42 protein-coding genes (1 of these 42 running past the window's edge) are annotated in these 54440 nt (G+C 38.7%); 30 read left to right on the top strand and 12 right to left on the bottom strand.

Translation table 11 applies throughout. The features are described from left to right. A protein-coding gene (locus BM143_RS10425; protein WP_228430752.1) for a DUF4349 domain-containing protein crosses the window boundary here: on the bottom strand, positions 1-809 show its 5' portion. It extends 103 nt beyond the left edge of the window; the window shows 809 of its 912 coding nt (coding positions 1-809); it begins with the start codon at positions 807-809; its stop codon lies beyond the left edge, outside the window. A 554-nt stretch (positions 810-1363) separates the two neighbouring features. Here BM143_RS10425 and BM143_RS10430 point away from each other — a divergent pair. The 8 genes from BM143_RS10430 to BM143_RS10465 all read left to right on the top strand — a co-directional run bounded on the left by BM143_RS10430 (position 1364) and on the right by BM143_RS10465 (position 12555). Continuing rightward, entirely contained in the window at positions 1364-2431 is a 1068-nt protein-coding gene (locus BM143_RS10430; protein ID WP_090024405.1) for a DUF2891 domain-containing protein, read from the top strand. A gap of 39 nt (positions 2432-2470) precedes the next feature. Continuing rightward, a complete protein-coding gene (locus BM143_RS10435) occupies positions 2471-3316 on the top strand; it encodes a helix-turn-helix domain-containing protein (RefSeq protein ID WP_034726276.1) in 846 nt (281 codons plus the stop codon). Between the two features lie 89 nt (positions 3317-3405). Beyond that, positions 3406-4716 (top strand): TolC family protein, encoded by a 1311-nt coding sequence (locus BM143_RS10440; RefSeq protein WP_090024406.1) that lies wholly within the window; start codon positions 3406-3408, stop codon positions 4714-4716. A 23-nt stretch (positions 4717-4739) separates the two neighbouring features. Continuing rightward, a complete protein-coding gene (locus BM143_RS10445; protein ID WP_090024407.1) occupies positions 4740-5852 on the top strand; it encodes an HlyD family secretion protein in 1113 nt (370 codons plus the stop codon). Positions 5853-6087: 235 nt separating this feature from the next. Next, positions 6088-7680 (top strand): MFS transporter, encoded by a 1593-nt coding sequence (locus BM143_RS10450; protein ID WP_090024408.1) that lies wholly within the window; start codon positions 6088-6090, stop codon positions 7678-7680. Positions 7681-8312: 632 nt separating this feature from the next. Then, a complete protein-coding gene (locus BM143_RS10455; protein WP_090024409.1) occupies positions 8313-10523 on the top strand; it encodes a TonB-dependent receptor in 2211 nt (736 codons plus the stop codon). Between the two features lie 105 nt (positions 10524-10628). Beyond that, positions 10629-11441, top strand: coding sequence for a siderophore-interacting protein (locus BM143_RS10460; protein WP_090024475.1), 813 nt, complete (start codon positions 10629-10631; stop codon positions 11439-11441). 409 nt (positions 11442-11850) lie between these two features. After that, entirely contained in the window at positions 11851-12555 is a 705-nt protein-coding gene (locus BM143_RS10465) for a class I SAM-dependent methyltransferase (RefSeq protein ID WP_090024410.1), read from the top strand. A 227-nt stretch (positions 12556-12782) separates the two neighbouring features. Here the strand turns inward: BM143_RS10465 and metG are convergent, their stop codons facing one another. Continuing rightward, the gene (gene metG / locus BM143_RS10470) at positions 12783-14819 is read right to left on the bottom strand and encodes a methionine--tRNA ligase (protein WP_090024411.1); all 2037 of its coding nucleotides are present in this window, start codon (positions 14817-14819) and stop codon (positions 12783-12785) included. A gap of 325 nt (positions 14820-15144) precedes the next feature. Between metG and BM143_RS10475 the strand changes: the two genes are divergently transcribed. The 7 genes from BM143_RS10475 (at position 15145) to BM143_RS10505 (ending at position 26819) form a co-directional block, all read left to right on the top strand. Then, a complete protein-coding gene (locus tag BM143_RS10475) occupies positions 15145-17907 on the top strand; it encodes a SusC/RagA family TonB-linked outer membrane protein (protein WP_090024412.1) in 2763 nt (920 codons plus the stop codon). A gap of 12 nt (positions 17908-17919) precedes the next feature. Continuing rightward, complete coding sequence (locus BM143_RS10480; RefSeq protein ID WP_090024413.1) at positions 17920-19521, top strand: RagB/SusD family nutrient uptake outer membrane protein; 1602 nt, start codon at positions 17920-17922, stop codon at positions 19519-19521. 20 nt (positions 19522-19541) lie between these two features. Continuing rightward, positions 19542-20648: a SusE domain-containing protein gene (locus BM143_RS10485; protein ID WP_090024414.1), complete on the top strand. Its 1107-nt coding sequence runs from the start codon at positions 19542-19544 to the stop codon at positions 20646-20648. Between the two features lie 77 nt (positions 20649-20725). After that, complete coding sequence (locus BM143_RS10490; RefSeq protein ID WP_090024415.1) at positions 20726-22882, top strand: glycoside hydrolase family 97 protein; 2157 nt, start codon at positions 20726-20728, stop codon at positions 22880-22882. A 134-nt stretch (positions 22883-23016) separates the two neighbouring features. After that, entirely contained in the window at positions 23017-24879 is a 1863-nt protein-coding gene (locus BM143_RS10495) for a glycoside hydrolase family 13 protein (protein ID WP_090024416.1), read from the top strand. Positions 24880-24891: 12 nt separating this feature from the next. After that, positions 24892-25413 (top strand): nuclear transport factor 2 family protein, encoded by a 522-nt coding sequence (locus tag BM143_RS10500; RefSeq protein WP_090024417.1) that lies wholly within the window; start codon positions 24892-24894, stop codon positions 25411-25413. Continuing rightward, positions 25413-26819: an MFS transporter gene (locus BM143_RS10505; protein ID WP_228430754.1), complete on the top strand. Its 1407-nt coding sequence runs from the start codon at positions 25413-25415 to the stop codon at positions 26817-26819. Before BM143_RS10500 ends, BM143_RS10505 begins: the two co-directional genes overlap by 1 nt. Before the next feature lie 831 nt (positions 26820-27650). On the opposite strand, the gene BM143_RS10510 is transcribed toward BM143_RS10505, so the two are convergent. Further along, a complete protein-coding gene (locus BM143_RS10510) occupies positions 27651-28250 on the bottom strand; it encodes an FMN-dependent NADH-azoreductase (RefSeq protein WP_090024418.1) in 600 nt (199 codons plus the stop codon). Positions 28251-28343: 93 nt separating this feature from the next. Between BM143_RS10510 and BM143_RS10515 the strand changes: the two genes are divergently transcribed. From BM143_RS10515 to BM143_RS10555, 9 genes are all read left to right on the top strand, one after another. Next, complete coding sequence (locus BM143_RS10515) at positions 28344-28724, top strand: winged helix-turn-helix transcriptional regulator (RefSeq protein ID WP_090024477.1); 381 nt, start codon at positions 28344-28346, stop codon at positions 28722-28724. A 323-nt stretch (positions 28725-29047) separates the two neighbouring features. Further along, positions 29048-29776, top strand: a complete 729-nt coding sequence (locus tag BM143_RS10520; protein ID WP_090024419.1) for a pirin family protein — start codon at positions 29048-29050, stop codon at positions 29774-29776. A 37-nt stretch (positions 29777-29813) separates the two neighbouring features. Then, positions 29814-30365, top strand: a complete 552-nt coding sequence (locus BM143_RS10525) for an NADPH-dependent FMN reductase (RefSeq protein WP_090024420.1) — start codon at positions 29814-29816, stop codon at positions 30363-30365. A 262-nt stretch (positions 30366-30627) separates the two neighbouring features. After that, complete coding sequence (purM, locus tag BM143_RS10530) at positions 30628-31620, top strand: phosphoribosylformylglycinamidine cyclo-ligase (RefSeq protein ID WP_090024421.1); 993 nt, start codon at positions 30628-30630, stop codon at positions 31618-31620. A gap of 82 nt (positions 31621-31702) precedes the next feature. Then, positions 31703-32269 carry a phosphoribosylglycinamide formyltransferase gene (gene purN, locus BM143_RS10535; protein WP_034726246.1) on the top strand — a complete coding sequence of 189 codons (567 nt, stop codon included), beginning with the start codon at positions 31703-31705 and terminating at the stop codon, positions 32267-32269. 290 nt (positions 32270-32559) lie between these two features. Then, positions 32560-34077 carry a bifunctional phosphoribosylaminoimidazolecarboxamide formyltransferase/IMP cyclohydrolase gene (gene purH, locus BM143_RS10540; protein WP_047449042.1) on the top strand — a complete coding sequence of 506 codons (1518 nt, stop codon included), beginning with the start codon at positions 32560-32562 and terminating at the stop codon, positions 34075-34077. A gap of 123 nt (positions 34078-34200) precedes the next feature. Beyond that, complete coding sequence (gene purD, locus BM143_RS10545; RefSeq protein WP_034726245.1) at positions 34201-35439, top strand: phosphoribosylamine--glycine ligase; 1239 nt, start codon at positions 34201-34203, stop codon at positions 35437-35439. Between the two features lie 158 nt (positions 35440-35597). Then, a complete protein-coding gene (guaA, locus tag BM143_RS10550) occupies positions 35598-37127 on the top strand; it encodes a glutamine-hydrolyzing GMP synthase (protein WP_034726244.1) in 1530 nt (509 codons plus the stop codon). 257 nt (positions 37128-37384) lie between these two features. Further along, on the top strand, positions 37385-38350 hold the full coding sequence (locus BM143_RS10555; RefSeq protein ID WP_090024422.1) for a pepsin/retropepsin-like aspartic protease family protein: 966 nt from the start codon (positions 37385-37387) through the stop codon (positions 38348-38350). Between the two features lie 36 nt (positions 38351-38386). Here BM143_RS10555 and BM143_RS10560 read toward each other — a convergent pair whose 3' ends face one another. Continuing rightward, a complete protein-coding gene (locus tag BM143_RS10560) occupies positions 38387-38770 on the bottom strand; it encodes a hypothetical protein (protein WP_090024423.1) in 384 nt (127 codons plus the stop codon). A gap of 88 nt (positions 38771-38858) precedes the next feature. Here BM143_RS10560 and BM143_RS10565 point away from each other — a divergent pair, with 88 nt between their 5' ends. Continuing rightward, on the top strand, positions 38859-40367 hold the full coding sequence (locus BM143_RS10565; RefSeq protein WP_034726240.1) for a carbon-nitrogen hydrolase family protein: 1509 nt from the start codon (positions 38859-38861) through the stop codon (positions 40365-40367). Positions 40368-40745: 378 nt separating this feature from the next. On the opposite strand, the gene BM143_RS10570 is transcribed toward BM143_RS10565, so the two are convergent. The 3 genes from BM143_RS10570 to BM143_RS23990 all read right to left on the bottom strand — a co-directional run bounded on the left by BM143_RS10570 (position 40746) and on the right by BM143_RS23990 (position 43595). Next, positions 40746-42422 carry an alpha/beta hydrolase-fold protein gene (locus BM143_RS10570; RefSeq protein WP_090024424.1) on the bottom strand — a complete coding sequence of 559 codons (1677 nt, stop codon included), beginning with the start codon at positions 42420-42422 and terminating at the stop codon, positions 40746-40748. A gap of 73 nt (positions 42423-42495) precedes the next feature. Continuing rightward, a complete protein-coding gene (locus BM143_RS10575) occupies positions 42496-43308 on the bottom strand; it encodes a helix-turn-helix domain-containing protein (protein WP_090024425.1) in 813 nt (270 codons plus the stop codon). Positions 43309-43430: 122 nt separating this feature from the next. After that, on the bottom strand, positions 43431-43595 hold the full coding sequence (locus tag BM143_RS23990) for a hypothetical protein (protein WP_167375270.1): 165 nt from the start codon (positions 43593-43595) through the stop codon (positions 43431-43433). Positions 43596-43799: 204 nt separating this feature from the next. On the opposite strand from BM143_RS23990, the gene BM143_RS10580 reads away from it, so the two are divergent. The 4 genes from BM143_RS10580 (at position 43800) to BM143_RS10595 (ending at position 48353) form a co-directional block, all read left to right on the top strand. Next, the gene (locus BM143_RS10580; protein ID WP_131327873.1) at positions 43800-44003 is read left to right on the top strand and encodes a cold-shock protein; all 204 of its coding nucleotides are present in this window, start codon (positions 43800-43802) and stop codon (positions 44001-44003) included. Between the two features lie 397 nt (positions 44004-44400). Beyond that, positions 44401-46050 carry an ABC1 kinase family protein gene (locus BM143_RS10585; RefSeq protein ID WP_090024426.1) on the top strand — a complete coding sequence of 550 codons (1650 nt, stop codon included), beginning with the start codon at positions 44401-44403 and terminating at the stop codon, positions 46048-46050. Positions 46051-46176: 126 nt separating this feature from the next. Further along, positions 46177-46686 carry a hypothetical protein gene (locus BM143_RS10590; RefSeq protein WP_090024427.1) on the top strand — a complete coding sequence of 170 codons (510 nt, stop codon included), beginning with the start codon at positions 46177-46179 and terminating at the stop codon, positions 46684-46686. Between the two features lie 305 nt (positions 46687-46991). Next, positions 46992-48353: a DEAD/DEAH box helicase gene (locus BM143_RS10595; RefSeq protein ID WP_090024428.1), complete on the top strand. Its 1362-nt coding sequence runs from the start codon at positions 46992-46994 to the stop codon at positions 48351-48353. 54 nt (positions 48354-48407) lie between these two features. Here BM143_RS10595 and BM143_RS10600 read toward each other — a convergent pair whose 3' ends face one another. The 5 genes from BM143_RS10600 to BM143_RS10620 form a co-directional block, all read right to left on the bottom strand. After that, positions 48408-48848 carry a lipocalin family protein gene (locus BM143_RS10600; RefSeq protein WP_090024429.1) on the bottom strand — a complete coding sequence of 147 codons (441 nt, stop codon included), beginning with the start codon at positions 48846-48848 and terminating at the stop codon, positions 48408-48410. Positions 48849-49068: 220 nt separating this feature from the next. After that, the gene (locus BM143_RS10605) at positions 49069-49725 is read right to left on the bottom strand and encodes a GDSL-type esterase/lipase family protein (protein ID WP_090024430.1); all 657 of its coding nucleotides are present in this window, start codon (positions 49723-49725) and stop codon (positions 49069-49071) included. Positions 49726-49791: 66 nt separating this feature from the next. After that, a complete protein-coding gene (locus BM143_RS10610; RefSeq protein WP_090024431.1) occupies positions 49792-50253 on the bottom strand; it encodes a lipocalin family protein in 462 nt (153 codons plus the stop codon). Between the two features lie 386 nt (positions 50254-50639). Next, positions 50640-51803, bottom strand: coding sequence for an iron-containing alcohol dehydrogenase (locus BM143_RS10615; RefSeq protein WP_090024432.1), 1164 nt, complete (start codon positions 51801-51803; stop codon positions 50640-50642). Between the two features lie 387 nt (positions 51804-52190). After that, the gene (locus BM143_RS10620; RefSeq protein WP_228407866.1) at positions 52191-52598 is read right to left on the bottom strand and encodes a winged helix-turn-helix transcriptional regulator; all 408 of its coding nucleotides are present in this window, start codon (positions 52596-52598) and stop codon (positions 52191-52193) included. A gap of 99 nt (positions 52599-52697) precedes the next feature. Here BM143_RS10620 and lpdA point away from each other — a divergent pair, with 99 nt between their 5' ends. Beyond that, positions 52698-54098 (top strand): dihydrolipoyl dehydrogenase, encoded by a 1401-nt coding sequence (lpdA, locus tag BM143_RS10625; protein WP_090024434.1) that lies wholly within the window; start codon positions 52698-52700, stop codon positions 54096-54098. The last annotated feature ends 342 nt before the right edge of the window (positions 54099-54440 follow it).

A 54440-nucleotide genomic window follows, 5' to 3' on the forward strand; every position in this document is an offset into this window, starting at 1 on the left:
AAACTGTTCCAACCTTCTGTCACAGAATCTCCGAACCGGCTTCCAAAACCAATTTTCGAAGTGGCAGAGCTTCTCACTTTTTCTTTGTATAAACTCAGATTAAGGGTGCTGTAATTCACACGGTCATCAATAAACCGAAGTCTGCCTTCTGCAACGTCTATTTCATCTTCCAGTTCACGGATTTTCTCCTGGATTTCAATCATATCTTTCGTGGTAGAAGCACTTCTGAGCATGTCACGGTACTTTTCCAGATAGATTCTTTTATTGGCTAATTTGATGGAAACATCAGTATATTCTTCCGTGACATCATCAGACGAAATATTTTTGGACAAAACAGAGCCTACACCGTCAGAAAAGGAATTGATCAGCGCATCGAAATTTTTGTGCGGAACACGGATCACAAGATCCAGATTATCGTCTACATCCGTGTTTTGAAACTGTTCCGTTTGGATATAAGCATTATTTTTTTTCAGAATATCTGCCACCTGATTCTGGGCTTTTTTAATATCCCCAACCTGGATTTTCATATTCCCATTTTTGATGACTTTTTTGGCGATAGTGTCAATCTTTTTTGGGGCTACGGAAGGTTGTGTAGTCTCATTTGCGGATTCCGTTTTTTCAGAAATAGAGCTGGCAGGGGCCATCTGATAAACTTCTTGTGGCGCCTGAGATGACTCTTCTTTATATTTAATGATATGAGCTGCTTTATCAGCTGATACGTCTGGAGAGGAGTTGGCAACGTCCAGTTCGGATTTCTTGCATCCGCTCATCAAAAGAAGCATACATAAAGGTAAAAATAATTTTCTCATGAATATTTTTTAAAGAACCTTATCAAAAATTATGCTTAAAGCTTTAATTTATTAAAAATTCATATTATTTTATTAAAATGCTTGTGATGTAAGCATTGGGTGTGTCCTGACTTCTTTGTGGGAAAAACGCAATGGCGCAAGATTTTTTTTTAATTAGTATGCTTTAAGGCGCAAGGATTTTATCTCCAATAAAATTGCATACTGCTCAATAAACACCAGTGAACTTGCTGAAAATCTTTGATTTTCTTGCGTCTTAAAATTCTCAATTTTATTCAAGCATTGCGCCATTGCGTTTTTCCAACAAAATATTATTAAAATTTAAATGCTGTGTTGGTTTTTACTTTAAGTTATATAGATTTTTAAGGGTAAGAAAATCAATGAGTTTCAGCTACGAATTAATTACAAGTAACCTGCATTTAGGGATATACTAGAAAGGTTTGAAACTTTTAATATCAATTGGATTATGTTACATGACGTGTTTTTTATTTTTTACTCTTGAGGAAAATAAAAGTCTAATATCATTTGAAATCTAAATTATTTTCTATTTTTATTGAATGAAAAAAAGTCTTTTAGCATTTGTGTTTTCTCCGTTCTTACTATATGCCCAGGAAGTTCCCAAACTTACCGATGAAATGGCAGCTAAACTATTGGAAAAACCACTTCACTGCATCAATCAGGAATATCCGAATAAAACAGCTCATATCATCAATAACGCCGGTGAGGTTACTTTGACTCCAAAAGACCTTCACCCGAGCTTTTATGGCTGTTTCGACTGGCACAGCTCCGTTCACGGACACTGGATGCTTGTAAGATTGCTGAAGACAAAACCTAATCTGGCCAATGCAAAAGACATTGAAAAAATTCTTGACAATTCGTTAAATAAAGAAAATCTACAGACCGAAGCTGATTATTTCACAAAATATCAACTGAGTACCACGTTTGAAAGAACCTATGGATGGGCTTGGTTGTTGAAACTGGATGAAGAGCTAACCACCTGGAATCATCCTAAAGCTAAGATCTGGCATGAGAATTTAAAACCATTAACAGATAAGATCTTACAGTCATGGAAGGCTTATCTTCCCAAACAAACGTACCCGAACAGAACCGGAGTTCACCCTAATACCGCTTTTGGTCTGGCATTCGCGATCGATTGGGCTAAAGCGAATCATGATGTGGAATTCGAGAATCAGCTCAAAGAAAAAGCAAAATATTTTTACGGTAAAGATCAGAAAACACCGGCCTATCTTGAACCGGACGGATCTGACTTCTTTTCGCCAAGTCTTGAAATTGCAGACCTGATGAGAAGAGTATTGCCACAAAAAGAATTCGTTCTGTGGTTGAATAATTTCTACGAGAAGAGAAGTCTGGAGAATATTGAAAAAATCCCTGTTGTAAGTGACTTGAGTGATTATCAAACCGTTCATTTGGTTGGGCTTTCTTTTTCCAAAGCCTGGTGTATGAAAGGAATCTCCAAAGCGCTTCCTGACGGGCATCCATTGAAAAAAGACTTTAAGAAAACAGCCGATGTATTTTTAGCGAACGGACTTCCTTTGTTATTTCAGGGGAATTATGGCGGAGACCATTGGCTGGCGAGCTTTGCGGTTTATTCTCTGGAAGACTAAAATATTGTAGGCGCAGAATATATTGGCTACATTTGTGTTATGTCAGCTTTAGAAAAATTCGGTGTTGAAATTTTCACTCAGCATAATATTTTCGAGAGAATTTCTGCGGATAAACCTTTCCGTCCGGAAAACCCTGCCTTTATATTTATTAAATCAGGTACTATAAAGCTCCGTCAGCATTTCAGCGACCTGGAGCTTTCTGCCAATATGTTTATGGTGACCGATCCACAGACGATTTATGAGATGGTTTCCGTAAGCGGCGATTTCCAGTCGAGGATGGTTTCTTACAAAAGAGAATTTATTTCCGCTCTATCTTTGAAATTCAACAGGTTGATTACTTACCGCTATTTCCGCCAGCAGATGAACAAGGGAGTTCCTTTTCCTGAAAGTGAAATGGAAGTGGTCTGGAAAAGCGTCAATTTCCTTAAATATATTTTGGATTCAGAAACCGAAATGCTCTATAAAAAGGAAATGGTAGAGCATCTTTTCTCTGTTTTCTGCTATCAGATGGCCGGGATTATTTCAAAAGAGGATAATTATTCCATGAACCAGATGTCCAGACAGGAAGAGATCGTTTTTGTATTCCTCACAGATCTGGCCGAACACCATCTGACAGAGAGAACGGTTGAGTTTTATGCCGAGCGGCAATCGATTACAACCAGACATCTTTCTTCTGTAGTAAAATCCATTACAGGAAAGTCCGCCAGCCAGATCATCGCTTTGATTGTGATGAACGAAGCAAAAGTGCTTTTAAACTCCTCCAATAAACCGGTTTCTGAGGTTTCTTCTATCCTCGGTTTCAGTGATCAGTACGCGTTTTCCCACTTTTTTAAAAAACATCTGGAAGTAAGTCCCAGACAGTACAGACATCAGTTCGAAAGTTAGAATCTTACATTTGAACATCTTTTTCCAAAATTCAAACATTTGATTGAATTTGTTGTCGTCGTAACTTTGTATTCGTAAAACAAGGTAAAATGACAAATAACATAAAAACAGCACTATCACTCGTGATAGCTCTATTCCCTGCGCTGTTTTTTTCTCAACAGATCAAACAGATGACCGCAGGTGAAGCCGCCGATCTGGCAGTGAAAAACCACCAGCAGTTAAAAGTGGCTGCCCAGAATATTGACATTGCAAAACAGAACACAAACGTTGTCAAGCTTCAGCAGCTTCCCAACATCACAGCATCTACCAGTCAGTTCTATTTAGGAGATGCCGTAGCTATCGATAAAGATTTTTCAAACTCAACCAACGTTCCGATGCCTCACTACGGAAGCTCATATGCTGTACAGGCTACTCAATTGATCTTTAAAGGAGGTTTGGTAAGCAAATCTATTGAAATGGCAGGTCTTCGCGAGCAGCTTTCTGAACTCGATCTTGAAAAAAATAAACTTGATGTAAAATTTCTGGTGATCTCCAATTATCTGGATGTCTATAAAATGTTCAATCAGGAAACTGTTTTTGAGAATAACAAAAAACTCGCTCAGGAACGTCTGAAAAATATCCAGAAGTTCTATCAGCAAGGGATGGTGACCCGTAATGAAGTCATCCGTGGAGAACTGGCCATCAAAAATCTTGATCAGGGCATTCTGACGTTGACCAATAATAAAAAGATCCTTAATTATAATTTAAATATTGCCTTAGGACTTCCTTCCGAAACAGAAATCGTTCCCGTTGAAAGTTTAACGGACAAAGAATCGGGAATCGGGATGGATTACTATATGGATCTTGCCCACGAAAGTAATCCACAGCTGAAATCAGCAAAGAAAAACATTGATGTTGCGGATAAAAACATTGAGATCATTAAAACAGATCAGATGCCGACATTGTCAGGTTTCGGAGGCTATACGTTACAGCGTCCGATTACGAACAGAAATCCTGTTTTGGATATGTATTCCGGAGGATGGCAGGCTGGTGTTTCACTGAGCTATAATATCGATAATTTATACAAGACCAAAGAAAAAGTAAAGCTTGGTGAATTGCAGAAAACACAGGCTGGTGATGCGGTGACACTGGTTAAGCAGAACGTAGATATGGCAGTGAATGCAGCCTATGTAAAATACCAGGAATCGATCCAGCAGGCTGACATTCTGAATGATTCGAAAAGACTGGCAGAAGAAAACTACAAGATCACGGAAGCTAAATACTTAAACCAATTGGCGGTACAGGCTGAAATGATCGATGCACAGAACCAGAAACTTCAGTCGGAGCTGGATTTTGCCAATGCCGAGATCAATGTGCTGTATCAATATTATAACCTGCTGAAGGCTGCAGGAACGCTTTAATTTTAAAACTGAAAATCAAGATAATGGAAAACAAGGAACAAACTACTCAAAATACTCAGGCCGCTCCGGCTCAGTCAGGAGCAGCCGTTAAAAAGAAACAGAATAAAAAGAATAAAATAAGAGCCATCATTTCCAATACGGTTGTCTTTCTGGTGATTGGATTCGGGCTTTTCTGGCTGGTCCGTGAATATTTCCACATTGGAGACAAAACCTACACGGAAGCGGCTCAGGTAGAGGAATTCATTAACCCGATTAATACAAGGGTTTCGGCTTATATCAAAGACATCAAATTCATCGAACATCAGAAGGTGAAAAAAGGAGATACTTTGGTTATTCTGGATAAAAATGAAATATTAACCCAATTGGGTCAGGCTGAAGCTGCTTATCAGAATGCAATGGCACAGAGATCGGCAACAAGTTCATCCGTGAATACCGTTTCCAATAACGTAAGTGTGATGGAATCTAATATTGCAGGAGCAAAAGCCAGACTTTGGAACGCGGAGCAGAATTTAAACCGATATAAAAACCTTCTCGCTGCGGAAGCAGTGACCAGACAGCAATATGATCAGATCAAAACAGAATATGATGCCCAGAAAGCAGCGTATGAGACTCTGGTGAATCAGAAGCAGTCGGCGAACCTTTCTACCACTGAGGTGAAAAGTAAGCTGGGAATTAATGATGCTGAGATTAAAAGAACAAAAGCAGCACTGGATATGGCTAAAATCAATCTTTCCTATACCGTGATTACAGCACCATACGATGGAATTATGGGGCGTAGAACGATCTCTGAAGGACAATTGATCCAACCGGGTCAGCAGGTCGCTACCATCGTTCTGAACGGTCAGAAATGGGTAACCGCTAATTTCCTGGAAAGACAGATGCCGAATATTAAAATCGGTCAAAAAATGACAATGACTGCTGATGCTTTGGGTGGAAAGACATTTGAAGGAGTAGTTACTGCTATTTCTGCAGCGACGGGCTCAAGATATTCAAGCGTGCCTACAGACAATTCCACAGGTAACTTTATCAAAGTACAGCAAAGAATTCCTGTAAGAATAGAATTCAGCACTTCCAATAAAAAAGAAGATCTGGAAAAACTGAGCGCGGGAATGAATATGAATGTGAATATTAATTAGGATTGAAAGAATTAAACATTTAATGATTGAAAGATTTTAGAAGGGAAGCCGGAAGTCCGAAGAGGGAAGTTGATGCAGACGAATCATAACTTCCGGCCCCTTTCTTATTTTTTAATCTTTTTTAAAGAGAACTTATCTGGAATGCAGAAGTATGCTGACAAAGAGAAACTTCCATCTCCCATCTTCCTGCTTCCATCCTCTAATTTCTAACCTCTAATATCTAACTTCTAAATTCATGTACAACAAAGGACTATATAACGACTGGGTACCAAAACCCGTACAGCTGCTGCTCATCGTACTGCTACTGGCAGTGGTGATGCCGCTTGGTGGGGTGTACACCGGAAACATCAGTTATCTGGTGAGCGGTACCGGAGCAATGACAGAATATTTTATGTGGGCGAATTATGCGACCACAATCGGAATGGGAGCCTGTATGCCGATTGTTATCAGGCTGAAGATGAGATTCAAGGTCAGAGATAAAATGGCGGTGCTTCTCGTACTTTTGGGGGTGTTGAGCTATATTAATGCGACAACGATGCAGCCAATGATCTTCGTATTTACTGCTCTGGGAATCGGGTTTTTAAAGATGATGGTGACCATAGAGCTGTTTCTTCCGCTTATGGTGATGGTTGGAAACAGAGGAATGTTTTACGGACTGTTTTACACTTTTGTTTTGGCAATGAACCAGGTGGCGGCTTATTATGCGGCGGTGGTTTCCATTAATTATAACTGGCAGCATTTCTATGTGATTGCAGCGGTGCTATGTTTTATACTGGCGTTGATTCACTGGATCTTTATGCACAATAAATATTTTGCTTTAAAAGTTCCGTTGCATTATATCGACTGGATGAGCATCATGCTGTTTGTGTCTACATTTATGTTTTCCGCTTATGTTTTTTCTTTCGGGAAACAGCAGGACTGGTGGAATTCAAAAAATATTATGAATGCGAGTATTGCTGCTTTTGTAAGCTTTGCTTTGCTGGTGATTCGTCAGTTCACTTTAAAAAGACCTTATTTATCATTTAAAATTTTCAAAAAAAATAATGTGCAGCACGGCCTGTTTATGCTGTTGTGGCTGGGAATGTTCTTAGGAACGACTTCGCTTCAGAATACCTTTGCTGTAGGAGTTCTGGGATATGATCAGCAGACAAATGCAGGACTGAATCTGCTCATGGTTCCCGGAATTATCCTGGCAGGAGTGATTGCCGTATTCTGGTTCAAAAAAGAAATACCATTGAAAATGTACATCTTCTCGGGGTTTTCGGCGATGATGGGGTATGCATTGATCATGTACTTTTCGATGGTTTTAGAATTCAATTATGAGAACTGGTACCTGCCGATGTTTTTAAAAGGATTCGGAATGTGTTCGCTGTTTATTTCAGTGTGGTTCTATACCCTGGACAAACTTGAAATGGATGATATGCTGGCGGCAATCGGGCTGGTTTTGGTATGGAGAACATTTCTGGCGGTTGGATTCTTTTCAGCATTGTATTCATGGTTCCAGTACCGTTTTCAGATTACGGCCGTAGGAGATCTTGCGGTGTACATCGACGGAATGACGGTGAGTCCCCAGACTTTGGCAGCCAATATGAAGACCCTTCAGCTGAATGCCATCATTGTTTCCGGTAAAAAGATCTTCGGATACATTATTCTGGTAGGTTTTGGAGTACTCTTTTATGTGATGACGCATCATTTCGGAAAAGAAAGATTCCAGTATCTGAGATTCATAAGGGTTTTAGGCGGGAAATCTGTGATTGCCAGAAGAAGACTCCGCGAACGGAAACAATTATTAGAAGAAATAAAAGACGCAGCAGGACCTGCGGTGTAAAGATACCTTGTTTTTCACGAGTAAGATCCTTGGCTTTGCGAAGTCCGGGATCTTACGTTTTTATGGCTACAGATAAAACATGCCTTTTTAATCTGAGTTCGGACTCAGTTATTTCATGAGTAAAAAGTGTGGAATTTTGGACTTGAAAATATATGGGATCACCTGTAAAATTTGAGGAAATATATATTTTTTTAACGCAAAGGTTTACAATAATTATGCATAGTTTAAAGGTTGCAAAGACGAAATCGATCTATGATCGATTCGATTAAGCAGATGTTTTAGGCCACTAGCTTCGTCAGTGACGCAGTCACACTCTTTGCCTTCCTCAAAACTGAACGTTAACAAAATGAAACTTTGCGTTAAAAAACTTCTCTGCATTACAAATTTTGAAATTGAAAGATTGTATACATGTAAAAGGCAGTTCTTGGCTTGTGCCACAAAACCCCGCATCCCGAAACGTTATGAGGTGCTCAGATGTATACTTTGAGCATCCTGAAATCATTAGAAAAACAAATGTCTTATCCCGGATTCAGGCTCTTTTTAATGAAATATGAATAATTTCATATCTTGCTGTTTTTATTTAGAAAGAATAAAAATTAATTTTGAAGGTTTATAAAACTTGAGAAGAAAGAATGAAAAAGCAGTATGCATTCATAGGTCTGTTAGCTTCGGGAATTGTATTTTCCCAGACAGCGAATGATTCTATAGCCTCTAAAGGTATTGATGATGTAGTGATCGTAGCATCCAGAAAACCTACAAAGATCTCGGATATCCCGGGAACGGTTTGGGTGGTTCAGAAAGAAAAAATCCAGGAACAGGCGAAAAGCGGAGTTCCTATCAAAGAAATGCTTGCCATCCTGATCCCGAGTATGGATATCGGGCCGCAGGGAAGAACCAACTACGGACAAAATATGAGAGGCCGTTCTGCATTAGTCATGATAGACGGTGTTTCACTGAATAGCATCAGAGCCATCAGCCGTCAGCTAGATGCTATTGATCCGTTTAATATCGAAAGGATTGAAGTCCTTTCAGGGGCCAGCTCTATTTATGGAGGAAATGCAACCGGCGGTATCATTAATATCATCACAAAAACACCTTCAAAAAACGGGATCAGCGGAGAAACGGAATTGGGAGCCAGAACCGGATTCATGGGTAAAGATGATCACGATTTCCGTGCAGCTCAGGCTATTGCAGTAAAAGGGGATAAATTTTTCGGAAGACTAGGGGTTGCGTACCAGCAGAATGGTGGTGTTTACGGTGCCGATGAAAAACAGGTTTTAACGGATATTACCCAAACCGACCTTCAGTATAACCAGTCTATTGATATATTGGCCACGGGAGGTTATAAATTTAATAATAAACATAAAATCACGGCATCCCTTCAGTATTATAATTCTAAATTTAATGGAGACAGAAGTCTTTATTTAGGCCAGAATTTAAGCGCCTTTACAACAAAAAATGCTAATCTTTTGGAAATGCGTGACGGTTTTTCATCCGATAAAAATATAGGAACGGAGCGTTTCATGGGAACAGTTGCCTACAACGGAAATAATATATTAGGAGGTCAGGATCTGTACGTGCAGTTTGCAGCGAGAGGGGAGAAGTTAGGATTTTATCCTTTCCCCGGAAATGTTAATTTAAATAACGTAAACACGGCTTATATGTCTTCTTCGCAGCAGGATACCTATTATTCCGGTGTAAAGGCATTATTGTCGAAATCATGGAAAAGTCTGAATGTGACGTATGGAGTAGATATTGATCTTGAAAAATTCGAAGGAGCTCAGTCGGTATATGATATCTCAAAAACGATGTCAAGCGGAGGTTTGGTCAATGACACGCAATACAGTCTGGGAAGGTATCCTACCAACCATTCTCAGAGTTATGCAGGATATGTTCAGGCTAAATATGATATCTTACCTAAACTTCAGATCAATGGAGGAATCCGTTATCAGAATATGAATGTAAAAGTAGATGATTTTGTAGGTTCAGTGCAACAGACACAGGTTGCTATGGGATACGGAGCTTCAGCTTCTGCTATTCCGGGCGGAAAAAGCTCGTATAATGTGACATTGGCGAATGCCGGTTTACTCTACAAATTCAATGAACAGCATCAGGCTTGGGGAACTTTTTCTCAGGGTGTGAGTCTGGCTGATCCATCGAAATATTACGGAATTGGAAACTACGTGCTAAAAGGAACGAATTGGGATGTGGCTTCAAGCATTAATGTAAAACAACAGCCGCTTCAGGCGATCAAAACCAATCAGTTTGAAGTAGGATACCGTATCAATAAAGGCGGATTGAAAGGACAGATCGCAGGTTTCTTAAGTAATTCGGATAAAACGGTTACCGTTGACAAGAAGACATTCCAGATTCTTGTGAATGATCTTAAGCTGAGAAATATGGGGATAGAAGCTGAGGTTTCTTACTCCATGAACAATGGCGTTTATTTCGGAGCCAGCGGACTTTTGATCAAATCGGAAGTTGAGAATAATGGCGAATGGAAGAAGCAGGAAATTTACAACGCTTCCCCTTCAAAATTGGTCACTTACATCGGATATAATGTTAAAAGCTGGTCATTCAGGTTCCAGTCTTTACAGAATTTCAAACTGACGGACGATCTTAAGAATGAAATCGACGGCTACAATACTTCAGATTTAATGGTAGGATACCGTTTCGACTGGGGTAAATTCAATCTGGGAATCCAGAATATTTTCAATACCGATTATCAGACCATCTGGAGCAAGCGTTCCCAGGTTTTATATTCTACTTACGGACTTCCTGAACTGTTCAATTATAAAGGAAGAGGAAGAACATTTAACCTGTCTTATACCTTTGATTTTTAAAAATTTAAATCGAGTCGGTTAGCCTTGATTTAAATGCATCATATAATAACAGATCCGGCTTCTCATCATCAACGGAAGCCGGATTTTAACTTTAAAAATTCAGTTATGGCTAAAATTCAAACAGGCCGCATCGTTGCGGAAATGACGAGAAAAGAGTATATCACTGATCATTATATCAGAGTCTATCTGTATTCTCCGGAAGCTCATTTGTTTAAAGATACCACCATCGGAGATAATAATAAAATTGCTGTACCTCCGGTAGGTCTGGATGAAATTCATTTTCCGACACTGGATGAAAATCGTCAATGGGTGTATCCTCCAAAAGAAGTGGCACCCGCTGTAAGAACCTATACCCACAGAGGAATTGATCTTGAGAAAAACGAGCTGATTATTGATTTCGTAGACCATGGCGACGGCGGTCCTGCATCCAAATGGGCCCGTGAATCAGAAGCTGGTTCAAAACTAGGTATTATGATGAGAACCGAAGCAAAAGAAATGTATCCCGAAGTTGAATGGTACCTGTTTGTAGGCGATGCTACTGCCATTCCTGTTCTGAGCGCCATGCTGGAAACCTTGCCGGAAACAGCAAAAGGAGTCTGCATCATCGAAGTTCACGGAAAAGAAGACGAGCAAATCCTTGAAACCAAAGCTGATATTGAATTTAAATGGCTTCATAACGCGATTCCACACATCAGCAGTGAAATGGCGGATACTGTAAAAAGTATCACCCTTCCGGAAACCACTAAGTTCGGCTATGTCGCAGCAGAATTTTCAAGTGTTAAAGAAATTCGTACCTACCTTAGAAAAGAAAAAGACTGGACGGCACAGGAACTCAATGCTTATTCTTACTGGAAAGCGGGTGTAGCGGAAAATGAGTCGGAGAAGGATAGACATAGGGAGAAGGATTCGATGGGATAGGATTTAGGGAGCAGATAATAGGTTGCAGGGATTAGGGATTAGGGATTAGGGATTTCGCAGTTTAAAACTGCAGTCTTTGATTTGGTTTTTTGTGCGAAATTGGTGTCAATGGTGAATTTTGCTTCGCAAGTGAATGGTGAGTGGTGGATTCAAGAGGCAAGACATAAGATATCAGATTTAAGACATCAGACTAAGGTTGAGACAAAGGTTTACGCTGAGATTAAGTATATTATTTACTATAACCCGTCAACTATCAACTAGCAACCAACAACCGAAAAACTAGCAACAAAAAAAACAGCAACCAACAACTAGCAACGTATTCAGACTCATTTACTCTAAAACTCTCAAACACTCAAACTCTTGCAACCTTCACCCGAAAACCCCTATCTTTGCACTTTTAAAGATGACAATGAAAGATTTAATGGGTAAGGCAGTCTGGGATTATTTTCACAACGAAAATCCTGAGGATTTGCAGACAGAAACTTCAATATCGGAACTGGATGAACTTCCGGTAGATTATCTTTTCAGAGATTTTGAAGACATGAACGGTATTGAACAGAAAGCACTTGAGCTTGCTCATGGGAAAGTACTGGACATTGGTGCCGGTGCCGGTTCTCATGCTTTGTATCTGCAGAATGAAAGTAATCTTGATGTTTTGGCGCTGGATATTTCACCAAAATGTATTGAAGTCTGCCAAATGAGAGGAATCAAAAAAGCGGTATGTGAAAACGTATTGGATTTTTCGGGAGAAACTTTTGATACCGTTTTACTTCTGATGAACGGAACCGGGATTTTTGAAAGCCTGGAAAAAATCGATACCTATCTTCAGAAACTGCACACTTTAATAAATGACAATGGTCAGATCCTGATCGACAGTACGGATATCCTGTATATGTTCGACCGTGATGAAGATGGTGGCGTTTATATTCCGGCAGGCGGCTACTATGGTGAACTGGATTATATTGTTCATTATAAAGGAGAATCTGAAAACCCAATCAAATGGCTTTATCTTGATTATACCACCCTAAAAAATGCGGCAGAAAATAACGGCTTTACCATTGAAAAAGTAATGCAGGATGAAGATTCTTACCTGGCAAAACTGACTAAAAAATAAACATTTACCTGTCATTGCGAGTATAGCGAAGCAATCTTAATATTCTTATTCACTAAACTCTTCCTTAATGGTTTTATTTTTGAACCGTTAAGATTGTATTAAGTTTTTAAGATCATTAAGTTTAAGCTGTACCTAAGAGATTGGTTCGCTGCACTCGCAATGACAAGACAAAATAAAAAAGACACACGATTTTTCGTGTGTCTTTTGTTTTGTATGTAATTATAGGTTTATCCGATCTCAATACCGTTTTCTACATTGCTGTCATCCGGTGTTACGAAAGATAATTTTCCGTCTGGTTTTGTCGTTAACAAGAACATTCCCTGAGACTCAATTCCTCTGATCTTTCTAGGAGCAAGATTGAGTAAGATCATCACCTGCTTTCCGATCAGTTCTTCCGGCGTGAAGCTTTCTGCAACACCAGAAACCACAGTTCTGATATCAACCCCTGTATCTACTTTGAACTTTAGTAATTTATCAGCTTTTTCTACTTTTTCAGCTTCTAAAATGGTCGCTGTTCTAAGGTCGATTTTAGCAAAATCATCAAAAGAAATTTCTTCTTTCATAGGGTTGGCGTTAGGGTTTGTTTTTTTATTGTTTTGTTTGGTCTGTTCCAGCTTTTCAATTTGAGCTTCAATGACGCTGTCTTCAATTTTTGAGAAAAGAAGAGAAGCTTCATTGATTTTATGACCTGTTTCTATTAAAACAGATTGAGTTTCAACATCGCTCCAGTTCACCTGCGCAGCATTGAACATCGTAAGAAGTTTTTCAGAGCTGAAAGGCATAAACGGTTCACATAACTGAGCTAAGGCAACAGCCAGCTGAGCACCTACAAATAGAGATTGTGCTGCTTTTTCAGGACTGTCCTTAATCGTTTTCCAAGGTTCTTCAGCCTGAAGATACTGGTTTCCGAAACGGGCAAGATTCATTAATGCGGTTAATGCATTTCTGAACTCATAATTTTCTAAGAATCCTGAGATTTCTTTAGCTGCTTTATTGATTTCTTCCAGTTCAGGACTGTTGATGTCTCCCTGAGGAACAACACCGTCATAATATTTATGGATAAGAACAGCAACTCTATTGATAAAGTTTCCGAAAATTCCTACCAGTTCAGAATTATTTTTGGTCTGGAAATCTTTCCATGTAAAATTATTATCCTTTGTTTCAGGAGCTGATGAAAGAAGCGCGTATCTTAAAACATCCTGCTGTCCAGGGAATTCTTCTACATATTCATGTGCCCATACCGCCCAGTTTCTGGAGGTTGAGATCTTGTCGTTCTCAAGGTTTAAGAATTCAAACGCAGGAACATTTTTCGGCATGATATAATCACCGTGAGCCTTCATCATCGCAGGGAAAATAATACAGTGGAATACAATATTATCTTTTCCGATGAAATGCACCAGGTCACTGCTTTCGCTCTGCCAGTAATCTTTCCAGTCTTTTCCGTTTTTCTCCGCCCATTCCTGAGTGAAAGAAATATATCCGATAGGTGCATCAAACCAAACATAAAGCACTTTCCCTTCCGCATTCGGAAGAGGAACAGGAACACCCCAGTTCAGATCTCTGGTCATGGCTCGTGGCTTAAGACCGTCGTTTAACCATGATTTCACTTGTCCGTAAACATTCGGCTTCCAGTCGTCTTTATGGCCTTCAATGATCCATTCGTTTAAGAAGTCTTCGTATTCATTTAAAGGAAGGTACCAGTTTTTGGTGTCTTTTAGAATCGGAACATTTCCGCTTAACATGGATTTGGGATTGATCAGCTCTGAAGGAGATAGGGTAGAACCACACTTTTCGCACTGGTCTCCGTAAGCATTTTCGTTGCCACAGTTCGGGCAGGTTCCTACAATATATCGGTCTGCCAGGAATTCTCCGGCCTGCTCGTCAAAATACTGCTCAGAAACCTCTTCCGTGAATTTCCCTTTTTCGTAAAGAACTTTAAAGAAATCCTGGCTGGTCTCATAATGCTTTTTAGAAGTCGTTCTGGAATACTCATCAAATGAAATTCCCAGATCCGAAAAAGATTTTTTAATGATCTCGTGGTATTTATCTACGATATCCTGAGGGGTTACTCCTTCTTTTTTTGCTCTGATGGTAATAGGAATTCCATGCTCATCCGACCCGCAGATAAACGCTACATCTTTTCCTAATCTCCTCTGAAATCTTGCGTAGACATCCGCAGGAATATATACACCTGCCAAATGTCCTATATGAACCGGTCCGTTTGCATAAGGCAAAGCTGCCGTAATCATCTTTCTGTTTGACATTTTATAGTAAAGTTTTAACGGCAAAGATAAGGAATATCTCACTAAAACCGCCTAAACTTCCCTTATAATAAGTTTTTTACTATCTAGAAAGCGTTTGAAGTTAAATTTAGTTAAACAAATGTTTAACGTGATGTTAATATTTTACAGGTGTTATGTAGAGCATAGATTAATGTAATTTGGTGAAAAACAGGTATTTAATTTTAAATAGTCAAACAATTTACATAAAATTATCTAAATTTTCAATAATATTATGGTAATTCTATTTTTTTTATAAATTGCAAAACTGTTAACACAGCTTTTTAAAACGAAACTAAAAAACGATATTGTGAAAAATTTTACAACGGTATTAAAAATTGCGCCGGCCTTTTTACTGGCCAGTTCAGTAATACATGCACAGACCCAAGACTCTCTCACTAAGGAGAAAAAGATCGAAGAGGTGGTACTGATCGGATATGGAAAGCAGAAAAAATCTGACCTTACAGGTTCCATTACTTCGGTGAGTGCAAAAGACTTCAACGGAGGAGCCGTTTCTGCAGGACAACTGATTCAGGGTAAAACGCCTGGGGTACAGATCACCAACAACAGTGGTGCTCCCGGGTCAGGAACCAAGATCAGAATCAGAGGTACTTCTTCTTTGAGCGGGGAAAACTCTCCATTGATTGTAATTGACGGCGTTCCGCAGGATTTTGTTGGAATGAACGGTGTTTCTGATCCTTTATCATTAATCAATCCCAATGATATTGAAACATTTGACATCCTGAAAGATGCGTCTGCTACCGCGATTTACGGTAACAGGGCCTCCAATGGGGTTATTTTGATCACTACCAAAAAAGGAACGTCAGGAAAATTCAAGCTTAATTTTTCTACCGTGACTTCTGTTTCCACCAAAATGGGCAATGTAGATGTACTGACAGCGCAGGAGTTCAGAGACTTCGTGAATACGTATGCACCGGCCAGCTATAAAACTAAACTTGGAAATGCAGATACCAACTGGCAGGACCAGATTTATCAGGCAGCTTGGGGAACAGATAATAATGTAGCTTTTTCAGGCGGTATTAAAGGATTGCCTTACCGTTTATCATTAGGCTATAACGAGCAGAATGGTATTGTAAAATCAAACTCATTCCGGAGAAGTTCAGTAGGCTTAAACTTAAGTCCTAAATTCTTTGACAATCATTTATCTGTGAATGTGAATGCCAAAGGAACCTTTACAGATAACCGTTTTGTAGATGGTGGAGTGATTAAAGCGGCTACCTATTTTGATCCTACACAGCCTGTATATTCAGGAAACTCCAAATACGGAGGTTATTATGAGTGGCTGGATGCAGGAGCAGCAACCGGATTTAACGCCAATGCCAATTCAAATCCGCTGGGAATGATTGAAGGGGTAAGAGATGTATCATCGGTGATCAGAGGATTGGGAAATATCCAGTTAGATTATAAATTTCACTTCCTTCCGGACCTGCATTTTAACGTAAATGCCGGATACGATTATACAAAAAGTGAAGGGCATAAATTTAAGGATGGCAATTACAGGTCGGGCTTTGAAGACCAAGGCAGCTCAAACTTCTATTCAATGGAGAAGAATAACAAGCTTTTGGAAACTTATTTTAACTATGTGAAAAACATAAGTGCCATCAATACTGGAGTAGATATCACAGCTGGGTACGCTTATCAGGATTTCCGTATGAATATTCCGGGAGCTGTTACTTATAGAGGAAACGGGACTACACTGCCCCCGGATTTGGATTTTAAAACACAAAACACATTGGTATCCTTCTATGGGAGGGCCATTTTTACGGTAGCCAACAAATACATTATTTCAGGATCTGTACGTAGAGACGGTTCTTCCAGGTTCTTTAACGGAACGAAAGATAATGTATGGGGTGTCTTTCCAGGGGTTTCTTTAGCCTGGAAGCTTAACGAGGAAACTTTCATCAAAAATATTTCATCAATCAGTACATTGAAACTGAGAGCGGGATGGGGGAAAACAGGTCAGCAGGAACTTCCTGCACTGGGAGTTAATGGGAATAAACCCAATAACTATCCTGCCTTTGCTTCTTACAATCCAAGTTATCCCGGAGCAGGATATCAGTTTGGAAATGAATTCTATTTCATGTTCAGACCCACGAACTATAATCCAAATCTTACCTGGGAAACCACCACGACAAAGAACATCGGTTTAGATTATGGTTTTGCTAAAAACAGAATTACCGGATCTATTGACCTTTTCAGAAAAGATACCAAAGATTTATTAGTCTATGCTGATGAACCGGCAGGAGGTTTAAGCAATGCAAGCTGGCAGAATGTGGGGGATATGAAGAATCAGGGAATTGAAGGAAGTATTACGGTCATTCCTGTTAAAAACGAAAAAACAACTTGGGAAGTAAGTTTTAATGCTACCCATTATAAACCGGAAATTACTAAGCTAAAAGACAGAGCTGATCAATATTTCAATATGGAAGTAGGAGGTATTGAAGGAGGTTCAGGGAACAGGATCCAGGCTCATGCGGTAGGCTATGCTCCCAACGCATTCTGGGTATATCAGCAGGTGTATGACGCTAACGGAAAACCTGTGGACGGAGCCTATGTAGACAGAAACGGAGATGGGGTAATGAATACAAAGGATATGTATTATTACAAATCCACAACTCCGGATGCTATTTTAGGGTTTTCTACCAAGGTTTCTCATAAAAACTGGGATTTTGCCCTTAGCGCAAGAGCAGTATTAGGAAACTATGTTTATAACAATATGGCATCCAACAGTTCTCTGCAGTCTGCCTCTACCAACGACTATCTTCAGAATGTATTCTCCACAGCTCCGGAATATAAATTTTCCGTACCTCAGTATAAATCCGATATTTATGTAGAGAATGCATCCTTCTTAAGATTGGATAATATTAATATTGGCTATAATTTCGGGGAAGTTTTTTCTAAAGGAAGCAACCTGAAAGTATATGGTATGGCTCAGAACGTTTTCGTGATTACGAAATATACAGGAGTAGATCCTGAAGTTTTTGGGGGAATAGATAACGGATATTATCAGATGCCAAGAATCTATTCTTTAGGCTTTAACTTTCAATTTTAAATAACAACTGAGATGAAACTAAATACAATCAAACTTAAAAATATAGTACTGCCTCTTTCTGCTGCATTTCTACTGACGGCAGCGTCATGTGTCAATGATCTGGAAAGAGAGCCTATTACGGACGCTACTGCAAAAACAATTTATAAAGATTTTTCAAACTATAAAAATATTCTTGCAAAACTGTATGGAGGCTTTGCCATGGGAGGGCAGATCAGTGGTGACGGTGATCAGCCGGATAGCGATATCAACGGAATCAATGGAGGATTTTCACAATACACAAGATTGCTGTACAATCTGAATGTACTGACTACGGATGAAGCTGTCATCGGCTGGAATGACGGAAACCTTCACACACTTCATAAAATGACCTGGGATTCTTCCAACGAATTTATAGCAGCGATGTACTACAGAGTATATACGGAGATTGCTTTCTGTAATGAGTTTTTAAGGAATGTGACCGATGCAAAATTAGCAGAAAATAATATTACCGGAGACAATCTTGCGCAGGCTAAACTGATGAGAACAGAAGCCCGCTTCCTGAGAGCACAGTCTTATTATCACGCCATCGATATGTTTGGAAATGTTCCTTTTGTGGACGAAACTTACGTGCCGGGATCTCTTACTCCTCCACAGAGGATTGAGAGAAAAGCATTGTTTAACTTTATTGAGTCTGAACTACTCGCAGTAGCCGGTGAACTAAAAGACCCTAAAACCAATGAATATGGAAGAGCAGACAAAGCCGCAGCCTGGTCATTGCTTGCCAAGTTATATCTGAATGCGGAAGTATATACGGGAACACAGAGAAACACAGACTGTATCACGTACTGTAACAAAGTAATTGCAGCAGGCTATTCTTTAAAACCAAAGTATGACGAATTATTCCTAGCGGATAACAATATCAATAATCCTGAACAGATTCTCAGTGTCAATTTTGACGGAATCAATACCCAGACTAACGGTGGAACTACTTATCTGGTTCATGCTGCAATAGGCGGCGATATGAAGGCTTCCGACTTTGGTGTCAATGGCGGATGGGGTGGTTTAAGAACGACAAAGGCATTCGTAGGTTTGTTTCCTGCCGATGGAAGTGATAAAAGAGGTAGATTCTTTACTTCAGGGCAGAATCTGGAAATTAATAATCTGGGTGTTTTTACCGATGGATATGCATTTATCAAGTTTAAAAATATTAAAAGCAACGGCGCAGAAGGAGCTCATAAGAATTGGGTAGAAGCCGATATTCCTTTGTACCGTCTGGCAGATATTTACCTGATGTATGCGGAAGCTGTTCTTAGAGGTGGTACCGGTGGAAGTGTTGCAACTGCGGTTACTTACGTTAATCAACTGAGAGAGCGTGCTTACGGGAATACCAACGGAAACGTAACTTCTATCAACCTGAATTTCATTTTAGATGAAAGAGCAAGAGAACTGTCATGGGAAACAACCAGAAGATCAGATCTTATCCGTTTCAATAGATATACGACAGCGGATTATTTATGGCCTTGGAAAGGAAATGTTAAAGAAGGTAAAGCAGTAGAAAGCTTCAGAAACCTTTTCCCTATTCCGAACAGAGATATTGTAGCGAATCCTAACCTGATCCAGAATCCTGGTTACTAACCTTTAAATACCGTTAAAAAATGAAAAATCTATTCAAAATATTAGCTGCGGTTTTCATCGGAATACTCATGGTTTCCTGCGAGAAGGATGAAGATAAGGCAGTGCTAGAGGTGAAGAAAAATCCTACCTTAACAGCAGATGCCACCACATTGGTCATGCTTAAGATCAATGAAAATGATAAAGCCGTAAAATTTACCTGGACCAATCCGGAATTTAATCTTGCTGTAGTAAATAATAATGCGTTGGAAGTAGCAAAAGCAGGAACAGGCTTTAAAGATGCTAAAAGTACGGATATAACTGCTACAGACTTATCTGCAACCTATACCGTAAAAGATTTTAATAAAATTATTATCGATGCAGGATTTCTTCCTGAAGTTGCAGAAAATATTGAAGTGAGAATGAAGGCTTCCGTAGGAAACGCGGTATCTTATTCCAATGTGATTTCAATGAAGGTTACGCCATACCTTACGACTTATCCTTCTTTTTACCTTGTAGGAGAAGCATCTGTTGTAGGTTGGAATGCGGGAACTGCCCAGTTATTGTATAAAAACGAGAATATTTCTACCATATACACTTATCTGGAAGGTTCTAAAACATTCAGATTCCTGGGGCAGAAAGACTGGAATCCGCTTAATTACAGTTTAGACTTTGCCGGAATGAATGCCGCAAACAGATATTTTAAAACCTGGTCTTCCAACTTATCGGCGGCGCCGGCGGAAAATATTAAGTTTAACGGAACTACCGGAATGTATAAAATTGTCATTGATGCAGAAGCTGCACAAAAATCAATCACAGTATCTCCATCTCCGATCGCTGTCTGGAATCCAGCCAACTTATATCTGGTAGGTACGGTGAACTCGTGGAGCGCTCCAACGGCTATTGCGATGGCTAATAAAGGTGACGGTAAGTTTGAGCATATCATTGCACTTCCGGCCGGATCTCAGTTTAAATTCATCGGTCAGCTGAGTTTTGGAGAACTTGACTGGGGAAATCTCGCAGGAGATGGCAACACAGGCTATCTGGCTCCTAAAGGAAGTAATGGAAATATTACATTTAACGGAAACGGAGGGAATTATAAGATTTCTGTAGATCTGAAATTAGGGATTTACAGTATTCAACCACAATAATAATTAAGATGAATTATATAGTAAAGTGTTGCTTTACCGCAGCACTTTATCTATTTTTAAGGTTATAAATAGTCATTATGAAGAAAATTACAGTTGGAGCCATGCTGCTCTCAATGATGTTCGTGGGTGTGAAAGCACAGTCTTTGAAATCACCGGATGGAAAGTTTGAAATGAACTTTCAGCTTAAAGAAGGAGTTCCTTATTACAATTTGAAGTACAACGGAGCTGTGGTGGTAGAAGATTCTAAGTTAGGATTAAGATTATTTAAAGACTCAGCCATCAAATTTGCGTCTGAAATTGCAAAACCGGACGATGCCAAATTTGATCTGAACAACGGATTCACGAAAACAGATGAAAAACGTGATTCCAAAAACGAAACCTGGCAGCCGGTTCTGGGTGAAAAGAAAAATTATATCAATCATTATAACGAGCTGGCCGTTACGCTGGATCAGGCTTCTACAAGCAGAAGTATCGTTGTAAAGTTCAGACTGTTCAATGACGGTCTTGGATTCAGATATGAATTCCCACAACAGAAAAATCTGAACTATTTCGTCATCAGAGAAGAAGACTCTGAAATCGACTTCCCAACGGATATGAAAGCCTGGTGGATGGTTGCAGATTATGATTCACAGGAATATCAATACCAGGAAACAAAAATTTCCGAAATTCCTGCCAAATGGGACAAAGCATTCGATGCCAATGCTTCACAAAGATTGGTGAAAAATGCAGTTCAGTCTCCGTTGATGCTTAAGAAAGAAGGTAAAGAGCCTTTGTATGTGAACGTAGCGGAAGCAGCCGTTTTGGATTATCCGGCTTCTCATCTTGAGGTGGATGCTCAGAATTTTAAATTCAAAACACATCTTACTGCTGACAGACAGGGAGCAAAAGGATATATTCAGACCCCATCTGTGACGCCTTGGAGAACCATTATCGTTTCTCCGAAAGCAGAAGAAGTGATGGAATCCAAAATGATTTTTAACCTGAATGAACCTACAAAATATACCGACACATCCTATATTCACCCCACAAAATACATGGGAGTCTGGTGGGAAATGATCATCGGGAAATCCCAGTGGGCTTATTCCACAGCAGAAAATGTTCATTTGGATAAAACCAATTTTTCAAAGCTTACGCCGAATGGAAAACACGCTGCCAACAATACAAAAGTTAAAGAATACATCGATTTCGCTGCTGAAAACGGGTTCCAGGGATTACTCATTGAAGGCTGGAATGTAGGTTGGGAAGACTGGTTCGGTCATTCCAAAGAATTTGTTTTCGATTTCATTACGCCGTACCCGGATTTTGATATTAAAATGCTGAACGATTATGCCCATTCAAAAGGGATTAAGCTGATCATGCACCATGAAACCTCAGGTTCTGCAACCAACTACGAAAGATGGGCGGATAAAGCTTTTGAACTGATGAATAAATACGGTTATGATGCCGTGAAAACAGGTTATGTAGGCGACATTATTCCAAGAGGAGAGCATCACTATTCCCAATGGACAATTAACCATTATTACAGAATTGCAGAAAAAGCAAACCAGTATAAAATCATGGTCAATTCCCATGAATCCGTACGTCCTACAGGAGAAAGCCGTACCTACCCGAACTATATTTCGGCAGAAGCAGCCAGAGGAACCGAGTACGAAGCATTCGGAGGAAACAAACCCGATCACCAGACTGTCCTTCCTTTCACAAGATGGATGGGCGGATCTATGGACTACACGCCGGGGATTTTCCAGACCAAACTGGATTATTATTTCCCGGGTGACACGCGTTTCGTTAAAACCACACTGGCAAAGCAGTTGGCATTATATGTAACGATGTACATGCCTCTTCAGATGGCCGCCGACCTTCCTGAGAACTACAAAAAGCATATGGATGCCTTCCAGTTCATCAAGGATGTGGCAGCAGACTGGGATGATACCAAGATTCTTTCCGCTGAGCCGGGAGATTATGTCATCACGGCCAGAAAAGCAAAAGGAACGGAAAACTGGTTTGTAGGGGGGATCACCGATGAAAATAAGCGGGAATACACCGTAGACTTCTCTTTCCTGGATAAAGGAAAAAAATATGAGGTAACCGTTTACGAAGATGGAAAAGATGCAGATTACATCGACAATCCTCAAAGCTATAACATCTACAAAAAACAGATCACCAGCAAATCCAAATTGAATTTCAAAATGGCAAGAAGCGGCGGTTTCGCAGTTTCTGTTAAGCCTGTGAATTAAGAGGTAAATTGATATAAATTATGCCCCGGCTCATTCTGTCTTAGGAAAATGATTCGGGGCATTAATTTTTTTATTGAACCCAATTGACCATGTTTTTCAAAATATAATATTAAATTGAAATCAGATTTCGAATCATGAAAAAAATCTATGCAGTAATCGCACTTTTAATAGCCTCTGCAGCTTTTTCGCAGACCAAGCCTTTAGAAAAGGTGGAGCCTGCCTTCTGGTGGAAAGGAATGAAAAATCCTGAACTTCAGATTCTGGTCTATGGAAAAGGTATTGCACAAAATGATATCGAACTTTCCGATGGTATTCAGATAAAAGACGTAAAAAAAGTTGAAAATCCAAACTATGTCTTTATTACGGTTAATACCAACGAAATCAACGTTCCGAAGTTTAAAATCAATATTAAAAAAGGAAAGAACAATATAAGCTCTTACGATTATGAGCTTAAACAGAGAGCTGCCGGATCAGCAAACCGTGAATCTTTTACTTCAAAAGATGTCATGTATCTCATCATGCCGGACCGTTTTGCCAATGGTGATGAAAAGAATGATTCCAGACCCGATCTCATCGAAAAAAATGATCGCAGCTTACCAAACGGAAGACATGGTGGCGATCTTCGCGGAATTATCAATAACCTTGACTATATTCAAAACCTTGGAGCAACATCTGTCTGGTTGACACCCGTGAATGAAGACAATGAAAAAGTATATTCCTATCACGGATATGCACAGACTGATCTGTATAAAATTGATGGACGCTATGGAACCAATGAAGACTATCGCGAGCTTTCACAAAAACTGAACAAACGAAACATGAAGCTGGTCATGGATTACGTGACCAATCATTGGGGAGTATCTCACTGGCTGATCAAAGATTTGCCTTCAAAAGACTGGATCCATTGGTTTGATGAAGGGAAAAACGGATTTTACCGTTCCAATTATAAGACAACCACGCAGTTTGATACCAATGCCTCAGAAATTGATAAGAAATACGCGCTGGATGGCTGGTTTGATACTACAATGCCCGACATCAATCAAAAGAATCCGTTAGTCTTAAAATACCTCACCCAAAATGCCATCTGGTGGATAGAATATGCCGATCTGGGCGGTTTGCGCGTAGACACGTATCCTTACAACGATAAAGAAGCTATGGCCACTTGGGCAAAAGCTATTACCGACGAATATCCGAAATTCAATATTGTAGGAGAAACATGGCTGTACACCGCGGGACAGATCTCGGCATGGCAGAAAAATTCCAAAACAGGAGAAGCTGCAGGCTACAATTCCAATCTGCCTTCCGTGATGGATTTTATGCTCTTCGCCGACATGCCGAAAGCCCTTAAAGAAAAAGAAGGCTGGGACACCGGAATGGTTAAACTCTACAATGTTTTTACCAGCGATTTCCTGTATCCGGACATCAATAATCTCCTCGTTTTTTTTGAAAACCATGACACTGAAAGATGGAATGAAATCTTCAATGGTGATCCGAAAGCCTACCAAATGGCAATGACCATGATTTCTACGGTAAGAGGTATTCCACAGATTTACTACGGATCAGAAATTGGCATGAGAGGAGATAAGACCAAAGGCGGTGATGCAGACATCCGGAGAGATTTTCCGGGCGGATGGAAGTCGGATTCAAATAATGCATTCAATCCTTCTTCACAGACTCCTGAACAAAAGGAATTTTACCAGTTTACCCGGAAATTATTGAACTGGAGAAAAGGAAAAGAAGTGATTCATCATGGAAAAACTAAAAATTACGTTCCTCAGGACGGCGTTTTTGTGTATTTTAGATATGATGATAAAGAAAATGTAATGGTCATCATCAACAATAATGAAAAAGATCAGACGTTAGACTTAAAACGTTTTGCAGAATCACTGAATGGGGTGACGAAAGGGAAAGATGTCATTTCAGAAAAGGTATTCTCTATGGAAAACAGCCTGTCAGTACCTGCAAAAACGCCTATGATAATTGAACTCCAAAACTAAATTAATTATACAATGAAAAAAATAACATTTATCTGCACACTGGTGCTTTTTTTACTTGCTTTTACAGGGATGAATGCCCAATCCAACAGTTCTAAATTTGACAAAGATAAAGCAGCCATAGGAATTATGCTGGATGGCTTCAATACCGCTGCTGCAAAATCAGATTTTGACGCCTATTTCAATTATTTCGCAGACGAATCTACATTCATCGGAACCGATGCTACGGAAGTTTGGGACAAAAAAGCCTTTATGGTGTGGGCAAAACCTTATTTTGATAAAAAGAAAACCTGGAATTTCACTTCTCTTAAAAGAAATATCTATTTCAGCAAAGACGGAAAACTGGCATGGTTTGATGAGATTCTGGATACTCAGATGAAAATCTGCAGAGGTTCAGGTGTTGTCGAAAAAATAAACGGAAGCTGGAAAGTGAAGCAGTACGTACTTTCCGTAACGGTTCCTAATGATGTCGTGGATAAGGTGGTTGTAGAAAAAGCAGCCATTGAGGATGTCTTAATCAAAGAACTGAAAAAATAATGATGAATTCTGCACAGAAAACTTCTTCAGGAAGAATAAAACCGAATCTTTCCATGCCTCAGATCATTAACATGAGCATGGGTTTTTTGGGAATACAGATGGCTTTCGGGCTGCAGAACGGAAATGCGAGCAGGATTCTGGCCAATTTAGGTGCCGATGTTCATGAGCTGTCATGGTTCTGGCTGGTAGCACCCGTTACCGGACTTATCGTACAACCGATCATCGGGCACATGGGAGACAATACCTGGAGTCCTTTGGGCAGAAGAAAACCATATTTTTTAATTGGAGCTGTTTTATGTGCACTTGGGCTGGTTCTTCTTCCCAATGCAGCCACAGTCACTCATCTTTTTGCAGCTAATGCATTGTTGTTAGCTGTGCTATTTCTGGCGATGATGGATGCTTCCGTTAATATTGCTATGGAACCCTTCAGGGCTTTGGTAGGAGATATGCTCCCAAAACATCAGGGAACACTTGGATTTTCGGTGCAGACTATTCTGATTGGGATCGGAGCAGTGGTAGGATCGTATATTCCGGGAATACTGACCTCGATGGGAGTTTCCAATGAAGCACCAGAGGGTTTTGTTGCCAATAATGTAATTTACTCCTTTTATGTGGGAGCGGGGATATTATTACTGACGATATTGTATACTGTTTTTACCACTAAAGAGTATTCTCCGGAAGAATTTGCTGCTTTTGAGGACGGAAAAGAAGCTCCGCAGGAACCTTCAAAATTCGCGGATATTTTTAAAGATTTTGCAGGAATTCCTTCACAAATGAAAAAATTGGGTGCCGTGCAGTTCTTCTCATGGTTCGCCTTATTCACCATGTGGGTATTCACCACAAGTGCCCTGGCCACTCATCATTTCGGACTTTCCCCGGAAGATACCCACTCCAAAGCTTTCAATAATGCGGGAGATTTAACCGGAAAATTATTCGGAATGTATAATCTGTGGGCTATACCGTTTGCGTTTTTATTAACCCCGATTGCGAAAATGATAGGAAAGAAGCAAACCCATGCGTTGGCGCTTCTATGTGGAGGTTTAGGTCTTATTTCCATGTATTTTATTAAAGATACGAACCTTTTATGGATCTCCATGATAGGATTGGGATTTGCGTGGGCGAGTATCCTTGCTATGCCTTACGCAATGCTTATTGAAGTGATTCCTCAGCGGAAAATGGGTGTGTATATGGGAATATTCAATTTCTTTATCGTTGTTCCGCAAATCATCAATGGATTATTTGGAGGCCCTATTGTAAGCAACTTCTTCGGAAACCGCGCGATAGATTATATTGTAGTAGGAGGTGTATGCATGCTGATCGGTGCTGTTGTCACCATGATTTTCGTAAAATCTGAAGACGAAACACCGAAGGAAATTGAGGGAGAGATTAAGCAGGTGCATTTTTAGGGAGAGAAGGTAGAGATTAGAAGTTAGAAGTTAGAAGTTAGAAGTTAGAAATTAGAAGTTAGAAGTGGGAAGTGGGAAGATGGAAGAGCGGAGAACCCGAATGAGATTATTGAAAATTGATCGCGATAGAATTCAATAGGAGCGGGCTTTAGCCCGCTTTTTTAATGAACCATATTCATTAAGGCTTTAGCCAAAATTTAAAATATCCGTCTAATTTGATTCAATATATTTTCATTTCTATTTTAGGGCCAACGTAAATACTCCCATTTTAAAAATCTGCTCCATCTGCCAGATCCGCGAGAGGTAGAAAAATAATACATCTCAAAACTAATTTATACCCCCAATCAATGTAATCCTTGATAGCATTCTCGCACCTTAAAACACAAGAACAGAAAGGAAACCTCGAATGGCATTATTAAAAATTGATCACGATAGAATTCAATAGGAGCGGGTTTTAGCCCGCTTTTTTAATGAACCACACGCATTAAGGCTTTAGCCAAAACTTAAAATATCCGGCTAATTTGATTCAATATATTCTTACCCGTATTTTACAGCTAACGTAAATGTCCACTTTTAAAAGTATCTGCTCCATCTGCCAGATCTGCGAGAACTAAAAAAAATAATACAGATCAAAACTAATTGATATCCTCAATCAATTTTATCTCAGATAAAATCCTTGCGCCTTACAACAGAAGAATAAAAAAACTTGCGTCATTGCGTTTTCCAACAAATACAAGGTGCGAAAACCACTAAAAAGCCGCCCCAAAAATGAGACAGCCTTTTTTTAATTGACTCCAAGTCAAACTTAATATCTTAACAATTAAAACGTACTTACGCCAAAACCGTTTCAATTTCCGCCACCGTCTTCGAGAAATTCTCATCTTTCAGCTGAGGAACCATCATGCCCTGAGATTTGAAAACTTCTACATCCGTAATCCCAATGAAACCGAATAATGTCTTTAAATAATGCTCCATATTCTCAATAAGTCCGTTTTCATAAATCCCACCAACGGCGATATTTAAATATAATTTCTTGTTTTGCAGAAGACCTTTTGGCGTCCCGTCGGCATAAGAGAATGTTTTTCCGGCAACAGCAATACTGTCGATCCATGATTTTAAAGTGGACGGAAAAGTGAAGTTGTAAAAGGGAACTCCAATAACAATAATATCAGCTTCCTGAATTTCTTTTAATGCTTCGTCAGAATATTTTGAAGCTTCTTTTTGCTCATCATTCTTCTCTTCGTCCGGAATTCTGGAGGCACTGAAATGATGAATTTCCATATGAGGAATAGGGTTCAAAGCAAGATCACGGATAACAACCGTACTGTTTGGATTTCTGTCTAATAACTGATTAATTACAGTTTGAGAAAGCTTATTGCTTACAGAATTTTCTCCGCTGATGCTGGTTTGGATATTTAAAATATTTGCCATTTTGTTTTGAATTTTTTTCGTTTTTATTACTGACAAAATTATTGTAAATTTACTTTCCAAAGTATAGCAGTTACCTAAAGGAAAGTGAAAAAAATGGAAAAACAGCACAACCATAAAGATTGTATGCAGGCATTAAAGCCGGTTCGTGATACATTAGATGTTATTAATGGCAAATGGAAATTGCAGATTATTATTTCTTTAAACGCCGGAAACAAACGTTTTACAGAAATTGAAAGAAGCATTCCGAAGCTGACCTCAAAAGTTTTAGCCAAAGAATTAAAAGAACTCGAACAAAACGGTTTAGTAGAAAGAATCGTTAAAGATACATATCCCGTAAGCATTGAATATTGTCCTACACAATATACAAAGACCTTACACCCCGTTGTAGAGTCTTTAAAAGACTGGGGAGAAAATCACCGTAAACACATCTTCGGAGCTCCCGCGGAAACGGAAAAACCTGAAAAATCTAAATAAATGCTCATTAACATTGGCAAATCTGCTCAATCAGCAAAATCCGCGCGAGATAAAAATAATGCATTCCAGAAATATTAGGATCAATTTGAATATAAAATTCAATAGGAGCGGGCTTTAGCCCGCTTTCAAATTAAGCAAATCAATAAAGGCTTTAGCCAAAACTTAGAATAATAATAAATCCTCGTGCCTTAAAAATATCCGGAGAATAATAATCTTGCACCTTTGCGTTTGTCCAAAAAACTACCCCAAAATCCTTTCTTAACCTACATCAACACTTTCAAACACCTCTATATCCTACATTTGTACCATAAAATAATCACAGTATGAAAACAGTATATCATAAAGCAGATTCAAGAGGCCACGCAGATCACGGATGGTTAAACAGCTACCACACTTTCAGTTTTGCCAACTATCAAAATAAGGACAGAACGAATTTTGGAGTGCTGAGAGTATTGAACGACGATACCGTTTCACAGGGAATGGGATTCGGGACACATCCGCACAGAGATATGGAAATTATTTCAATTCCTCTGGAAGGTGATCTGGAACATAAAGATTCAATGGGAACTACCGCCGTTATCAAAAAAGGAGAAATCCAGGTAATGAGCGCAGGAACCGGGGTAATGCACAGCGAATACAATAAAAATAAAGATGAAGCGGTAAAATTTCTTCAGATCTGGGTTTTTCCAAAAGAATTGAATGTTGAACCAAGATATGATCAGAAAAGCATTAAAGAAGGAGAAAAGATCAATGGATTCCAGCAGATTTTGTCACCCAATAAAAATGATGATGGTGTTTGGATTCATCAGGATGCATGGTTTAATTTAGCTAATTTTAAAGCAGGAAACGGCAAAAATTATATGCTCAACAAAAAAGGAAACGGAGTATACGCCTTTGTTTTAAAAGGAAGCGCCAAAGTAGGAGATAGAATCTTGAACGAAAGAGATGGATTGGGAATCTGGGACACCCAAAGCTTTAATATCGAAGCCGTAGAAGATGCTGAGATCTTATTGATGGAAGTACCGATGGACTTGCCGGCTTATTTGAAATAGTAGATAATAATCAAAAACATTAAACAGATAAACAATAATGAAAGTTTTAGCAATAGCAGGAAGCAATTCAGATGCTTCAATGAACAGACAGTTAGTAGCCTATGCATCCTCTTTATTTGAAAATGCAGACGTAGAGGTAGTAGACCTGAACCCTTTTGAAATGCCTATCTATAAGCACGAAAGAGAACTGGCAGGCGGAGTTCCTCAGGAAGCAAAATATTTTGCAGCAAAAATCGACGGAGCTAATCTCCTTTTGGTTTCATTACCTGAGCACAACGGAACATACTCTACAGCCTTCAAAAATGTATTCGACTGGGTATCGAGAATCAAAGACAGAACGGTATGGAATGAAGTACCGATGTTGTTGATGTCAACGTCTCCCGGAGGAAGAGGCGGAGCTGGAGTTTTAGAGGCTGCATCGAAGCGTTTCCCTTTCCACGGAGGAAATATTGTAGAAACTTTCTCACTTCCTTTCTTTAATGATAACTTTGATAAAGCTGAACAGAAGATTTCTAACGGCGAGAAAGACAGCGAATTAAAAGAAAAAATCAAGAAGATTGCAGCCATTGAAACCATCCTTGAAAAATAGAATTTGAATATTAATTTAAAATTACTATTTTTGCAAAAAGAAATAAGATGAAATTTCAGACCACTTTTAAAGAATGTTTCTCAGAGAAAGGGAAAACTGTGGGCTCTGAAATTCTGAGATAAAATAACGGCCGATAATCTACCAAGATTGTCGGCTTTTTTATTTTCTAAAATCTGAATAAAAAGTAATTGAAATATAAAAGATAAAAGACTTCTGAGGTCAATCTGAAATCTAGAATCTAATATCTAAAAATCTAAGTAACATGAGCAACACTTACAAATCAGCAGGCGTAGACAAAGAAGAAGGGTACAAAACCGTTGACAAGATCAAAAAGGCAGTAGGCGAGACCCACAACTCAAATGTATTGAACCATTTGGGAAGTTTTGGAGCTTTCTATGAGATCGGGGGATATAAAAATCCTGTGCTGGTTTCTGGAACAGACGGTGTAGGAACGAAGCTTAAAGTAGCTTTGGATACCAAACAATACGATTCTATCGGTGTCGACTGTTTCGCAATGTGTGCCAACGATATCCTTTGCCACGGTGCAAAGCCATTATTCTTCCTGGATTATCTGGCTTGTGGAAAGCTGGATTCTGAAATTGCTGCTGAGATCGTTCTTGGAATGGTGAAAGCATGTAAGGACAACAACTGCGCATTGATTGGTGGTGAAACTGCTGAAATGCCGGGAATGTATCAGCCGGGAGATTATGATGTTGCAGGATTCTGTGTAGGAATCGTTGAAAAAGATCAGATCATTGACGGTTCTACCATCAAGGCTGGAAATAAAATCATTGCCCTTCCTAGCTCAGGATTCCACTCCAATGGGTTTTCACTGGTAAGAAAAGTATTCCCGAACTTCGAAGAAGAATTTGAAGGAAAACCTTTATACGAAACGTTATTGGTACCTACAAGACTATATTATAAAGACATTCACAGGGTATTGGAAGAAGTAAAAGTTTCCGGTATCGCTCACATTACAGGAGGTGGTCTTTATGAAAATGTACCAAGAATTATTCCTGAAGGACTTTGTGCTTCTATCGATGCAGCCAAAATCAAAATTCCTAGCATAATGCTTGAACTGGAAAAAAGAGGTGGCGTATCCCGTGAAGAAATGTACGGAACATTCAATATGGGAGTTGGAATGATTATCGTTGCTGATGCTGACCACGCTGAAAAAGTATTGCACCTTTTAGACGATGCTTACGAAATCGGAGAGATCACAGAGGGAAGCGAGAAGATTGATTTGACGATCTGATGATTTGATGATTCGACGATTTAGCCGATAGGCAAAATTATCATCATATTAACATATCATCACATCATCATATTATTATCACATGAAAAATTTAGTTATACTCGTTTCAGGTTCCGGCACCAATCTGCAGAGAATCATAGATACCATTGACAGCGGAGAAATCCAGAATGCAAAAGTATCACTGGTAGTGGCAGACAGAGAATGTTACGGACTTGAAAGAGCAAAAAATCATAACATAGACCATATTCTGATCCCAAGAGGAAAGAATTTCAGCAGTGAGTTGGCGAATGTAATTCCAAAAGATACAGATCTTATCGTATTGGCAGGATTCCTATCCATTCTGAAACCTGAATTCTGTGAGAACTGGACCGGAAAGATCATCAATATTCACCCGGCACTGCTTCCGAAATTCGGAGGAAAAGGAATGTGGGGAATGCACGTTCACAATGCCGTTATTGAAGCTAAAGAAAAGGAAAGCGGAGCTACCGTACACTTTGTAACTCCGGGAATTGATGAAGGGGAAGCTATTCTTCAGAAATCATTTGAGGTGACCCCTGAAGATACTCCTGAAACCGTTGCGGAAAAAGTACATCATATTGAATATGAAATATTTCCAAAGGCTATTAATAAGGTTTTAGGAAATCAATAGAATAATGTACCAATATAACAATGTACCAATGTACCAATGTACCAATTATGATCATTATTACATTGCTAGACTGTTACATTGATCCATTGTTACATTAAAAAAGAAATCTAAGTAAATAAAAGTAAGTCCGGGGGTGAAAGACCGGGCTACAGTTTGAAATAACTGTAAAAAGTAAAAATTGAAAGTAAAAGTCCCGAAGGGACGATTTAGCCAAGCATACGATGAAATCGTATGTCTAAAAAAATCAAACATAGGATGCAATCCTATGTGAAAAAAAATCAAAAGTAAAAATGAGTAAAAAGAGAGTTTTAATCAGTGTTTCTGACAAAAGCGGATTGATCGAATTCGCTCAGTTCTTGGAAGCCCAGAATTATGAGTTGATTTCTACGGGAGGAACGTTCAAACATTTGAAAGACGCTGGTTTAAATCCGATTCAGATCGATGAGGTAACCAATTTCCCTGAAATGCTGGATGGAAGAGTAAAAACCCTTCACCCGAAAGTTCACGGAGGTCTTTTGGCAGTTCGTTCCAATGAAGAGCACATGAAAACCGTTCAGGAACATGGAATTGACCTGATTGACATGGTGATCGTAAACCTTTACCCTTTCTTTGAAAATGTAAACAAAGACATTTCTTTACATGAGAAAGTGGAATTTATCGATATCGGAGGTCCTTCAATGCTTCGTTCTGCGGCTAAGAATTTCGATTCTGTTACCGTAATTACCGATGTGGAAGATTATGCAACGGTAAAACTGGAAATGGAGCAGAACGGGGATACATACATCGAAACTCGTAAAAAACTGGCAGGAAAAGTATTCAACCTTACTTCAGCTTATGACGGGGCAATTTCAAGAATGCTTTTAGATGAAGAATATCCAACGTATCTGAATGCTTCTTACAAAAAAGCATCTGATTTAAGATATGGAGAAAACCCTCACCAAACCGCAGCTTACTACGTTTCTACGTTTGAGAACGGTGCGATGAAAGATTTCGAACAGCTTGGCGGTAAAGAGCTTTCTTTCAACAATCTTCGTGATATGGACCTTTGTTGGAAAGTAGTGACTGAGTTCAAAGAAGAAATGGCATGTTGCGCAGTGAAGCACTCTACACCTTGTGGAGTAGCCATCGGAACTTCTGCACTGGAAACCTATCAGAAAACTTTCGAATGTGACCCGATTTCTATCTTTGGCGGAATTGTTGCAATGAACTACAAGATCGATGCAGCAACGGCTGAAGAACTGAACAAAACGTTCCTTGAGATCGTAATGGCTCCGGATTTTGATGAAGCAGCTCTTGAAGTTTTAAGAAAAAAGAAAAATCTTAGAATTATAAAAATCGTTAACCCGGTTTCTGACAAGCAAACATGGGTGAAAATTGACGGAGGAATCCTGGTTCAGGATAACGACTCTCATTTCTCAGACGATATCAAAGTAGTAACTGATGTGCAGCCTTCAGAAGAGCAGAAAAAAGCCCTTCTTTTCTCTCAGAGAGTCGTGAAGTATGTAAAATCAAACGCTATTGTTGTTTCCAATGGTATTCAGGCGTTCGGAATCGGTGGTGGACAGGTCAACAGAATCTGGGCTACTGAACAGGCCATCGAAAGAGCAAAAGAGAAATTCTCAGGAGATCTTGTTTTAGCTTCTGACGCATTTTTCCCTTTCCGTGACGTAGTAGATTTCTGTGCCAAGGAAGGTATCAAAGCCATCATCCAGCCAGGCGGAAGTGTAAAAGATCAGGACAGTATTGAAGCTGCCAATGAGCATGGTATCCCAATGATGTTTACCGGAGTTAGACACTTTTTACATTGATAGAATTAAAAGATTTCGAAATTAAGAAATTGAGATTTTGGAGGTATTTCTTAATCTTTTAATCCCTCAATTTTTTAATTTTAAATTATATATTTGTAAATTAGACTAGATAATAAATAAAGTATGAGAATATTAATCATAGGTGAAGGCGGTAGAGAATCTGCTTTAGCAGCAAAGCTTCAGAATGACCCAAGAATTTCTAAAATGTTTTTTGCTAACGGTAATGCTACCACCGATGTAATAGGAAAAAATGTTCATTTATCAGAGATTAAAGAACTGAGAGATTTCGCGATTAAGGAGAAGGTAGATCTTACCATCGTAGGTCCTGAGGCTCCTCTTGTAGCGGGGTTGAAGGATGAATTCAAAAAGCATGATCTTAAAGTTTTCGGTCCGAACCAAAAAGTAGCAAGTCTGGAAGGAAGTAAAGCTTTCTCTAAGAAATTTATGCAGACCTATGATATCAAAACAGCGAAGGCTGTCGTATTTGATTCATACAATGATGCTAAAGAATATGTTCAGACACAGCAGTATCCTTTAGTGGTTAAGGCTAGTGGATTGGCAGGTGGAAAAGGAGTTGTGATTTGTGACAACCTTGAAGAGGCTGAAGCTACGATCCACGACTTCATGATCAGAAGAATTTATGGAGATGCCGGAATCCGTCTGGTTATTGAAGAATATTTAGAAGGTTTTGAAGCTTCAATCATTGCATTCTCGAACGGTGAAAAGATTTTCCCATGTATCGCTGCAAAAGATTACAAAAAAGCCGGAAACGGTGACACAGGACCCAATACCGGTGGTATGGGATCTGTAGCGCCAAGCCCTGATTTTACGCAGGAGCACTACGCTGATTTTGAAAAAAATATCTTGGAAACTACCATTAACGGTCTTAAAGGAGAAGGATTCAGCTTTAAAGGAATCATTTTCTTTGGATTAATGGTGACTAAAAACGGAACTTACCTTCTTGAGTACAACATGAGATTCGGAGATCCGGAAACTCAGGTGTTAATGGCACTTATGGAAAACAATCTTCTTGATGTGATCCAGGATTGTATGGATGGAAAAGATATCGAGCTTAAGTTTAAAGACGAAAAAGCAGTATGTCTTGTAATGTGTTCTGGAGGTTACCCAAGAAACATTGAAACAGGATATGAAATTGTAGGAGAAGACAAACTGAAACATTCTAAACTTCTTTATGCAGGTGCCGTAAGAAAAGGCGACAAAGTGGTTTCCAACGGCGGACGAGTTCTGAACGTGGTGGCTACCGGAGCTACTTACGAGGATGCCCGCAAAAAAGTATACGAAGATGCAGCCCACATTCATTTCGATTACGGATTCTACAGAGAAGACATCGGAAAGTTTTAAAATAAATCACGAAAAAAGATTTGGAACGCTTCCAAGTCTTTTTTTGTAACACAGTCAATATTAGATACCAGATGCAAGATCTCAGATGCCAGACGTCCATGTCTGAAATCTGATGTCTGACATCTGATATCCTTTCAAACAAATCAATCAGTTATACAATGAACAACGGTATTATCATATTAGATTTCGGATCACAGTACAACCAGCTTATCGGAAGAAGAATCCGTGAGATGGGGGTATATTCTGAAATCCTTCCTTTCAATACACCTTTACAGGATATTTTAGCAAAACAGCCAAAAGGAATCATCCTTTCCGGTGGACCAAGTTCTGTGAATGCAGAAAATGCTCACCTGGTAGAAAAAGAGCTGTATGAGCAAGGGATTCCTGTGCTGGGAATTTGTTATGGAATGCAGCTTACCGCTCATCTTTTAGGCGGAAAAGTAAACAAAGGGGAAAAAGGAGAGTACGGAAAAGCGCACCTGGATATCATCAAAGAAAATGCTTTGTTAAAAGGCGTTACTCAGAATTCTATCGTATGGATGAGTCACTTTGACGAAGTAGGAGAACTGCCTGCAGGTTTTGAATTAAACGCAAAATCAGGAGTTATTGCTTCTATTTCCAATGAAGACAGAAAAATCTATTGCGTGCAGTTCCACCCGGAAGTTTCTCATACAGAAGAAGGTGGAAAGATGCTTGAAAACTTTGTTTTTGCCATCTGTGATGCTGAGAAAAACTGGAAACTGACGAACTATATCGAAAAAACAGTTGAAGAAATCCGTGAAAAAGTAGGAGACAGCAGAGTGATTCTGGGTCTTTCAGGAGGAGTTGACTCTTCTGTAGCGGCGGTTTTAATTCACAAAGCGATCGGTGATCAGCTGACATGTATCTTCGTGGATACAGGTTTATTGAGAAAAGAAGAAGGCCAGAAAGTAATGGACAACTATGGAGAGCATTTCCATATGAACATTAAAATGGTTGATGCTAAAGAAAGATTCCTTTCAAAACTGGCCGGAGTAGACGATCCGGAACAAAAAAGAAAGATCATCGGAAACGAATTTATTCACGTTTTTGATGAAGAATCCCATAAAATTGAAGGCGCTAAATTCTTAGCTCAGGGAACCATTTATCCGGACGTTATCGAGAGCCAGTCTGTAAACGGACCCTCTGCAGTGATCAAGTCTCACCACAATGTAGGAGGACTTCCTGAAGATATGGAATTCGAATTGTTAGAGCCGCTAAGAGAGCTTTTCAAGGATGAAGTAAGAAAAGTAGGTGAGGAATTAGGTATTCCGCATCATTTGGTGCACAGACACCCTTTCCCGGGTCCTGGATTAGGGATCAGAGTATTGGGCGCTGTAGATGCTGAAAAAGTGAAAATTCTTCAGGAAGCTGATGATATTTTCATTGAAGAATTATACAAAAATGACCTTTACGAAAAAGTATCTCAGGCTTTCGTAGTGCTTCTTCCTGTAAAATCAGTAGGAGTAATGGGAGATGAGAGAACTTATGAATACACGGCTGTAGTTCGTTCTGCCAACACCATCGACTTTATGACGGCAACGTGGAGCAGACTTCCATACGAGTTTTTGGATACCGTATCCAGCAGAATCATCAACGAAGTAAGAGGAATCAACAGAGTAGCTTACGATATTTCAAGCAAGCCGCCTGCAACGATTGAGTGGGAATAATCTCACTTTACTTCTTTAAAATAAAAAAATCCTGTTTATATCTTTATAAGCAGGATTTTTTGTTAGTGTTAAATGATATTCCTATTTGTTGTGTCTATTATCAGCGATGTCACACTGAGCGTAGTCGAAGTGTGTTTGAGTATGCGCTGTTTAATATTGTAAGGTGTTTATGATCAGTAGATAAAGAAAAAATAAATTAAAAACTATTTATCTTCAGAATTATTATACATTTAAGACTCAAACTCATATTCCGGAAAATGAAAATAAAACTTCTGCTTATAATGATCGGCCTTAGCTGGGCTTTAACGGGCTGTACAGCTTCCAATAAAAACATTTCGTCTGCTGACACCTATCCCTGGTTTCCTTTTTCATGGTATGCTGCGAAAATTTCAGGAAAGAATTTTGATAAAGTAGCCATGCTCGTTCCGGTGAAAGTGAATGATTTAAATGCTGATTTTACTCTACAATTCGACCTTGGAAGCGATGCAACTCTGGTGTACGGAAATACAATAGACAGCTATTACAAAGAAAGTGAAATCAAGAACTTCCTCATAGAAAGTTCGAAATCTACAGATAACGGAGGGAAAAATGTATACAAGACAAAAGGATTGATCTATCATTTAGGAAAACTGTCAAAAGATAATCTGTTCTATAAAGAAGGTTACGGGGATAAAATCGCCAAAGATTCATTGTTTACGAAGAAACCAAAACATATCGGAACTTTAGGCGCTGATGTTTTTAATAATAAAATCCTGATCATCGATTATCCTAACAAAAGAATGTGTGTCCTTGATTCTTTGGACAATCATTGGAAGAAAGTGACCACGTTTGTAGATGTCAAATCCAATAATGGCAGACTCCATATTCCACTGACTATTGCAGGGAAAACCCATTGGTTTTTATTCGATACCGGAGCCAGCTTATTTCCGATCAATACCAATAAAGAACTCTGGACTTCACTGGTAGATCAAACCGCTAAAACAGATACGATTATAGCCAATTCTTGGGGTGAGAAAGTGAAATTTTATGGAAGACCGATCAAAGAAAAAGTATATCTGGGAAAAAGAAAACTGGAAAATGATTATGCCTGGTATAATGACAACAAAAGACTTCAGGAATTCAATACCACCGAGAATGTAGACGGTCTCACCGGAAATGCATTTTTTGTCAATAATATTATTGTCCTTGATTTTAAAAATAAGAAGTTTGGGGTAGTGAACTAAAATAGAACTTATTAATACTACATAATTTCCTTTTCATTAGGTTACATTATAAAAGTAAAAATCATCAGCAGAAAAATTGTCTAAATCCCTCATGTAATCAAAATAAGTATTATAAATCTCCGGATCTACTGATAAGCACTGGTCATCTAACGTACTGACCATAATATACTGTATATCATAGCTACTTAAGATGGATTTTATTTGTTGAGAATATGTGTTTTCTAAAAAGATGATCGGGTAATTTAAATGAACATATCCTATAATCTTTTCTTCTGAACTTAAAACGCCGAATTTTTCTGCATTTATTTCAATATCAACATGATAATTCAAAGACAAAGCATCTACTACTGATTCGAAATCAGAGTGCTTCCAATTTGTATTTGAGTTGATTGCTTCCTGTATGTTTTGAGTAATATCCACTGTTAAATTAATTTAAATGATTGTGAACTGCTTTCCTTTAAGGATTTAAGTTAAATTTTTTCACTAAATTTAAGTAAAATTACGTCAAATGCAAATAGAAACAAGAGCCCTGAGTCTTCAGGATTATGATGAACTGGTAATAACAATGAAACGCGCTTACCCGCAGATGTCCGAATCTATTTGGTCTAAAAAAAGCATAGAAAAACTCACCAGGATATTTCCTAAAGGCCAGATCTGCATCACGGTAGACGGAAAACTGGCCGCTGTGGCACTCTCCATTATTGTGAATTATGACGAATTCGGAGACGACCACACCTATGTGGATATTACCGGAAATTATACATTCAATACCCATCTTTCCACGGGAAATGTTCTTTATGGAATCGAGGTTTTTGTAGATCCTGAGTTTCGTGAGCTGCGTCTGGGAAGAAGACTGTATGATGCAAGAAAAGAATTGTGCGAACTGCTTAATCTAAAATCGATTATTCTGGGCGGAAGAATCCCGAACTACCATAAATACAGCGATGAACTTTCCCCGAGAGAATACATCAGAAGAGTAAGAGACAAGGAAATCTATGATCCTGTGTTGTCTTTCCAGCTTTCCAATAACTTCCTGCCTATAAAGATCCTGAAAAAATACCTTCCGGAAGATGAATCATCGCTGGAAAATGCCGTTTTGCTGCAGTGGAACAATATTTATTACAGCAAAAAACCCAATACCATGCAGGACAGTATCATCCGTTTAGGACTGGTACAGTGGCAGATGAGGCATTTTAAAAACATCGATGCTTTTTATGAGCAGGTAGAGTTTTTTGTCAATGTGATGGGGGATTATAAATCGGACTTTGTTCTTTTCCCTGAGCTTTTCAATACGCCGCTGCTGGCGCCTTTCAACAAGCTTTCAGAAAGAGATAGTATGATCGAATTGGCTAAATTAAGTGAAGACATCAAGAATAAAATTTCCGAATTGGCCATCAGCTACAATGTCAATATTATTTCCGGAAGTATGCCTGTTTTCGATCCTGATAATAATGATTTGTACAATGTAAGTTATCTGTTGCACCGTGACGGCCGTATTGATGAATACCGAAAGATCCACATCACGCCGAATGAAAGAAAATATTACGGAATGAAAGGCGGAAACGAGATCAGAGTGTTCGATACAGATTGCGGAAAAATAGGTCTTGTGATCTGTTACGACGTGGAATTTCCAGAACTGCCAAGGATTTTGGCCGATCAGGGAATGAAAATCCTCTTTGTACCTTACCTTACCGATACACAGAATGCTTACATCAGAGTACGTCATTGTGCCGCTGCGAGAGCTATCGAAAATGAATGCTACGTCGCTATTGCCGGCTGTGTAGGAAACCTTCCGGGTGTGAATAATATGGACATCCAGTTTGGGCAGGCTGCCGTGTTTACGCCTTCAGATTTTGCTTTTCCATCCAATGCGGTGAAAGGAGAGGCTACTCCGAATACGGAAATGACCCTTATCGTAGACGTAGACCTTAATCTGCTGAAAGATCTTCATCATAACGGCTCCGTTCAGGTGATGAATGACCGTAGAAAAGATCTCTATGAAACCTATCTTAAGTAATCTGAGTTTGGGATAAGAATAAAGAATAAAGAATAAAGAATAAAGAATAAAGAATAAAGAGCAAAGAAAATTAGATCTCAGGGAAGAAAATTTAGATAGATAGCTTCCAGTATATTCAATAGGGTGGGCTTCATCCCAGCCTGAAAAATAGCGTATTGGAAATGTTATTTGTCTTTGTGAAAGCTTAAAGCTTTGATGTACTGGCCAGGTATTTCTGGATAGCTTCCAGTATATTCAATAGGGGCGGGCTTTAGCCCGCTTACAAGATATATGCGTTGCAAAAGGCTTTAGCCAAAACTTAGACACTAAGTAGTAAGAATAGTAGATTAAAATAAAAAAATATCCTGTCACATGGCAGGATATTTTAGTTTCAACATTTTACACCTTAAAATGCAGCGAAGAAATCCAGATCTGTTCCCGGTCTCTGTTGTTCTCAAAGTTCCTGAGCATAAGCTTCCGGTCATATTTTATTTTTCCATTGAAATACAGTTTTCCATTGATAAAGACCTTTATTTTTTTATCAGGATTAATCATTTCCGGAGAAAGATTGAGTGAAAAAGATTGAATACAGGATGTTTCGATCTTAAAAACCTGATCGGCATAAATAGCTTTTATCTTCCCTGACTTTCTTGGGAAATCAAAGGCATTTTTATTGACATTTTCCGTGATCAGACTGTCATTCTTATCGTATTGCAGCCATTTTGTGATTTTAAAATTCAAAGCTTTGTGCCACCGGGCTTTGGGTTGGAGCGTATCAAGTTTCATATCAGAAATCCAATCGATATTTCCATAGTTGTTATCATCATATTCCCAGGTTATTTCTTTAGGAAACGGATTCCTTCTGCGGCTTTTTAAATCATTGAAAACAGTCTGAACCGCCGGCTCCGATTCGTCAAACTGAGGAAACCAATGCGGAAAACCATTATAACGCTGTTCCTTATAATCAGCTTTGATGTCTTTCATCAGTTGGGTGAAAGCATCATTGGCATTCGGAGGATAATAATAATCCTGATCGGTAGAAAAATTAATAAAAGAACGGTTTTTTATATTTTCAATAAACGTTCCGCCCGTGAAGACTTTAGGAAAAGTATTAAATCCATAGAACCCAGCAAATGAGCCGGGCTGTTTCATAAGATATGAAAACGAACCTGTGGCTCCGTTGGAATGCCCGGAAATAAAGACTTTATTGTCATCTACATTGATGGTCTTTTTGATCTGTTTCAGCATTTCCGGAATCATAAAAAATCCATCATCGGGAGTCATCCAGTTGTATTTTTTACCACCTTTCGGAAAAACCAGAATGACATGATTCAGATCTGCGTATTTCGTGTAAAACCTGTTCCATCCACCAAGATTTTCTGCGGGCATCTGATAATCGCTAAGGACATTGTTGCGTACGGCGCCATGAAGAAAAAAGAGAACCGGATATTTATTGCCAGGATCATAATCTTTAGGAAGATGAACGAGATAGGAAGTGTTAGTGGAATCATTTACTTTAAATAAAACGGAATAATTCTGTTGCTTTTTCGGTAAATAAGGAGAAGAATTCTTTATTTGAGAATAGAGCTTAACTGCATTTTCATGTTCGTCAAAAGATAGAGCCTTTGTCCTGAAAAATTCATCCTGAATTTCCTTTAGGTCTTTATAGAAAAACTCTTTCTCTCTAACTGCACTTTGCACAAGGGTTTTCCATCTGGGATCATCAAGTAAATTTTTATATTCACTTTTGGAAGATTCACCGATTACATAATCCCAGCCGGGATAGCCGTCTTCATCAGCTTTCATTTTTGAAAGAGGGATAAGATATTTAAAAGCTTTATCTGTATTTTTTAATTCTGAGGCCAGAACCGAAGCTTTATAAAGTCCTGTTCCGTCAATGCTGTCTGGATAGATTTTGAAAGCACTTTCGTACAGATCCAATGCTTTTTGATAACCCGCTTCATCTTTGGCCTTCCACATCGTTTCCAATGCTTTTTGCGTCAAAGTTGAATAATTTTCCTGCCCGTTGACAAGAAGACAAACCAGAAATAAACTCAATGTTATATAATATCTCATACCATCTAAAATTCGATGAGACAAAGCTATTCATCAAAGACGGTTAAAAATTGTAAAAATGGAACATTTCGTATTATGGCTGCAAACACCAGAAGGTATCCTGATTTCCAAGGATTGTACCCTTATCGAAAAAGCTTTTGGGTGAATTCTCTGTGAAATTTTTATAGGCTTTGTTAAAATGAGACTGGTCGTTGTAATTGAATTCATGGGCCAGTTCCGTGAAATTTCTGTCTGGATTTTCAAAGAGTTTTTCGTTGACGGTTTTTCTGAAAAGAACAATTTCATGGAATTTTTTTACCGAAACCCCTAAATGAGCCTGAAAATTTCTGTTCAGATGCTGCCTGCTTATGCCCAAAGTATCGGAAAGTTTTGCAACCGTAAAATTGTCACACTGGCTGAAAATATATTGAATGGATTGCTCAAGGATAGTATTTTCAAACCTTTTAAATCGCTTTTCCAAGTAACTATCCAGCAGATTGGTGAAGGCTTCCGGATCTTCTGTTGAAAAAAGTATATTCAGTTCTTGTTGGCTGAAAAACTCAAAATTTGTGATATAATCGGCAAAATTCAACTTTCTGTAAAACTGTTGGATTCCCAGAGGATGAAATACAACAACAATTCTATGCACTTTCCCCGATTGTATGATATGGAGTATTTTTTCTCTGATGGGCGTAAAGATCTGCAATGCAGTGGCAGCTTCATGGAAAGCAACGTGTCCTTTTTCTTTCTGGATATGGGATTTATAAAGAGAAATCGTATTGTTGAAATGAGGGAAACATTGGAATTCACTGGTCTCATTATCCGGTTTTATATCCAGATAATAATAATCAACATAGGGCTTGATCAATGAACTTTTAGGTTTGAAAGTTTCAAATGTATTATTCATTGTCTATGATTTGTGTTTTTTCTCATTTCAGGTTCAATGTAAACAATCTAATGATTTTTATCCTGCAAAAATAAAAAAGAGCAGATGTTTTTCTGCTCTTTACTGAATATTTCTTCAAATTTTTATGCCAGCTGAGGACATACCACAGCCGGGCAGATCAGTCTTGGGCATCTTGGTCTTCCGTCATCCGGGCAGCATTTGTTGGAGCAGTTACCAATAACGATACCGCTACCTGAAATTCCTTTTAATTGTTCTCTTGAAAGTTTGCTGTTACGTAAATTTTTCATTTTGTAAAATTTTATGGGTTAGTTGGTACTTTGTTAAGGATAAAGATAAAAAAATCCTTTTACATAATTGTGTGAGTGAATTTTTTTCATTTTTATTTATTTTATTTTCTGGGCTTTACGAAAAAAAATCAAAGAAGAATGCTATTTTTTTTTCAGGATATTCATGAAATTACTATCTTCACTGATCAATTTAAATATAATATAATGACAGGAACAGTAAAATGGTTTAACGAAACAAAAGGTTTTGGTTTTATTACACCAGACGGAGGCGGAAACGATATTTTTTGCCATCATTCAGCCATTCAGTCTTCAGGCCTTAGAACTTTGAAAGAAGGACAGGCAGTAGAATTTGATATTAAAGAAGGTAAAAAAGGACCTGAAGCAGACAATGTTAAAGTAGTAGGATAATAACTTATTAAGATATTGTTTAAAATAAAGCTGCCATTTCAGGCGGCTTTTTTTGTGGATTTTGGGTTGTAAAAAAGGATCAGGCTCATTTTTTAGCCTTAAAATCCTATAATTAAAATCTGCTGAGAAAACTCACCCATAACGTGACGATTTAACCCAAAATAGGATGCAGTCCTATCAGATTCCCAAGTCACTCGGTTCTATACTCCATTAATCTTTTCTCTCGCAGATTACACAGATAGAGCAGATTAAAAAAAGTTTTAAAAGCTTATTATTTAAAGCCAGATCAAAATACAATTCTATATCTGCTTCATTCTAAGATTTACCGTTCAAATAAAAATTAAAATAGCAATAGGAACAATTTTTGGAGTAATTTGCACCAACTATTGAGAAACATATGTTTGACAAGCAGCAAAGAAAACTGAAAAGATCAGCCAGACTTATTTCCGTACTGAGCAAATACGGATTTAAAGATATGCTGGCGAGAATGAATACAGGAAATAAACAGGAACCCATCTCTGCAGATCCGGACGAGGTGATTTCTAAAGGAACAGTATACGAAAGAATCAGGCTGGTACTGGAAGAGCTTGGACCTACATTTGTAAAATTGGGGCAGACATTCAGTAACCGGGAAGATCTTCTTCCGCCGGAACTGATCCAGGAGCTGCAGAAACTTCAGGACAAAGTGGATACCGTAGATATGGATGTTGAAGAAATTCTGGAAAATGAATTCAATATATCCATCAAAGATCATTTTCAGGAGATCCAGAAAGAACCTTTGGCCACGGCATCTATCGCACAGGTATACAAAGCTGTTTTGATGGATGGTAGTCCTGTTATCCTCAAACTTAAAAAATCTGATGTACAGACCGTTATTGAAGATGATTTACTTCTTATCAAAGACCTGGAAAAACTGGTGTCTGCTTATTCCGAAATAGGAGAAAAACTGAATCTGAAACAGGCGATTTCCACTTTTGAGAAGTCCTTATTAGAGGAAGTTTCCCTGATCAACGAAAAGGAAAATATCCTGCACTTTGCCCGAAATTTTAAGAATAATAAAGAAACCTATGTTCCAAAGATCTATGAAGAATATTCCAACAACAATATTCTCTGTATGGAATTAATTGACGGAATTAAGGTTACTGATAAGGCTGAACTTTTAGCCAATAATATTGATCCCGTAAAGGTTTCCGAAGTAGGATTGAGGCTGTTTGTCTCACAAATCCTTGATTATGGATTTTTTCATGCCGATCCGCATGCCGGAAATATTCTGGTCAAAAAGAACGGGAAAATTGTTTTCATCGATTTTGGTGCGGTAGGAAAAATTCAGCCGAATGATAAGGAAATCCTTGAAAACCTGATCGTAAGCTTTGTCGCTAAAAATCCGCATAAAATTGTACGTCATCTTAAAAAAATGGCAGTCAGCTATGAAATTCCTGACGAAAGACGGTTCGAGAATGATGTAGAAGATATTCTGAACTTTGTCCACAGCTCCTCGCTGCAGGATATCAACGTTCAGGTGATCATCAATAAAATGAAAGATATTCTCAAAGATAACAGGCTCTATATGCCGGACTATTTTTATCTTTTATTTAAAGGAATCAGTTTAATAGAAGGAGTAGGAAGAACAATCAATCCGGATCTTGATATTGTCAAAAGCCTTCATCCGTACACCAGAAAAATATTAACCAATAAGATCAAACCTAAGAATCTTTTAAAAACGGGAATGGACCGGATGCTGAATTTCACAGATAACGTAGATGAAATTCCTAAAGAACTCAGATCCGTTCTCCAAAAGCTGGATGATAATAAATTTACAGTATCCAGTGAAATTAAAAATATTGAGAAGACCAACCAACTGATCAAATCAAGCATCATCAATTTAATTTTGGCCATGGTCCTTGGGGCAAATATAATTGCTACGGCTATCGTTTTTGTGTCAGAATCCGGCCCGAGAATTGGAGAACTGTCTCTGGTTGCAGTTTTAGGCTTTGTGTTTTCTATTATATTGGTCGTGATACTTTTATTGAGAGTAGCCAGGAAATAGAGGATAGATGCTAGAAATTAGTGGTTAGAAATTTGTTTGAAGGACTTTATGATTTCGGGTTCCCAACTAGCAACTAGTAACCAGCAACTTTAAGGCTCTAAACTCGCACCCCGTAACAAAAAAACTATGAAAAAACTAATTTTAACCACCCTTACTTTCTGCAGCACATTGTTCATGGCTCAGGAATCCAGGGATAAAGGAATTCTCGGAGACTATGATGGCAATGGAACAAAAGAATATGCCTATACCAAAGTCAGTGACTGTACCGATGAATGCGATGGTACATGTGAAACCACCATTTATTTCAGCGATAAAAAAATAAAACCGTTTACGATTTCACCCGCCAATAATGGAGGCATATACAATCTTGGAGATCTTAATGAAGATGGAAAAGATGAGATTGGTTTCTATCCCGGCTGGTGTACAAGCTGCTGGCATGGCTTTCATGTCTATACACTAAGTAAAACCGGTTGGAAACCTTTGGTGCCCTCTATTTCCACTCACTGTTCACAATGGGAAGAAGAAAAATTTCCGATTAAAAAAGATCCTAAAAAGAAAGGATATGTGATCATTACTTCAAGCGAATGGGAAAATGATGATATCAGGATTAAAAGTAAAAGCGTGAAGGTGAATTGAGTTTCGGGATACGTTTGAGAGTCTGAGGGTTTGAGGGTTTGGGAGTCTGAGCGTCTGAGCGTAAATGAGGTTGGAAGAGGTTGTCGGTTGCTGGTTACTGGTTCGTCGTAATTAAGTTAATGAGTTATTGTCTGATGTCTGATGTCTGGAATCTTGTTTCTTAGCTCTTGACTAAAATCGAAAGACCATCATTCCAACCTTCGGCACAATCCCTAATCCCTACAACCTGCTACCTAATCCCTGCTACCTAAAATTCACCATGCACACAAGATTATCCTCTAAATTTAAATACCTATCTTTGCACCATGGAAAAACTCACTTTTGCGGATTTTGACCTGCCGGTTAAAATTCTTGATGTTTTAGCGGATCTGGAATTATTCGAGCCTACACCTATTCAGGAAAAGAGCATTGGGCCTATACTTTCCGGAAGAGATGTAATGGGGATCGCGCAAACCGGAACCGGGAAAACATTAGCTTATCTTCTGCCGGTTCTTAAAACATGGAAATACAACAAAACCGGGAATCCTACGGTTTTGATCCTTGTACCTACAAGAGAATTGGTGGTGCAGGTAGCTGAAATTGTTGAGAAACTTACAGAAAATATTACCGCAAGGGTAATCGGAATATATGGAGGGAAAAATATCAATACACAGAAACTGTTATTTAACGACGGATGTGATATTCTGGTAGGAACTCCGGGTAGGGTAATGGACCTTGCCATAGACAATGCTATATCATTAAGAGAAATTCAGAAGCTGATCATTGATGAGTTTGATGAGATGCTGAACTTAGGATTCAGACCGCAGCTTACCCATATTTTTGAAATGATGAAGCCGAAGAGACAGAATATTCTTTTCTCGGCTACCATGACGGAAGCTGTTGACGAAATGCTGGATCAATACTTTGCCAGTCCGATAGAAATTTCATTGGCAAAATCAGGTACGCCTCTTGAAAAAATTGAACAGACCGGTTATAAAGTAGAAAACTTTAATACTAAAATCAACCTTCTTGAACATTTATTGAAGACCAATGAAGATGAAATGTCTAAGGTGTTGATTTTTACCAATAATAAGAAAAATTCCGATCTTCTTTTTGCTAAAACTGATGAACTTTTCCCTGAGCAGTTTGATGTTATTCACTCAAACAAATCTCAGAACTACAGGCTTAAAGCCATGAAAAGATTTGAAAATGAAGAGATCAGAGGATTGATTACAACTGACGTAATGGCCAGAGGTCTGGATATTTCAGATATTACCCACGTAATCAACTTTGAAACCCCTGAAATTCCTGAACAGTATATTCACAGAATAGGTAGAACAGGTAGAGCAGACAAAGATGGTAAAGCAATTACATTCGTTACGAAAAAAGAAGAAGCTTATGTTCTTGACATTGAGTTGTTAATGGACAAAGATCTTAAGTTTACTGATTTCCCTGCAGAGGTGAAAATAAATCCTAAGAAGATCGCTTCTGAAGAGGATGTGATCATAATGAAAAATCCGGCACAGGTGAAACTGTATGAAGGTGGTGGAGCATTTCATGAGAAAAAGGATAAAAACAAAAAAGAAAACTGGGGCGGACCTTCAAAAAGAAAAGCACCCAAGAAATTTGGAGCTAACAGAGCTCAGCAGAAATCCATATCTGTATCAAAATCTAAGAAAAAGAAATAAAAATAAAAATAAAAAAAAATCCCGTCAGGGATTTTTTTGTTTAAATAAGGTATGTTATTGTTTGGTATAGACAGTAACTGATGTATCCTGAACGCCATCCATATCATAATCAGATTTACCGGTAATAATCTGCATCTCAGTATTGGTGATTGCATATAATGTCTCTGATCCCAATTGATTATTGCCATCCGTAGTAATATAAAAGGTAATGGTGTTACTGTTTGCACCATAACTGAAGGTTCCCGTTTCATGGACTGAAGGTGAGCTGCAGTACTGTCTGTATTCAAAATCACCGTTGGACCAGAACTGGTAAGTGGTACTCGCTTCACAGCCTGTTAAAGTATTCTGTAACAGGATCACACCGTTGCTACCCGAGATGATCATGTTTTTTGTTGCCTTCCATGTCCCTAGAACAGGAGAATCTGCCTGGCTATCATTTTGGCAGGAAGTCAAGACAAGGACTGAAAAACCTATTATAAACTTACATTTTTTCATAGTTCCTGTAGTTAATATTATACTTTATTTTTTCAGAACCGTATGAAATAATAACCATAATGAATGTCGTTGTCATTCTTTTCATATCAGTTTGTGATTGGTTGGGTACTACAAATTAATGAAAAAACCTGAATTCGGTTTAGAAAATACTTGAAAAAGACGAATAACTGATGTCCTCTTTAAAAACAAAAAAACTCCGGATCCGGAGTTTTTACTGATGTTATTTCATATAATGTTTCATGACCTTCGTCCAGACTTTATACCCTTCCGGAGTAAGGTGAAGCATATCTTCCACGAAAAGATCTCTTCTTACTTTTCCATTGGAATCCTCCATGGCTTTTGTAATATCGATGAACTCTGCATTGGGTTCTTTTTTCATGAAAGCTGCGATTTTTTTATTCGTTTCTTTCATCTGTGGCCATAGAATTTCGCGGCTCGGAGAAAACTTGATGGAAATGAAATCCACTTCAATATCCGGAAATCTTTGTCGGATTTTTTTGTAGAACGTTTTAAACCTATCGACCACTATCTGGGCTTTCAGGTCATGGTTGTCTGCGAAATCATTATCACCGCAATAGATGATGATCTGTTTAGGCTGATAAGGGTTTAAAAGGTCGTCCGCAAAATCATTCAGATCCGTCATTCTCGAACCTCCGAAACCTCTGTTGATAATGGTCTTGTCAGGAAAATAGCTGGCAACGTCTGTCCATTTGGTGAAAGATGAACTTCCTATCAGAAGGATGGCATCTTTTGGTGGTGTGTTTTCCTGATCTGCTTTTTTGAAATTCTGAATATCCTGCCAGAACATAGACTTTTTATCCTGAGAAAAGGATAAGGCAAAGTACAGCAATAGGAATGCTGAAAAAATCTTCTTCATTATAATCAATTTTAAAATATCTGATAAAAATAATAAAAAACTCCCGATTTTATCGGGAGTCTGTGCTTATCTTTTATAGGTAACGTAGATCAGATCGTCAGTACCGTCGTTATTGTAATCGTAAGCTCCGAACAGTTGGGCCAGTTTCAGATCCTGACTTGTAAGGATTTCAACTCTGTACCATCTTTCGGTATCATTGACATTTTTGATGCTTAACAGCTTAGACTCTTCAGTATAGGTGAACTTTCCTTCATTTTTTCCGCCTAGCTGGCAATCAAGACCGTTGGTGGAGTAGTATGTGTAGCTTGTATAATAATCACTTCTGAAATACAGAGTGTTTTTAGCTTCACAGTCGGAAGGCGTTTCAGTTAAAAGTACTGTTTTATTGTCTTTTCCGGAAATAGTCTGGATTTTGCTTACCTTCCAGTCTCCGCTCATCATCTCCAATTCATAAGCTTCGAGATTGTCATCTTTACAGGAAGTTAGGGCTAAAGCAGAAAAGGCAAATAAAAGTAGCTGTTTTTTCATTTTCACAAATTTTATAATATGCTAAAATATAAATAAATTTGAAATATCTATAATGAAATCCTGCTTTTTTAAACGAATGTTTATAAATAACAGGATTTTATATTATGAAGCTTGGAAAGTGATGGGTTTTTATAGGTAGAAGGTGGCAGATCTTAGGTTGCAGGCCGTAGGGATCAGGGGCTGTGCCGAAGGATGAAATGATGGTTTTTTGATTTTTAGTCAACAGCTCGCCAGATGCTAAACATCAAATAATAGATATCTAATATAAGACGATTATCCATCGGCTTAACGACTCAAAACTAGCAACCAGTAACCTCTTTCACCCCGAATCCCGTACCCCGAAACTCTAAGACGCTCTCACCCTCAAACTCACTCACCCCGAAACCCTAATAACTCATCTCTACAATCTTATAAGCATCCTGGGGCGTCAGTTTTTTGTACTCCCCAAGACCAGACCAGTTTCTTTCTGTAAAAGCTTTTTCCACTCTTTCGGCAGTTCCTTTATATTCTTCTGTGTATTCGGAAAGTTTGGTTTTGATATCAAGACTGTGGAAGAATTCCTCCATTTTTTTGATCCCCAGTTCGGCTTTTTCCTCCAGTGTTCCGTCTTTGATTCCCCAGACTCTTTCAGCATACTGAGCAAGCTTTCCTTTCTTCGATTCAAAATTATAACGGTAGTGGGAAGGGGCAATCACGGCTAAAGTCCTTGCGTGGTCAATTCCGAAATAAGCAGTCAACTCATGTCCCATAGCGTGTACCGCCCAGTCTGTGATCACACCTTTCTGAATCAGTCCGTTGAGGGCCATTGTACAGCACCACATAAAGTTTCCGGCTGCGTCATAATCAAAATCACCTTTCAGTACTTTAGGAGCGGTTTCCTGAAGACTGATCAGGATACTTTCAGCAATTCTTTCCTGAAGATCTGCGGAAGAAGGTGCGGTCATATACTGTTCCAAAACGTGCGTATAAGCATCCGTAATACCGTTTACGATCTGGTTTTTAGGAATCGTTCTGATCACTTCCGGATCTAGTACTGAAAACTGTGGGAAAAGGCCCGGTCCTCCTGAAGATAATTTTTCGTTGGTTTCTCTTCTTGAAATAACATAGCCTGAATTCATTTCTGAACCGGTTGCCGGCAAGGTAAGAATACTTCCGAACGGCATTCCTTCTCCTTCAAAAGTTCTCACTGAGTTTCTAAGGATATCCCAGGGCTCACCATCATAATTAGCCGCTGCCGAAAGGAATTTAGTTCCGTCGATGACAGATCCACCGCCGACAGCAAGAAGGTAGTTGATGTTTTTTTCTTTGATAAAACTTAAAGCGTTGATCAATACTTCATACTCCGGATTGGCAGGAACACCTCCGAATTCATACAGCTCATGATCCTTCAGAGCTTCTTTTACCTGATCGTAAACACCATTGGTTTTGATGCTTCCGCCTCCGTAGATCATTAATATTTTGGCATCTTTCGGAACTTCACGGGAGATCTTGGCGATTTCACCTTTTCCGAAAAGTATTTTGGTTGGATTTTTAAATTCGAAATTAAGCATTGTTCTAAATTTATTTGATTCAAATTTACGGAAAGCAATACGAAAACTGAGTTAATGAAATTTTAAATTGACTATCATGGAGTTTTATAATAACGATTGTGATGAGGGCTAGATTAGAGCCAAGAGTCAAGATGCTAGACATCAGATTTCAGACATCAGACTTTTAGGTTAAGGTTAAACTTGATATTGGAAAATGTCAAAGGTGAATTTTGCTTCGCAAGTGAATGGTGAATTTAAGATGTAAGAACCAAGGCATCAGACAATAACTCATTAACTTAATTACTCCAAACTAGCGACTAGCAAACTCTTCCAACCTCATTTACTCTCAGATGCTAAGACTCTCAAACCCTCCAACTCTCAAACACATATCCCGCAACTTCCAGTCTTTTAACTACTCTTTGACAGATAGGCCTTAGCATCCCGGATAAATTTCTCCTTGTCTTTTTTGATGTTTTCAACCAGTTTTTTCCTTTCCTCCGGAATACTCAGGTACTTTTCGCCCCAAAGATTGATCTCAACGATTAGCGGAATCAGGTCGATTCCTTTCTCTGTCAGGTGATAGAGAATTTTCAGTTTACTGTCCGGATGGTCTTTCTTGGCTATAATTTCTGCTTCCAGTAAATGCTGCAGCCGTGAAGCGAGAATATTGGTCGCGATCTTTTCATCTGCTTTAAGGAATTCTCCATACGTACATTCTTTCTTCAGCATCAGGTCGCGGATAATCAGCAGAGACCATTTATCACCCCATATTTCCAGGGAAGAACTGATAGGGCAGTCTGATCTTTTTTTACTCATAGGCATATATTTAAAATAATACTTGCAAAATGAAAGTATTTGTTTTAATTTTACTTTTATTTTGCAAGTAAATTTAAACATAAAAAATTGATAAATCAAATGGGAAATTTTGATGTTGCAGTGATCGGGTCCGGCCCCGGTGGATATGTTGCTGCCATAAGAAGTGCACAGCTTGGTTACAAAACCGTGATCATAGAAAAATATGATACCTTGGGAGGCACCTGTACCAATGTGGGATGTATTCCCACAAAAGCGCTGCTGGACAGTTCTCACCATTATTCGGAAGCTTCTCATCAGTTTGAAGAACATGGGATAAAGGTGAATGATTTGAAACTGGATTTCCCTCAGATGTACAAAAGAAAATCTGAAGTGGTGTCCAAAAATACAGCTGGCCTCGATTTCTTAATGAGTAAAAATAAAATTACCCGTTTAAAAGGAATCGCTGCTTTTGTCAATGATTCGGTTATCAATGTGACGAATGGACTTGAAGTTACTGAAATTACAGCTCAAAACTATATCATTGCCACAGGTTCGAAACCATCATCGATTCCCGGCGTAGCTATTGATAAACAAAGGATCATTACTTCTACAGAAGCTTTGTCATTAGAGGAACACCCAAAATCCATGGTGATCATCGGAGGTGGAGTGATAGGAGTCGAAATGGCATCCATATTCAGCCGTATAGGAACTCAGGTAACCATTCTTGAATATGCAGATCATCTGATTGCCGGAATGGATCATGAATTGGGAAAAAGCCTTCAAAGAATTTTGAAAAAAGAAGGAATTGGTATCCGTTTGGGGCAGTCTGTTTATAAAGCAGAGAATTCAGGTTCTTCAGCTAAAGTACTTTTTAAGGATAAAAATAATGAAGACCACGAACTGGAAGCAGAATATGTTTTGGTAGCCGTGGGAAGAAGTCCTTATACACAAGGATTAGGGTTGGAAAATACAGGATTACAGCTTGATGAGCGTGGATTTATAAAGGTTGATGAAAACAGACGGACTTCAGTTTCCCATATTTACGCCATCGGTGATGTGGTAGGTGGTGCGATGCTTGCTCATAAAGCTGAAGAAGAAGGAGTCCTCGTTGCAGAAACAATTAACGGGCAAAAACGTCACATTCATTACGACCGTATTCCATCAGTAGTTTATACATGGCCTGAAGTGGCTTCTGTCGGGTTTTCTGAGGAATATCTGAAGAAAAATAATATCACTTATAATGTCGGTAAATTTCCGTTTTCTGCCAGTGCCAGAGCAAGGGCCTCTATGGATACGGATGGTTTTGCTAAAGTTCTGGTAGATCCGAAATACGGGGAAGTACTGGGTGTACACATCATTGGAGCGAGGGCAGCAGATCTCATTGCACAGGCTGTCATAGCGCAGGAATTTGAGGTGACAGCTGAAGATATGTTCCGTATCTCCTATGCGCATCCTACCTACTCAGAAGCCTTGAAAGAAGCTTATCTGATGGCTTCAGGTCAGGGAGCAATTAATATTTAATGTAATTTGAGTTTGGGGAAAGAATAAAGAATAAAGAATAAAGACGCCATAAAAGCAAAGATGTCTGTACATTGGAAAGGATAAGGAAATTTAGATGATGAGATTTTTTTTTCTTGTAAGTTTTTGATTTTCAACCATGTCAAGGTTCAAAACCTTGACATTCTATGTTAATTGCCAACTTTTAAAAGTTAAAATATTTATATTTTATTAATAATTGTGTTGATATTGTATTCTATTCTTTAAAATTCCGAAAGCTTGTCTTAAAAGTTTATTGCATACAGCAATTAATGCTACTTTTTTACATTTCTTTTTTTCCAGAATTCTTTCATAAAGAGCTTTGCA

The sequence above is a fragment of the Chryseobacterium oleae genome, assembly GCF_900115055.1.
Classification (GTDB): Bacteria; Bacteroidota; Bacteroidia; order Flavobacteriales; family Weeksellaceae; genus Chryseobacterium; species Chryseobacterium oleae.

What these genes read in the sequence shown, in the direction of transcription:
- BM143_RS10430 (WP_090024405.1), top strand. Translation starts at nt 1,364, where the DNA reads ATGAAAAAAAGTCTTTTAGCATTTGTGTTTTCTCCGTTCTTACTATAT.
- BM143_RS10435 (WP_034726276.1), top strand. Translation starts at nt 2,471, where the DNA reads ATGTCAGCTTTAGAAAAATTCGGTGTTGAAATTTTCACTCAGCATAAT.
- BM143_RS10440 (WP_090024406.1), top strand. Translation starts at nt 3,406, where the DNA reads ATGACAAATAACATAAAAACAGCACTATCACTCGTGATAGCTCTATTC.
- BM143_RS10445 (WP_090024407.1), top strand. Translation starts at nt 4,740, where the DNA reads ATGGAAAACAAGGAACAAACTACTCAAAATACTCAGGCCGCTCCGGCT.
- BM143_RS10450 (WP_090024408.1), top strand. Translation starts at nt 6,088, where the DNA reads ATGTACAACAAAGGACTATATAACGACTGGGTACCAAAACCCGTACAG.
- BM143_RS10455 (WP_090024409.1), top strand. Translation starts at nt 8,313, where the DNA reads ATGAAAAAGCAGTATGCATTCATAGGTCTGTTAGCTTCGGGAATTGTA.
- BM143_RS10460 (WP_090024475.1), top strand. Translation starts at nt 10,629, where the DNA reads ATGGCTAAAATTCAAACAGGCCGCATCGTTGCGGAAATGACGAGAAAA.
- BM143_RS10465 (WP_090024410.1), top strand. Translation starts at nt 11,851, where the DNA reads ATGAAAGATTTAATGGGTAAGGCAGTCTGGGATTATTTTCACAACGAA.
- metG (WP_090024411.1), bottom strand. Translation starts at nt 14,819, where the DNA reads ATGTCAAACAGAAAGATGATTACGGCAGCTTTGCCTTATGCAAACGGA.
- BM143_RS10480 (WP_090024413.1), top strand. Translation starts at nt 17,920, where the DNA reads ATGAAACTAAATACAATCAAACTTAAAAATATAGTACTGCCTCTTTCT.
- BM143_RS10485 (WP_090024414.1), top strand. Translation starts at nt 19,542, where the DNA reads ATGAAAAATCTATTCAAAATATTAGCTGCGGTTTTCATCGGAATACTC.
- BM143_RS10490 (WP_090024415.1), top strand. Translation starts at nt 20,726, where the DNA reads ATGAAGAAAATTACAGTTGGAGCCATGCTGCTCTCAATGATGTTCGTG.
- BM143_RS10495 (WP_090024416.1), top strand. Translation starts at nt 23,017, where the DNA reads ATGAAAAAAATCTATGCAGTAATCGCACTTTTAATAGCCTCTGCAGCT.
- BM143_RS10500 (WP_090024417.1), top strand. Translation starts at nt 24,892, where the DNA reads ATGAAAAAAATAACATTTATCTGCACACTGGTGCTTTTTTTACTTGCT.
- BM143_RS10505 (WP_228430754.1), top strand. Translation starts at nt 25,413, where the DNA reads ATGATGAATTCTGCACAGAAAACTTCTTCAGGAAGAATAAAACCGAAT.
- BM143_RS10510 (WP_090024418.1), bottom strand. Translation starts at nt 28,250, where the DNA reads ATGGCAAATATTTTAAATATCCAAACCAGCATCAGCGGAGAAAATTCT.
- BM143_RS10515 (WP_090024477.1), top strand. Translation starts at nt 28,344, where the DNA reads ATGGAAAAACAGCACAACCATAAAGATTGTATGCAGGCATTAAAGCCG.
- BM143_RS10520 (WP_090024419.1), top strand. Translation starts at nt 29,048, where the DNA reads ATGAAAACAGTATATCATAAAGCAGATTCAAGAGGCCACGCAGATCAC.
- BM143_RS10525 (WP_090024420.1), top strand. Translation starts at nt 29,814, where the DNA reads ATGAAAGTTTTAGCAATAGCAGGAAGCAATTCAGATGCTTCAATGAAC.
- purM (WP_090024421.1), top strand. Translation starts at nt 30,628, where the DNA reads ATGAGCAACACTTACAAATCAGCAGGCGTAGACAAAGAAGAAGGGTAC.
- purN (WP_034726246.1), top strand. Translation starts at nt 31,703, where the DNA reads ATGAAAAATTTAGTTATACTCGTTTCAGGTTCCGGCACCAATCTGCAG.
- purH (WP_047449042.1), top strand. Translation starts at nt 32,560, where the DNA reads ATGAGTAAAAAGAGAGTTTTAATCAGTGTTTCTGACAAAAGCGGATTG.
- purD (WP_034726245.1), top strand. Translation starts at nt 34,201, where the DNA reads ATGAGAATATTAATCATAGGTGAAGGCGGTAGAGAATCTGCTTTAGCA.
- guaA (WP_034726244.1), top strand. Translation starts at nt 35,598, where the DNA reads ATGAACAACGGTATTATCATATTAGATTTCGGATCACAGTACAACCAG.
- BM143_RS10555 (WP_090024422.1), top strand. Translation starts at nt 37,385, where the DNA reads ATGAAAATAAAACTTCTGCTTATAATGATCGGCCTTAGCTGGGCTTTA.
- BM143_RS10565 (WP_034726240.1), top strand. Translation starts at nt 38,859, where the DNA reads ATGCAAATAGAAACAAGAGCCCTGAGTCTTCAGGATTATGATGAACTG.
- BM143_RS10570 (WP_090024424.1), bottom strand. Translation starts at nt 42,422, where the DNA reads ATGAGATATTATATAACATTGAGTTTATTTCTGGTTTGTCTTCTTGTC.
- BM143_RS10575 (WP_090024425.1), bottom strand. Translation starts at nt 43,308, where the DNA reads ATGAATAATACATTTGAAACTTTCAAACCTAAAAGTTCATTGATCAAG.
- BM143_RS23990 (WP_167375270.1), bottom strand. Translation starts at nt 43,595, where the DNA reads ATGAAAAATTTACGTAACAGCAAACTTTCAAGAGAACAATTAAAAGGA.
- BM143_RS10580 (WP_131327873.1), top strand. Translation starts at nt 43,800, where the DNA reads ATGACAGGAACAGTAAAATGGTTTAACGAAACAAAAGGTTTTGGTTTT.
- BM143_RS10585 (WP_090024426.1), top strand. Translation starts at nt 44,401, where the DNA reads ATGTTTGACAAGCAGCAAAGAAAACTGAAAAGATCAGCCAGACTTATT.
- BM143_RS10590 (WP_090024427.1), top strand. Translation starts at nt 46,177, where the DNA reads ATGAAAAAACTAATTTTAACCACCCTTACTTTCTGCAGCACATTGTTC.
- BM143_RS10595 (WP_090024428.1), top strand. Translation starts at nt 46,992, where the DNA reads ATGGAAAAACTCACTTTTGCGGATTTTGACCTGCCGGTTAAAATTCTT.
- BM143_RS10600 (WP_090024429.1), bottom strand. Translation starts at nt 48,848, where the DNA reads ATGAAAAAATGTAAGTTTATAATAGGTTTTTCAGTCCTTGTCTTGACT.
- BM143_RS10605 (WP_090024430.1), bottom strand. Translation starts at nt 49,725, where the DNA reads ATGAAGAAGATTTTTTCAGCATTCCTATTGCTGTACTTTGCCTTATCC.
- BM143_RS10610 (WP_090024431.1), bottom strand. Translation starts at nt 50,253, where the DNA reads ATGAAAAAACAGCTACTTTTATTTGCCTTTTCTGCTTTAGCCCTAACT.
- BM143_RS10615 (WP_090024432.1), bottom strand. Translation starts at nt 51,803, where the DNA reads ATGCTTAATTTCGAATTTAAAAATCCAACCAAAATACTTTTCGGAAAA.
- BM143_RS10620 (WP_228407866.1), bottom strand. Translation starts at nt 52,598, where the DNA reads ATGAGTAAAAAAAGATCAGACTGCCCTATCAGTTCTTCCCTGGAAATA.
- lpdA (WP_090024434.1), top strand. Translation starts at nt 52,698, where the DNA reads ATGGGAAATTTTGATGTTGCAGTGATCGGGTCCGGCCCCGGTGGATAT.